This window comes from Amycolatopsis jiangsuensis, assembly GCF_014204865.1.
Lineage (GTDB): Bacteria > Actinomycetota > Actinomycetes > Mycobacteriales > Pseudonocardiaceae > Amycolatopsis > Amycolatopsis jiangsuensis.
This window is the reverse complement of sequence record NZ_JACHMG010000001.1, coordinates 3060172-3117638: the sequence shown is the minus strand read 5'-3', so window position 1 is coordinate 3117638 and position 57467 is coordinate 3060172. Positions and strand designations below refer to the sequence as shown.

Sequence of the window (57467 nt, the reverse complement as noted above, 5' to 3'; positions counted from 1 at the left end):
GGGCCGTGGAAGTCGCCGCCGCCGGCGGCCACCACCTGCTGCTCACCGGCCCACCCGGAGTGGGGAAAACTCTGCTCGCGCAACGACTTCCCGGACTGCTGCCGGATCTGTCGCCGGAGGAGTCGTTGCAGGTCACGGCAATCCATTCGGTCGATGGATCGCTGTCGAGGTCGTCGCCGCTGGTGACGGTCCCGCCGTTCGTCGCCCCACACCACTCGATCACCACTGCCGCCCTCATCGGCGGCGGCACTGGCTTGGCCGCGCCCGGCGCGATCAGCCGCGCCCACCGCGGAGTTCTGTTCCTCGACGAGGCATGCGAGTACGGCAGCCAGAAGCTTGATTCGCTCCGCACCGTCCTGGAAGAAGGCGAGGTACGCATCTCCCGGGCCAAAGGCGTCGTCCGTTACCCGGCGCGGTTCCAGCTGGTCTTGGCCACGAACCCGTGCCCGTGTGCGCCGCCGAGAGAAGCCGACTGCACGTGCTCGGTCACCGCTCGCCGCCGTTACCTGGCGCGGTTGTCCGGCCCCCTCCTGGACCGGGTCGACCTCCGGGTCCGCCTCCGCCCCCTCACCGCGATCTCCGCCCACCGCACCATTACCCCGGAAACCTCCGCGATAGTCCGCGAACGAGTCCTGGCGGCCCGCGATCGCGCCCGGCACCGCTGGCAACCCCACGGCTGGCGCATCAACTCGGAAGTACCGGGCCCCGTCCTGCGCCGCGATTTCCCTTTACCCGCCTCGACAACCGCAGTTCTGGACCGAGCGCTGGACCGAGGCCTCCTGACCGCCCGAGGCGCCGACAGATGTCTACGCATCGCCTGGACCCTGACCGACCTGGCCGGCCTCCCCACCCCCGACGGCGATCAAGTAACCGCCGCCCTCAACTTCCGGGAAAGAACGGCCGCATGACGCCCCGCCAACGAACCCCACAGCGAAAAGCCGCCCGCCGCCTACCCCCCACCGACACCACCTTCCGGCCACTCCCAACCGGCTATCGCCTTGTCGCTGGCGCTTCGCGGTCGGCTGTCGCCTTCCGGCCAGTGCTTCGCGATCGGCTGCGGCCTCCTGCCACTTTTTCGCAACCATTGCCGCCCTGGCACGCGACATAACCGCGCGAACCCCACCCCTGCATCGCTTGCCGCAACCCGTAACTGCGCCCCGACCGTCCACCAGCCCCAGGGCCGGCCCGACCCGAAATCGCTCACGCCGCGCGCCTCACGAATCCAGCAAACCGGACCACACGAAGGAACCCCTTGATGGCAATTCTCTCCCATGCCTCCGGCCCGATCCGCCGACCCGAGCCGACTCGTCACCCCGAGGCAGCAGTCCACACCGGACCAGCTCGTCACCCCGAGCCGGTTCTCCGCACCGGACCAGCGTGCTCGCCGGACCCGCCCACCCAGCCTGACGCACCCAATCCACCTGACGCACCCAATCCGCCCGACTCACCTCCACAAGCAGGTTCCTCTCGCCGTTCCGGTACACCCCGCCGTCCCGGCACATCCCGCCGGTCGAGTACATCCCGCCGCTCCGGACAATCCCGACCACGTCACCGTCGCCGGCCACCGGTCCCATTCCCGATCCGGGTCCCGGACGAGGTGCAGGTGCCGGACGCGGTCAGGCACCTGCACCTCGTCCGCGCCCCCGACCCGAAGCCCGCGCAGGATCCTGCCCGGGTTCGCGACCAGCTCGCCCCTCGCCGGCATCTGGCCCTCGTGCGCTCCGGTGAGTGCGCCTTCCGAAGAGGTGCGGCATGATCGCCGCCGTCCCGGATCAGACCGCGGCCACGGATGCCGAGCGGCTCGCCCGCGCGTACCTGCTGCACGTCGCCGAGCCGCCGTCGCCGGCGTTGCTGGCGTTCGTGGGAGAGCGGGGGCCGGTCGAGGCTGCACAGCGGGTCCGCGCCGCAGACTGTCCCGGGCCCGTCCTGCGGGAAACGGCGGCACGGCGGGAATCCACGGTCGCGGAGCGGGATCTCGAGCGTGCGGAGAAATCCGGCGCCCGGCTCGTGACCCCGGAAGACCACGAGTGGCCTGCCTGGCCGCTGCTGTCCCTGGCCGTCGCGACCGGCCGCGGAGTGCAGAACGTCGCCGCACCGCTCGGTTTGTGGGTCCGGGGCAGCGCGAATCTGGCGGAGGCGGCCGATCGGGCCGTCGCGATCGTCGGAGCGAGAATGGCCACGGACTACGGGGTGCACAACGCCCTCGAGTTCGCCCACGCGTTGGCCGCCCGGCACATACCGGTATTTTCCGGCGCTGCGATGGGGATCGACGCCGCGGCGCACCGTGGCGCGTTGAGCGGCGACGGCGTAACCGTCGCGTTGCTCGGCTGCGCGGTCGACGTCGCCTATCCCGCCGGTCACGCTGATCTGCTGAAACGCATCATCGACAACGGTGGCGCGGTAGCCAGCGAGTACGCGCCCGGGACGCCGCCGGCACGGCATCGGTTCCTCGTGCGCAACCGCCTCATCGCAGGCCTCACGGACGGCACGGTGGTCGTCGAAGCCGGTGCACGCAGCGGAGCCCGGAACACCGCCACCACCGCGGGCGCCCTCGGCAAAGTCGTGATGGCCCTCCCCGGATCGCTGCACTCCGGCAACTCGGCGGGCTGTCACGCGCTCATCCGCGACTGCAAAGCCACCCTGGTGACCACCGTCGACGAGGTGCTGGAAACGGTCGGTCGTTTCGGAACGGCGGAACCCGGGCCGGGAACGCACGCTCGTCCCACCGACAAACTCGGCCAGGAAGCGTTGCGGGTCTACGAGGCGTTGGTGTCCCGTGCAGGCCGTGGCCCGGAAGAGATCGCCGAGAACGCCGGGGTGCCGGTCGCCAGGGTGCGGGCACTGCTGCCGGAGCTGGAGATCGACGGGTTCGCGGTCCGGGGTGACACGGGATGGCGGCGAATAGTCCGAACGGCTGCCCGGTGATCGGCGTGGCGATGCTTGACCAATGGCGGCGGTTCGCGCAGCGTAATCGTCATGCCGTCAGCGACCGCGCGCCCCGGAGCGACCGCGCGTTCCGGTGGGCGCCGAAAAGACCCGCCACGCCCCGATCTCCGGGCACTCCGCGACGCGTTGCCGGAAAAGGAACGAGCCGTCGTCACCGATTACGAACGGCACTTGTCGCTGGAGCGCGGGCTGTCACCACACACGGTCCGTGCGTATGCCGGCGACGTGGTGTCGCTGTTGGCATTCCTGACCACGGGGGAGGACAGTGCTGCGGCCCGCGGGCTCGGCAACCTCGACATCACCCAGCTGCGCGCATGGTTGGCGGGACAACGCACGGATGGCGCGGGCCGGACGACGCTGGCACGTCGTGCCGCCGCGGCGCGCACATTCACGGCTTGGGCGCATCGTGTCGGGCTGCTGAAGGCTGATCCGGGCGGGCGGCTGGCCGCGCCGCGCGCGCACCGCACCCTGCCGGGCGTGCTGCGTGCCGATCAGGCCGATGCGCTCATGACAGCTTCCGCGAACGGAGCAGTCGAGCGGGACCCGGTTGCGCTGCGTGACCGCGCCTTGATCGAGTTGCTGTACGCAACCGGCATCCGGGTGTCGGAACTGTGCGGACTCGACGTCGGTGCGGTCGATTTCGCCCGCCGGGTGGTGTCCGTCGTCGGCAAGGGCGGCAAGGAACGCGTGGTTCCGTTCGGGATCCCGGCAGCCACGGCGTTGTCCGAATGGCTCGAGGAAGCACGGCCCGAGCTGGCCGGTGAACGGTCCGGGCAGGCGCTCTTCCTGGGCGTCCGCGGGAAACGGCTCGACCCGCGCGCCGCTCGCCGGGTGGTGCACGAGGCAGTGGCGGCGGTGCCCGGCGCGCTCGACATGGGGCCGCACGGACTCCGGCATTCGGCCGCGACCCATCTGCTCGAAGGAGGTGCGGACCTCAGGAGCGTTCAGGAACTGCTCGGTCACGCTACGCTTGCCACGACCCAGCTCTACACTCATGTGACCGTCGATCGGCTGAAGGCGATCCATGACCGAGCACACCCGCGGGCCTGACGAGGTCGGTGATGGCTCGGCCGGGAGAGCCGGAGCCGCGCCGACGGCGCACGCGCATCCGCACGAGCACGGAGACCAGACTGAGCCGCATGCCGAGAACGACCGTGCAATGACCGCGACACCGCAGGTCACGGAAACGGGGCTGAAAGGCCCTGGCACACCGGACGCCGTCAACGGGGACGGACGTCCCGGTCAGGACGTCGACGCGGGGATCCAGGCGCTGTGGCAGCAGTTCGCCGACCAGCCGGACCAGGCCTCGCGCGACCGGCTGGTCCTGCACTACGCGCCGCTGGTGAAGTACGTCGCGGGCCGGGTCGGCACCGGACTTCCCACCCATGTCGACGTGGGCGACCTCGTCCAGTCGGGCATCTTCGGACTGGTCGACGCCATCGAGAAGTTCGACCCGGAACGCGGGCTGCGGTTCGAGACGTACGCGATGCAGCGCATCCGCGGCGCCATCCTGGACGATCTGCGTTCCCAGGACTGGGTTCCGCGTGCCGTGCGCAGCAAGGCGAAGGAGGCCGCGCGGGCGCTGGAACGACTCGGCGCCCGCCTGCACCGCACCCCGACCGACGCCGAACTCGCCGGCGAACTGGGCATCGGCCTCGACGACCTGCGGGATTTCTACGGCCAGCTGCGCCTCACCAGCGTCGTGGCGCTCGAGGACCTCGTCGCCGCGGGCAAGGACGCCGGCTCACTGGTCGACACGCTTCCCGACGACGATGCCGTCGACCCGGTCGCCGTCCTCGTCGACCAGGACAACCGGCGCCAGCTGGCCGAGGCGATCGCCCAGCTGACCGACCGCGACAAGATCGTAGTGAGCCTCTACTACTTCGAAAGCCTCACGCTCGCCGAGATCGGCAAAGTCCTGGGCGTCACGGAATCGCGAGTCAGCCAGCTCCACACCCGCGCGGTGATGCGGCTGCGCGCCAAGCTGATCGAACAGCCCAACGGCTGAACAGTTCCACGGCTGAGCAGTCCGACGGCTGAACAGCCCACGAGCTGACAGCCCGCCAGCGGAACAGTCCACGAGCTGACAGCCCGCCAGCGGAACAGCCCGCCAGCGGAACAGCCATCGGGTTGAGCGGTCCCACGGCCGGACAGCCCAACAGCCCGATACCGCGTCCGCGGCCCCCCCAACCGCACTTCGCTGCCGACTGGCCATCGATGGCCACCGCGCTCCGCTGCCCGGCTGCCTCCCGCTGCCGAATGCACTCCGTTGTCCGGCTGTATCGCGCTGGCGACTGCACTCGGCTGGCCACTGCACGCGGGCTCTCCCGACCGCACCGAGCGCGTGTTCGTGTTGACTCGTTCGGATTACCCCCTTTCGGGTACTTCTGTGTGGCTCGTCAGTGGGTGGCGTCCTGTACTCAGGGGCCTTCTGCCCATGGTTTGAGGCGTACTCGTCCCGGTTCGCCGACCAGCGCCAGTGGGTCGAGGTACTCCGCGCCGCGGCGGGCGCCCCAGTGCAGGCAGGCCGGTACCGGGCAGCCGGGATGGCCGGGCGTGACGGTTCCCAGTGGCTGGCTGCGGTAGATCTGCTCGCCGGCGGTGACCGACGGCGTCACGGGCAGGTAGGTCGTGTGGAGACCGCCGTCATGGTCCAGCGCTACCACGCCACGTCCAGCCACCTGGCCGGCGAACACCACTACGCCCATGTCCGCGGCGAGCACCTGCTGCCCTGGCGCGGCTTCCAGATCGACGCCGCGGTGGCCCGGGCCGTACGGCGTCTCGGGTGGGTCGAAGTTCCTCGTCACTTTCGGCCGAGGAGTCAGCGGCCAGGTGAATCGTCCTGTCTGGGCAGTGGGGGCGGGGACACCGGGCTGGGCGTCGGAAGGGCTGCTGGCGTCCGCCCGTGTGCTCGCCACCATGAGGGACCAGACGATCAGGATCGCGGCGGTCGTCACCACCAGCCAGGTGCGAAGGATCTGTTTGCGCGCTCTGAAGAACGGCACTGCGCCCGCGACGGCCAGGTGCGGTGGAGGACTGCCCCAGCCGAGACCACGACGGAGGGCGCCCTGCACTTCGATCGGCCCGGCGGGATCGCGTCGCCGTCCGCGGATCCGCTGGCCGGCAGAGGCGAGCCACCTGCCGGCCCGTGCCGAGGTGGTGGCGCAGCGGGACAGCATCCGGACGACGACGGCCAGGTAGCCGCGCACCACCAGCACGAGACGGAATCGACGTGGCCGATCGGACTGCCGTCGATGGCGCCCGGCTTGCCGGGGAACTTCGAGCTGGCGCGGGCGGTCCTGCGGCGATCCGGACCTCGCCGGGAGCGCTGCCCCGACCCGGGCGTGATCGGAGAAATCCAACAACACGGCTCGCGGTGCGCCAGACCGTGCGAGTCGCCCGGCGAGCGTGGCGGTGGCCAGCGCGACAGGATGACCGACCGCGGAAGTGGGGCCGGTGCCAGGAGTCGCGTCCCGGACTTCGGTGCCAGGAGTCACGGGCGGGACTCGGGCGCCAGGAGCTGCGGCCGCGACTTCGGTGCCAGGAGTGGCCGCTGGGATGCCGAGGCGGGCCGCTGCGCTGCGAAAAATGGTGGAGGTGCTTCCATCGCTGAACGCAGGACCGGCGGTGGCCGGGTCGGGGTGAGCCGGATCAGGATAAGTCGGATCGGGAACGACCGGGTCAGGATCCGTTGGGCCGGAAACCGCCGGGTCGGGATTAGCCGGGGCGGAAGTGGCTCGGGCAGGAGTGGCCAGGGCGGAAGCGGGTGCTGCTGAAGTGGTCGGGTCGGGAGTGGTGGCGGCAGCCTCGAGTTCAGGGACGTCGACCGGGGCCGTTTTCACTTCGCCGACTCGCGCCTCGACGACAGTGTGGGTGGTTCCTGCTGGAGTCTCCGTCGCAGGTGCAGTCGCCGCTGCGGTAGCTCCTGGTGGTGCGGCTTCCGTTGCCGCACTTGCCACTGGCGTGACTTCCGCTGGTCCTGCTCCTGCTGGGGCGGATGCAGTGTCGGCAGTGGCTCCCATAGCGGGGTCGCTGGTGGAAGCTCCGATGTAGCTGGACCGGGGCGGTGTCGGTGGGCGGCCGATTTCCGCTTGGCCGGGCGTTGGAGGGGGAAGGGGACGTCGTTCGGTCAGGCGCGGCTCGGTCGGGCGTGGTTGTGTCGTGCGCGGTCTGGTCGTCGTCGGTCTGGTGGTCGTCGGTCTGGTCGCTTTCGGGCTGGTCGGGCCTGTTCCGGCCGGGCATGGGCTGGGCGGCAGTTGCTGTCTTGCCGGGCGTGGTCTGGTCACGGCGTCCATGCTGGGGGACGGCTCTGTCCTTACCCGTCGGTAGCGAGGGGGTTGTCCACAGGTGAGCCCGGTTGTGGACAACCGGCGACGGGTCCGCTGCCGCCGGTGGGGACGGGCCTGGTGGCAGGGGGTAGAATCAGTTCCGCAGCCCACTCGCTGGGCTGACTTCGCGTGCACGTGCGTGCGTTCCCGGACGGTCCGCCTTTTCGGCGGGGCCCGGACGGAGGGGCGCGCGGTGCCCGGCGGTCCCGGGGGTTTCTCACGAAATCCCCTCGGGTCCGGGCACCGGCACGGCACCAGGGCGAGCGGTCACCCGGCCGCGAGCGACGAACCGGACAGCGCATCCGTGGCGGAACGAACCCCACCGCGGGCGCGCGCGATACAGAGAAGGTGTGATTCCGGCAATGGCCGTCGTCACCATGAAGCAGCTGCTCGACAGCGGCGTGCACTTCGGGCACCAGACCCGTCGGTGGAACCCGAAGATGAAGCGCTACATCTTCACCGAGCGCAACGGCATCTACATCATCGACCTGCAGCAGACGCTGACCTACATCGACCGTGCCTTCGAGTTCATCAAGGAAACCGTCGCGCACGGTGGCACGATCATGTTCGTCGGCACCAAGAAGCAGGCGCAGGAAGCGATCGCCAACGAGGCCGCGCGCGTGGGCATGCCCTACGTGAACCAGCGCTGGCTCGGCGGCATGCTGACCAACTTCCAGACCGTGCACAAGCGCCTCCTGCGCCTCAAGGAGCTCGAGGCGCAGGAGCAGACCGGCGGCTTCACCGGCCTCACCAAGCGCGAGATCCTCACGCTCACGCGCGAGAAGGACAAGCTGGAGAAGACCCTCGGCGGTATCCGCGACATGGCCAAGGTGCCGAGCGCGGTGTGGATCGTCGACACGAAGAAGGAGCACATCGCCGTCGGCGAGGCTCGCAAGCTCAACATCCCGGTCGTGGCGATCCTCGACACCAACTGCGACCCGGACGAGGTCGACTACCCGATCCCGGGCAACGACGACGCGATCCGCTCGGCCGCGCTGCTCACCAAGGTCGTGGCCGAGGCCGCGGCCGCCGGCCTGATGGCGCGCTCCGGGCGTGGCGGCGCTTCCGCGGACGCCAAGCCGGAGACCGGTGCCGCGGACGAGCCGCTGGCCGAGTGGGAGAAGGAGCTCCTCGCGGGCTCGGACACCGCCGCTGCCGACGCGACCGAGGCGGCCGCTGCCACCTCGGAGGCGGCTGCTCCGGAGGCGGCGACCGCGGACGCGGCCGGCGAGCAGGCCCCGGCCAACTCCTGATCGACAGCGCCTGGGCGGCCGGTGCACCGGCCGCCCAGGCGCGGCTCCACAAGCACACGTACCTGAAACGGACGGATTCAACACGATGGCGAACTACACCGCCGCTGACGTGAAGCGCCTGCGCGAGATGACCGGCGCCGGCATGATGGACTGCAAGAAGGCCCTCGAGGAGAACGACGGCGACTTCGAGAAGGCCGTCGAGTTCCTGCGCATCAAGGGTGCCAAGGACGTCGGCAAGCGCGCCGAGCGGGCCACCGCCGAAGGTCTCGTCACCGGCGACGGCGGCGTGCTGATCGAGCTGGACTCGGAAACCGACTTCGTCGCCAAGAACGACGACTTCCAGCAGCTCGCGGCCAAGATCGTCGCGACCGCCAAGACGCTGAAGACCAGTGACGTCGAGGCGCTGAAGGCGGCCGACCTGGACGGCAAGCCGGTCAACGAGGTCGTGCAGGAGCTGTCCGCCCGCATCGGCGAGAAGCTCGAGCTGCGCCGGGTGGTGGCGTTCGAGGGTCAGACCGCCACCTACCTGCACCGTCGCGGCTCGGACCTGCCGCCGGCCGTGGGTGTGCTGGTCGAGTACACCGGGGACGACAACGACGCGGCCCGCGGTGCCGCCATGCAGGTCGCCGCGCTGCGCGCCAAGTACCTGTCGCGCGACGAGGTGCCGGCCGAGACCATCGACAACGAGCGCCGCATCGCCGAGCAGACCGCCCGCGAGGAAGGCAAGCCCGAGCAGGCGCTGCCGAAGATCATCGAGGGCAAGGTCAACGCCTACTACAAGGACAACGTGCTGCTCGAGCAGCCCTCGGTCAAGGACAACAAGAAGACCGTGAAGGCCCTGCTCGACGAGGCAGGCGTGACCGTGACCCGGTTCGCCCGGTTCGAGGTCGGCCAGGCCTGAGCGAGGCACTGGGACTAGGTTCTGGCACTGTGCCCCGTCTCCGTGATCCGGGGACGGGGCACAGTCGGGTCTACGGAGCGGCAGGAGACACACATGGGTGACCGCGTCGAGGGTGGCTACCGCCGGGTGCTGCTGAAACTGGGCGGCGAGATGTTCGGTGGCGGGTCGATCGGGGTCGATCCCGACGTCGTGCACTCGGTGGCCCAGCAGATCGCGGCCGTCGCGCGCACCGGCGTCCAGGTGGCGGTGGTGATCGGCGGCGGCAACTATTTCCGCGGCGCGGAACTGTCGCAGCGCGGCATGGACCGCGACCGCGCCGACTACATGGCGATGCTGGGTACCGTGATGAACTGCCTCGCGTTGCAGGACTTCCTGGAGAAGGAAGGCCTGCCCACCCGGGTGCAGACCGCCATCACGATGGGCCAGGTCGCCGAGCCCTACATCCCGCGCCGCGCCGAACGGCACCTGGAGAAGGGTCGCGTGGTCATCTTCGGCGCCGGCGTCGGCATGCCGTACTTCTCCACCGACACCGCCGCCGCACAGCGAGCGCTCGAACTCGGCTGCGAGGCCGTGCTGATGGCCAAGGCCGTGGACGGCGTCTACACCGCGGACCCGAAAGCCGACCCGGACGCGAAGATGTTCCACGAGATCAGCCACCGCGAGGTGCTCGAGCGTGACCTCAAGGTCGCCGACGCCACCGCGTTCAGCCTCTGCATGGACAACAACATGCCGATCATCGTGTTCAACCTGCTCACCGAGGGCAACATCGCGCGCGCGGTGAGCGGTGAGAGGATCGGCACGCTGGTCAGCACCCCCGCCGACGGGCAGCCGGCCTAGACCTGCTGGGATCAGCACAGCTTCGACAATCACAACACCGGGAGTAGCCGTGATCGACGAGACCCTCCTCGACGCCGAGGAGAAGATGGAAAAAGCGGTGTCCGTCGCGAAGGATGACCTCACGTCGGTGCGCACCGGCCGGGCCACCCCGTCGATGTTCTCGCGCATCGTCGTCGAGTACTACGGCGCGCCGACCCCGTTGAACCAGCTGGCCAGCGTCACCGTGCCGGAGGCACGGATGGCCCTGGTCAAGCCGTACGACCAGTCGCAGCTGAACGCCGTCGAGAAGGCCATCCGCGAATCGGACCTCGGCGTCAACCCCAGCAACGACGGCAACGTGATCCGCATCGTCATCCCGCAGCTCACCGAGGAGCGGCGCAAGGAGATGGTGAAGGTCGCCAAGGGCAAGGGCGAGGACGCCCGCGTCTCGATCCGCAGCATCCGCCGCAAGGCCAAGGAAGAGCTGGACCGGATCGGCAAGGACGGCGAGGCGGGCGAGGACGAGGTCGCGCGCGCCGAGAAGGAACTGCAGAACCTCACCGACACCTACGTGCACCAGGTCGACGAGCTGGTGAAACACAAGGAAGCCGAGCTGCTCGAGGTCTGATGAGCCAGGTGAGCGAGGAACGCGAGGAGCGGGTGGAAGCCACCCCGCCACCGGTTCCGGCTTCCGAGCCGGAACCGCCGTCGCGGCCGGACTCGGCAACCGTGGGACAGCCGGGGCAGGACAGTCCGGCGCACGTCGAGGCAGCCCCGGGCGAAGCCGCGCGCGCCGGAGCGCTGGAACCCGGGGCGCGCGCAGCTGCGCCGGACACCCGGGGGAGGGGCTCCGAAGCGGGGGACGCTCAGCGGCGGGAATCCGATCCGGCGGGTTCCCAGTGGCGGGAACCCGGATCCGCGGACGGTCAGCGGCGAGCGCCCGAAGCGGCGGGGGCCGAGCCGGAGAAGGTGGGGGCCGAGCCGGAGAAGAAGGGCTCCCGTGCCGGGCGGAATCTTCCCGCGGCGATCGGCGTCGGGTTGCTGCTCGGGGCGGCGATCGTCGTTTCCCTGCTCACCGTCCGGTTCATTTTCATCGGGATCATCGCGGTCGCGATCGCGGTCGGTACCTTCGAGTTCGCCGGGGTGCTGCGGCGGGTCGCCGACACCCGGGTCGCCATGATCCCGGTGCTGGCCGGTGGCCAGGCGATGATCTGGCTGTCCTGGCCGTTCGGTCACGAGGGCATGCTCATCGCGTTCGTGCTCACCGTGCTGGTCTGCCTGCTCTGGCGGCTGCCCGGCGGCGCGCAGGGGTACCTGCGCGACAGCGCCGCCTCCGTGTTCGCCGCCGCCTACCTGCCGTTGTTCGCTTCGTTCGCGGCCATGCTCGTGCCGCCGGACGACGGGGTCGGGCGAGTGCTCACGTTCCTGATCGCCGTGGTCGCCTCCGACACCGGCGGCTACATCGCCGGGGTACTCGGCGGCAAGCACCCGATGGCACCCACGATCAGCCCGAAGAAGTCCTGGGAGGGCTTCGCCGGCTCGATGATCGCCGGCATCGTCGCCGGAGCGCTCACGATCAGCCTGATGCTGCACGGCCACGCGTGGCAGGGCGTGCTCTTCGGCGCCGCCATCGTGCTCACCGCGACGCTGGGCGACCTCGTCGAATCGCTCATCAAACGCGACCTCGGCATCAAGGACATGGGCACGCTGCTGCCCGGGCACGGCGGAATCATGGACCGCCTCGATTCGCTGCTGCCCTCGGCCGTGGTGTCCTGGCTGCTGCTGTCCGCGTTCGTCCCCGCCTGAACCGCTGCTGGAAAAGCCTGGCCTGAGTTCCGGGCTGGTTCAGTCGTCGTACGGGTCGTCGACCTCGGCGCGGCCCACGCCCTGCAGCACCCGCGAGTGGTCGATCACCCCGAACACCGAGCCGTCCGGATCGGCGAGCAGCGCGGTGCGGCCGAACGGCGTGTCGTAGGGCTCGATCACCACGGAACCACCGAGCATCAGCGCCTGCCCGGCGGTCGCGTCCGCGCCCCGCGCCGGGGAGACCTCGAAGTACACCAGCCAGTGCGGCGGAGTGCCGCGCTCGTACTCCGGGCCCATCACGTACCGGTAGAGCATCGGCTCCCGGTCGAGGGAGTACTCCGCATAGTCGACGCTGTCGCCGTCACCGACCTGACGGCTCGAATAGCTGAACAGCTTGGTGTAGAAGTGATCCGCGCTCACGCCGTCGTGGGTGTTGAGGTCGGCGCCGCTGAAGGCGCCGGGCGTGCCGGTGGCGAAGCGCCAGTCGGGCGGGGTCTGCCAGAACACGATCGGCGCGCCGCACGCGTCCGTCGCGTGCAGGATGCTGCCGCGGTCGGGAATCGGGACCGGCCCGAGGGTCAGCTCGCCGCCGAGGTGTTCGACCCATTCGGCCGCGGTCGCGGTGTTCGGCACGGAAATGTGCAGTGTCCAGCCGAGTACGGAGCGTGCTCCGGCCTGGTACAGACCACCGGTGGGAACGCCCTCGAGCGAGGAGATGCCGTAGCGCCCGGTCGGCGTGGCCGGGTCGCGGCGGAGCTCGTACTGCCAGCCGAAAAGGCCGGAGTAGAAGCGCTGCGCGGCGGTTTCGTCCTGGCTGGCCAGCTCGACCCAGCACGGCAGCCCGGCCGGGAGCGTGCGGGCGCCGGATCCCTCTCCGGACATCCTGATCTCCTCCCCGATGAGGGGAAAGTCTATTCGGTGCCGGCACGTTCTACGCTCTGAGCGGGGAAATCCGGTACGAACCGCGGCCGGCCCGTGATCATCGGAGTCGTTCGTGCGCTGGTTTTCCCAGGATGTGCTGCCGAGTCCCAACATCTGGTACCACCAGCGGGACTACGAGGTGGAGAACCGGGCGCAGGACGTCGACGGCGAGATCTGGCGGGTACTGCGCGGCGCGGGCGACTGGACCGGCAGGGACGTGCTCGACCTCGGCTGCGGCGACGGGTTCCACCTGCCCCGCTTCGCCCGCGACGCCCGCTCCGTGCTCGGCGTGGAACCGCACCCGCCGCTCGCGCGGGACGCGGCGAGGCGGGTGCGGGATCTGGCGAACGTGCGGGTCCGGAAGGGACGCGCGCAGCGGCTGCCGGTGGACGACGCGAGCGTCGACGTGGTGCACGCGCGCACGGCCTACTTCTTCGGCCCGGGCTGTGAACCGGGATTGCGTGAGGCGGACCGGGTGCTGCGGCCGGGCGGGACGATCCTGATCGTCGACCTCGACGTGACCAGCGAGCCCTACGGCGGGTGGATGCGCGCGGATCTGCCGGACTACGACCCGCCCGCCGTGGAACGGTTCTTCGCCGCGCAGGGGTTCGGCTGCCGCCGCGTCACCACCCGGTGGCAGTTCGCGGATCCGGCTGCCGCGGAGTCAGTGCTGAAGATCGAGTTCAGCGCGCGGGTGGCGCAGCGGGCGATCGCCGAGGTGCGCCGGATGAACCCGGGAGCGGGGCAGGTGACGGTGCCGGTGGGGTATCGCGTGCACAGCCGCGTCAAACCCACCGGCCTCGTCCTGCCGGGTCACTCGGCCGCCTCGCCGGGCTCGTCCTCGGCTTCGCCGAGGATCGAGTAGAGCGAACGGCGTGCCTCGTTGAGCACGTCGACCGCGCGAGCCTGCTGACCCGGGCTGCCGGCGCGCATCACCTGCACCACGGCCGCCGCGAGCGTGCCCGCCGACTTGCGCAGATCGGCCTCGGCCGGGTCCACGTCGTCGGCGAAGTGCTCCCACGGCGGGGGGCCGGTCTGCTGCTCCGCGGCCGCGGAACCTTCGCCGGTCAGTTCGAACAGCTTCTTGCCGTTCTCGTCGTGGCTCACGACCAGGCCCTCGTCGGCCAGCATCTGCAGCGTGGGGTAGATCGAGCCGGGACTCGGTTTCCACAGCCCGCCACTGCGCTCGCCGATCTCGCGGATGATCTCGTAGCCATGCCGCGGTTGTTCCGCCAGCAGGGCGAGGATCGCCGCCCGCACGTCGCCGCGCCGGCCGCGTCGCGGACCGGGACCGCGGCGTCCGCCCGGACCGTGGCCACGCCGGCCACGGCCACCAGGGCCGAAAGCGAACTCCCCGAACTCACGGGCCCACGGGCCGAACTCGGACCGGCCGCGCTCGCCGTGCTCGTGACCGCCGTGTTCGTGGCCGCCGGGGAAGGGGTGTCGTCTGTTTCGCATGATCAGAATCCTCTCTTCGAACGGTTGCGACACGTTCACGATATATCGGAAACGGTCGTAGTGCAACCCTTGGACCTGGCCGGTCCCCGCAAACGACAGTCGGCGATACTCAACGGGCACCCGAAACACCCCGACGACCTGGGAGACCCGACCCCCGATGCTGGACCGTTCGGTCATCGACGCCCTGTTCCCCGCGGATCTGCCCGAGCCGGAGCACTGGGAGCAGCGCTATCCGGCCCGGCAGCTGCCCGAGGGCGCGAAGGTGACCCGGTTCGGTCCGTCGCCCACCGGGTTCGTGCACATCGGCGGCATCTACACGGCCACGATCGACCAGGACGTCGCACATCACTCCGGGGGCACGTACCTGGTGCGTGTGGAGGACACCGACCAGTCGCGGGAGGTCGAGGGCGCGCTGGAGCAGTTCGAACGCGGCTTCGGGTATTTCGGCCTCGTCGCCGACGAGGATTCGGCGCGCGGCGGCGACTACGGGCCGTACCGGCAGTCCGAGCGCGAGCAGATCTACCTCACCTACGTCCGGCACCTGCTGCGCGAGGGCCGCGCGTACGTCGACTTCGCGACGAAGGACGAGCTGGCGTCGATCACCGCTCGTCAGCAGGCGACGAAGCTGCCCACCGGCTACTACGGCTCGTGGGCGATCTGGCGTGACGCCGAAGCGGCCGATGTGCAGGCGAAGCTCGACGCCGGCGAGCCGTGGGTGGTCCGTTTCCGCGCGCCGGACGACACCGGTGCGCGCGTGCGCTTCACCGACGCGATCCGCGGCACCATCGAGGCGGAAGCCAACCGCAACGACGTGGTGATCCTCAAGAGCTCCGAGCAGAGCCCGCGGCTGCCGACATACCACTTCGCGCACGCGGTCGACGACCACCTGATGCGCGTGAACCTCGTCATCCGCGGTGACGAGTGGATCTCCTCGGTACCGGTGCACCAGCAGCTGTTCGACGCGCTCGGATTCGAGCCCATCCCGTACGCGCACGTGGCGCCGCTGATGAAGCAGGAGGGCGGCAGCAAGCGGAAGCTGTCGAAGCGCAAGGATCCCGAGGCGTCGGTGGACTTCTACCTGGAGTCCGGCTTCCCGGTGCGCGCGGTGCTCTACTACCTGCGCGGCCTGGCGAACGGCCGGCTCGCCGAGCTGCCGCTGGAGCAGGCGCTGCAGGAGCCGATCAACCTCGACGAGTGCGGTGTCGCGGGCCCGCTCGTGGACCTGGTGAAGCTCGACGACATTTCGGCCGACTATGTCGCGACCATGTCGGGGGCGGAGATCCTGGATGCCGTGCAGGAATGGGCGCAGCGGTTCGATCCGCAGCTGCACGCGCTGCTGGAGTCCTCACGGGAGCTCGCGTTGCGCGCGCTGTCGGTGGAGCGCGAAGGCGTCGAAAACCCGCGCAAGGACCTGAAGAAGTGGAGCGATTTCCGTGCTGTCTACGGGTTCTTCTTCCCCGAGCTGCACCAGCAGGTGACCGGCCCCGACGACGAGCGGATCGCCGCGCTCGGCGTCGCGCCGGACGTGGTGCGCGCGGTCGCGTCCGACTTCGTCGCGTCCTACCGGCAGCTCGACGACGGCCAGGAGTGGTTCCAGCAGATCCGGGACGTCGCGGCGAAGCACGGATTCGCCCGCAACGCCAAGGAGTACAAGAAGGACCCGGACGCCTACCCCGGCTCGATCCGGGAGGCCTCGCAGATCATCCGCATCGCGATCACCGGCTCGACCCGCAGCCCCGACCTGCACTCGATCACCCAGGCCCTGGGTGCCGAGGAAACCTTGCGGCGTTTGGGAAAGCTGACTTCCTGAGCTACCGGCCGGCGGTGGTCAGCGTGGCCAGGAAAACGTCGAAGGCCTCGCCGGTCCGCGACGTCTCGCCGGTCGCCTCCAGGTCCATGATGAGACCGCGGATGACCGCGAGCACGAGGGTGCCGAGCTCGGGGCGGCCGATGCTGCGCATGCCGTCTTCGAGCGGGCGCAGCCAGTCTGTGGTGGCGGTACGGCGAAAGTCCGGCCACAGCTGCTGTTCGGCTTCCTCGCGAAGCTTGCCGAACATGCTCAGGTACGGCCGCCCGTCCGGGCCGGTCATCACCCGCCAAGCCCTCCGCAGCGTGTCCGGATAGGGCTCGTCCGCGCGGGGGGACAGCAGTTCGCCGAACAGGTCGCGCTGCCGCTGCCGTGCCCGTTCCAGGGTTTCCCGCAGCAGGGCGTCGCGGGTTCCGAAGTGGTAGATCAGCATCCGGGTCGAGGTGCCGGACGCCGTCGCGAACGGCTCGAGGCGGTCCGGCAGCCCGTGTGCCAGGGCGTGGTCGACGCAGGCGTCGAGGATCCGGCCGCGAATCTCCGGCTGTTTGTGTCGTCCCATCGGCACACTTTTTCACGTAACTGGTACTACGTCTACCGTGGAGGGCGTAGGTCGAGATGCGTGATGTAGCGGAGGTCGAAATGCGTGTTGTCTTCGTGCACGGGGCGTGCGTGCGGGACGGATCCTGGTGGTGGCACGCGGCCGCCGCGGCTCTGCGGGAGCGCGGAATCGGCAGCGTCGCCCCGGCGCTGCCGAGCTGCGGCGAGGGCGATCGGCCGGCCGGACCGGACGGCCCCGGGTTGTCCGAGGACGTCGCCTCGGTGCGCGCGGCGCTGACCGACGGCGAGGAGCCGGTCGTGGTCGTTGCGCACAGCTACGGTGGCATCGTCGCCGCCGAGGCCGCGGCGGGCGCCGAGAAGGTGCGTCACCTGGTGCTCGTGTCGAGCTACCTGCCCGAGCCCGGCGAATCCTTGTCGACTTTCGGCGCCGATGTTCCGCCGCCGTTCCTGGACTTCGATGCCGACGGCGGCACGTTCGGCGCCAGGCCCGAGCTGTTCGCCGAGACGTTCGTGCAGGACTGCCCGCCGCGCATCGTCCGCGACGCAGCGGCTCGGCTGGTCCGGCAGACGCTGGCCGTGACTCAGCAGCCGGTACGTGCGGCGGCGTGGCACGATCTGCCCACGACGTACGTGGTGTGCACTGAGGACCGCGGCACCCCGGCGGCGGCCCAGCGCGAATTCTCGCGTCGCGCGGACAAGGTGGTCGAGGTGCAAGCAGGCCACCATCCGTTCCTGTCGCAGCCGCAGACCGTCGCCGACCTCGTCGCGAACCTGCCGTGACCGGCCGGAGCGTCACCGCGGCACGAGGCGGATCCTCGTGTCGAGGTGGCGTTCCACCTCCGCCCGGCTCGACAGCAGCGGGAACGAGCCGCCGGAGGCCCACAAATCGTTCAGGTCCCGGTAGTGCGGGCTGCGCGGGTCGCCGGACTGGCCGGGTGCGTTGATCGCCCGCGAAGCGTCCCAGTCGCCGACGTCCAGCGCCATCTTGAAGGTGGCCCCGATGACCTGCTGGTAGGTCAGCGGGTGGAAGAACGACGGGTGGATGGTGGCGTAGTCGCCGCCCATCGGCGTCGGACCCACGTTCGGGCTGCCGAGCGGGTGGTTGAACTGCGCGTACTGCAGGCCGCCCCAGCGCCACTTCGCCGGGTCCTCACCGAGTTTCCCGGCCACGTCGTGGAAAGCGAGCGGCAGCGTGTCCAGGATCAGCTTGTCGCGCGCCGCCGCGCCGTCCTTGCCGAACCACGCATCGGGATGGGTGAAGGAGTCGATCACCAGGCTGAAGTCCGGGTTGATCGTCTGGGACAGCACGTCCGCGGCGTCCTGGGGCAGCAAAGTGTGCGCCCAGCCGCTGTGCAGGTACTTCATGATCCAGGTCTCGTACAGCGCAGCCGGCGCCGACTCCACCGACGCCACCCCGTCGAAGCCGCTGAGCAGGGCGATCGCCTTCGCGGTGTCCGGGTCGGCCGAGGACAGTGCCCGCACGAACGGCACCAGCTGCGTGGCCACCAGGGACTTCTCGTCCCGCTGCACGGCGAGCGAATCGGCGACGGTCGCGCCCGGCTTCGCTTCGATCAGCTCGTCGATGCGCTGTTTCCGGTAGGGCAGCTGCCATTCGTAGTTCGACACCACCGGGTATCCGGGTGGCAGGTTGTAGTCGTTGGCCGAGGCGAAGTAGCCGGCAGGCGGGTTGTGCTGCCCGGGCAGTTCGGAGTTGGCGTGGAAGCCGTCCCATTCGTACCGGCCGTCCCCCGGTACCGGGAGCAGGCCGTCGTAGTCCGCGCCGGTGCGCCGCGGGGTCAGCCCGGCCGGGACGTAGCCGATGTCGCCATGGGTGTCCGCGTAGACGAGGTTCGAACCGGGCGCGCCCCACTTCCGCATGCCCGCGGTGAACTGGCCGAAGTTCCGCGCCCGCTGGTAGTTCAGGCTGCCGAGGTAGGCGGAGCTGCCCGGTTCGGTCCACACGGTGCGTACCGCGAACGCCTTGTGCGCCTTCTCGTCGATCTTGACGATCGGCCCGTGCCGGGTGAAACCCAGCTCTCGCCGGACCGGGGCGGACCCGTGCACCGGGATGGTCTCGGTGACCTTGGTGATCGGCTCCCACCGTCCCCGGTACCGGTAACGGCTGTGGTCGGCCGGATCGAGGTCGTAGACGTAGAGGTCGGTCTGGTCGATCGGCAGGTTGGTCAGTCCGAACGCGACAGTCCCGTTGTGCCCGATGGCGATGCCCGGGTTCCACGGCTCGCCGGCACCGGTGAGGTTCAGCCCCGGCGCGGACAGCTGCGCGAGGTACCGGCCCGACGGCAGTGCGTCGGCGCCGCGGTGCGGGTCGTTGGCGAGAATCGGGCGGCCGGTGGCGGTGCGGCCGGGGCCGATCGCCCAGGAGTTGCTGCCGCTGGTGGCGTCCGCGATGTCCTTCTGCGTGCCCACGCCCTTCGGGAACGTCACGGCGGCGGTGGCCTTGTCGTACACCGAAAGCACGTCCGCAGGCACCGAACACGGATCGAGCCCGGTGGGGACTTTCGCCACGTGGTCCGGATGGAGGCTGCGCAGGTACCGGCTCGCGCCCGCTCCGGCGAGGCAGACCATCCGCGCGCGGGCCACCTCCCACATCAGGTTCTCGCCGATCGCGTGGGTCCGGATGCGCACCACGTCCTCCGGCCGCCAGTGCGCGGGCTGGTACCCGAGGGTGCGGAACTCCGGCGGCACGGACTCCGGATGCCTGCCGAGCCAGTCGATGTAGCCGTTGATGCCCTCGGCGAACCGCGTCGCGGCGAGCTTCGCCTCCGGCCCGTAGGAGGCCCATTCGGCCCGCATGTCACCGCGGTAGAGGAAAAGCCGGGCGGCCCTGTCCTGTTCCACATAGGACGGTCCGAGTACCTCGCTGAGCTGGCCCAACCCCGGCGGCGCCAGGTGTCGAGCTGGAACAACCGGTCCCGGGCGACGGTGAAACCCTGCGCGAAGAACAGGTCGGACGTGCCGGCCGCGTAGACGTGCGGCACTCCCCACTCGTCGACGAGCAGGTCGACCGGGCGGCTCAGGCCGGGCACCGTGATCGTGCTGCCGCCGTCGGCGGCGACGGCCGGCGCCGTGCCGAGCAACGACAGGACCAGCAGCACGACGGCTGCTCTGGAACGCATGAACCCCACCCCCTGGGAACGTGACGACGCCGGGGAACGCTAATGCGGGAGACCCGCCGAGCCCCACCCCTGAGCCGGGCATTCAGGGGTCGTCCGGGCATCGCCGGAGGCGGATCCCCGCCGGGGTGCCGGGTGCGGCCGGGCGGTATGGAACACTGGATCGGTCATGACTGCCCTCCCTTTGGTTTTCGATGCGCCCAAGCGCGGCCTGCCGCCGCGCCACCTCGCCGACCTCACCGTGGCCGAGCGGGCCGAGGCGGCCGTCGAGTTGGGGGAGAAGGCGTTCCGCGCGAAGCAGCTGTCGAACCACTACTTCTCGCGGCTGACCGTCGATCCGGCCGAGATGACCGACATCCCGGCCGCGGCGCGCTCGAAGCTGGTCGAGTCGCTGATGCCGCCGCTGCTGACCGAGGTGCGCGCCCTGGCCGCGGACGCCGGCGCGACCCGCAAGACGCTGTGGCGCGCGCACGACGGCACGTTGCTGGAGAGCGTGCTGATGCGCTACCCCGACCGTGCCACGCTGTGCATCTCCAGCCAGGCCGGCTGCGGGATGGCCTGCCCGTTCTGCGCGACCGGACAGGGCGGGCTCGACCGCAACCTGTCGACGGCGGAGATCGTGGACCAGGTCCGTTCGGCGGCGGCGGTCATGCGCGACGGCACGATGCCCGGCGGACCCGGGCGACTGTCGAACATCGTCTTCATGGGCATGGGTGAGCCGCTGGCGAATTTTCGTCGCGTTATGTCGGCGATATATCGAATCGTTGATCCGGCTCCTGCTGGGCTTGGTATCTCTCAGCGGTCGGTGACGGTGTCGACGGTGGGGCTGGCGCCGGCGATCCGGAAGCTGGCGGACGAGAAGATGCAGGTGCGTCTCGCGGTGTCCCTGCACACACCGGACGACGAACTGCGCGACACGTTGGTGCCGGTGAACAACCGCTGGTCGATCGACGAGGTGCTCTCGGCCGCGCGGTACTACGCCGACACTTCCGGTCGGCGCGTGTCGATCGAGTACGCGCTCATCCGGGACATCAACGACCAGCCGTGGCGAGCGCAGCTTCTGGCGAAGCGGCTGCGCAAGCACCTGGGCCAGCTGGTCCACGTCAACGTGATTCCGTTGAATCCGACGCCGGGCAGCAAGTGGGATGCGTCGCCGAAGCCGGTGGAGCGGGAGTTCGTGCGGTTGGTGAATGCCGGTGGGGTGGCGTGCACGGTCCGGGATACCCGCGGTCAGGACATCGCCGCGGCCTGTGGCCAGCTGGCCGCTGAAGGCTGATCTTGTCGTTTCGATGATGGAGTGTTTGTCGTGATGTATGCCCCCAGCCTGTTGGATCCGGCTGCGGAGGAGCTGCGGCTCGCGGATGCGGTCGGCCGTGGTGCGATCGAGGTGGCTCGTGGGGCGCGGGCGCTGTTGGGTGAGCGGTTCAGCTCGGTGACGTTCATGTACGTGCTGATGCGGGCCTTCGAGGTCGAGTACACCGCAGCGCGGGACGCCGCCCGGTGGCACGAGTTCCACGGCGGGCCGCGGGCACTGTCGGACGCGGACCTGGAGAAGCTCCTCGCTCCGTGGCTTGATCGCTGATCGGCCGCCTGAGGTGGGTGCCCGCGACCTCGTCGGCTCGAACCCATAACAGCTGGACGCCGCCCGGCACCTGAGCGTGTCTAGCCGCCACTTGTTCGACCCGGCTTCGAGAGCAGGCTTGACCCGGCGGCTGGCGGCAATACTGCGTCCGGTAATGGCGACAGTACGTATCGTGGCGACAATCCGGGTTCAGCGCGGTGCATGGTTGTCGCGAGATGCGTCTGGATGGTGGCGGCTACGCCGTAGGCGGCGGCGAGTGCGCTAAGACCTGGTCTCAAAACTCGGCGTGTCGCTAGGTGAACGAACGGCCCGCCCCTTGCTCCGCACCGCCCGCCTGTGGGCCCGGCCGACGGACCGCGAGGTCTGTCAGAGAGACTGGGGGCCAGTGCCCGCCCTCTCGACCTGGAGCCGTTGATGCCGCAAGGGACCGTCCGTTGGTTCGACGCCGAACGGGGTTTCGGCTTCCTCACGCCCGAGGACGGCTCGCCGGACGTGTTCGTGCACGCCTCCGAGATCGTCGGGGACGGCGGCGGGAAAGTGCTCCGCGAGGGTCAGGCCGTCGTGTTCGAGGTCGGCGAGAACGACCGCGGGCCCCAGGCGCTGCGCGTTCGCGTCACCGCCGATGCGGCCACCGGTAGCGCCGTGGGCCTGCTCGGCACCGTCAACTGGTACGAGCCGGGCAAGGGGTACGGCTTCGCGTCGCCGGACGGCGGCGGCGCCGACATCTTCGTGCACAGCTCCGCCATCGTGACCGGCGGCGTGGTCACCGAGGGGCAGCGGGTGGCCTTCCTGATCGTCGAAGGCGAGCGCGGCCCGCAGGCCGGGCACGTGATCCCGCTGGGAGCAGGGGCCGGCTCACCCGCTGCGGCTGGTATCGCGGACGGTGCCGACGGCACGGTGGCCTGGTACGACGAGGACAAGGGCTTCGGCTTCATCAACCCCGACTCCGGCGCCGGGGACGTCTTCGTTCATGCCCGGGCCCTGGCCGAGGGGCTGACGTGGCTCGCGGAGGGCGACCGCGTCGCCTACGAGGTGGCTAGTGGAGACAAGGGCCCGCAGGCCCGCGACGTGCACCTGGTTCGGGGCGCCGAGCCCCAGACGGCGCCGCAGCGGTCGGCACCTGCCGCGGGCGCAGGGCCGGCGGCGCGGGACGTGCCCGTACGAGGCGGCGAGGGCGTCGTAGCGCGCTACGACGGCAACCGCGGCTTCGGCTTCATCACCCCGGACTCAGGCGGCGACGATCTCTTCGCCCACGTGTCCGTGATCATGGGGTCGGAGCCGCTGCAGAAGGGTGACCGGGTCCGGTACGCGGTGCGTCAGAGCGACCGGGGCCCACAGGCCGACCGCATCGAACGCCTCTGAAGAGGCGGCCCCGCCGATGGCTGATCACGTGGCATGAGTGGCGAGTTGCCTGACGACGAGGTCGCGCACGTCGCACTCGCGGGTATCCGAGATCTTGGGGTCCCGATCGGGCCGCGCCCGCCTGATGATCCCTTCCCAGAACTCTGATTGTCTCGATGAATGGGATGAGTGGGTTGGCGATCTGCGGGTACCGACTCCGCCGGCGGCTCGAAGGCCCCTCAAAAATCCTACTCCAGAACTACGGTGACGCAGGTCACATGTCCCGTGTTATCAGGTGCTTGAGCTGCGCAGATGCGGGCTACCTTGGTGTTGTAAATGGGTAGGCATGGGTGAGCCGCTGGCGAACTACAAGCGTGTGGTGGCCGCGGTGCGGCGGATCACGGAGCCGGCTCCTTCGGGTTTGGGGATCGGTCAGCGTTCGGTGACGGTGTCGACGGTGGGGCTGGCGCCGGCGATCCGTCGTCTGGCCGACGAGAGGATGCAGGTTCGTTTGGTGGTGTCGCTGCATACGCCGGACGACGAGCTGCGGGACACGTTGGTGCCGGTGAACGAGCGGTGGTCGGTCGACGAGGTGTTGTCGGCGGCTCGGTATTACGCGGACACGTCGGGTCGTCGGGTGTCGATCGAGTACGCGTTGATCCGGGACGTCAATGATCAGCCGTGGCGGGCGGAGTTGCTGGCGAAGCGGCTGCGGAAGCACCTGGGTCAGTTGGTGCACGTGAACGTGATTCCGCTGAACCCGACGCCGGGTTCGAAGTGGGATGCGTCGCCGAAGCCGGTGGAGCGGGAGTTCGTGCGCTTGGTGAACGCGGGCGGGGTCGCCTGCACTGTGCGGGACACCCGTGGGCAGGACATTGCGGCGGCCTGTGGCCAGTTGGCGGCTGAAGGCTGAGTTGCTGGTTTCGATGATGGAGTGTTCGTCGTGATGTATGCCCCCAGTCTGTTGGAGCCGGCTGCGGAGGAGTTGCGGCTCGCGGATGTGGTCGGTGCGGCCGGGGTGGCTCGGGCGGCGCGGACGTTGCTGGGTGAGCGGTTCAGTTCGGTGACGTTCATGTATGTGCTGATGCGGGCGTTCGAGGTGGAGTACACCGCCGCACGGGACGCGTCGCGGTGGCATGAGTTCCACGGCGGCCCGCGGGCGTTGTCGGACGCCGACCTGGAGAAGCTGCTCGCTCCGTGGCTCAGCCGCTGAGCTCGCCCGGTTTGTCGCCGCGAGCAGAGTCCTCGCGCTGGGCACCCTCGAGGGCTGAAGGTTCACGATCTGCCGCGGAAGCCGGGTGCGGCATGCTGCCACGGCCCGGCCGCAGCGGTGCTGACCGCGCCGCCGCCTGGCTTCGCCGACCGCCGGCTGCAACCGGGGAACGCGGTCGAGAACCACGTCACGGTTGACGGGGGCGTGGCCGGATCAGCGTGGTCATGCTCCGCATCGGGAGGGGCGCCTTGACCGCGGTTGTGCGAGCCGGGGTGGCGATGCCCGGCGCCAGGCCCAGGCTGCCACGCCGAAAGCAGCGAGCGTCAACGGGAATCCCGACACGACTTTGAGCGCGACCAGCACCGGATCTGTCTGGTGGGCGGCCAGCAGGCGAGTGACGAAGAACCGGACGACAGCCACGACGTCCAAGGCAGCAGTGGCGAGAAGGAAGTCACGTCCTCGTGCTGCGGCGCGCCGGACGGGCTCCGGCCGGTTCGCCAGGACCCAGAGCACGCCGACGAGTGGTCGTCGGATGAGGATCGATCCGGTCAAACCCACGGCGGCGATCGCATACCAGGCGAGGTCGGGCAGGAAGAGCCCGGAGCCGGAGCCGGTGCTCCAGGCGATCGTGCCGGCGACCAGGACGCCGACGAGACCGCCGAAGGCAGGTCCCTTGGCGTGGCCGCGGTGAATCCGGGCCAGCGCGATCGCGGTGGCGAGGACCGCGGCGAAGGCAACAGCACCCGTCGGCCCGGTGATCGCGTTCAGCGGGGCCAGTACGGCCGAGGGCAGTGCGGAAAGCAGGACACCTCCGGCAGAGTCGATCTGTGGCCGCGTCCGGTGCGGAGGTTGCGTGCCTCCGGGTGATCCGCCGGTTCCCGAACCCGCGGGCGGCGTGTCGGCGTCGCCCGGAGCCGCCGGCCCGGGGCAGGGCCTGTCCGGTTCCGGTTCGTGGCGGGACGTCACGGCAACCCCGGCGCGCCGGCGGTGGTCAGGGAGCCGGCGGCTTGATCGCGGTCATCGCCGTAGCCGACCGCCAGGCGCACCACCATGTCCTCGAGGACCGCGCGGGCGGCGTCGGCGGGAAGGGCTCCACTGAGGACCATCGTCACCATGCCATGCGGCGCGCTCCACACTTGCGCCGCGCACAGTTCGATCTGATCGGCGGGCACCGCGCCGAACCGGCCGCTGTCCGTCCCGCGGCGGACGAGGTCGGCCAGCCGGGTGAAGGTCGGCTCACCGGCAGTGTCTTCCTCGAGCGGCCGGTCGAGGAACATCGCCCGGTAGAGGTGCGGTCGGCGCATCCCGAACTCGAAGAACGCCAGCACCACCGCGGACAGCCCGGCCACGGGATCGAGTGGCGAGCCGAGCGCATCCAGCTGTGCCTCCAGACGGGCGAAACCGTCCAGCCGGACTTCGCGACGAAGCTGCTCGATGCTGCCGAAGTAGGTGTAGACAGCGGCCGTGGACACGCCGAGTTCGCGGGCCAGCCGCCGTGTCGACAGCGCTGAGGGACCTTCCTCGGCCAATAGTCGCGCGGCCGTGGCGAGCACGTTGGCGCGCAGTGCCGGATCTCGGGGTCGGGGGCTCACGGTGCAATAGTATTACACCGTTGGGTAACAGTGCAATGCTACGAATTTGCCGCGCCCGCGGAAGTGACGCCGACGAGGTTGCCCCGCACCGGGTCGGATCTGGCGCCGGTGGTGTCGGTCGAGCTCTGGTCGACGGGTCCGCTGGAGCGTGCGGTGAGTGGCAAGGTGACGGCTTCGGTGACCAGGACCGCGCTACAACGGTCGGTCGAACGGCGACGGTCAGCACAGCCGCCGCGGTCGGGGGCCCATTTGCCCACGCCGTCCGCGGTCAGCCGGCGGCCGAGGGATGAGTTGTCCGTTCGAGTGCGGAAGTAGTGGCGGTGTTGTTCGCGCCGAGCTGCCGAGTCCGGTTGCCGAGGTGCAAGACGGGCCGACGCCACCGGGCGGTCCGCGATGGCGTCGTTCGCACGGCCCGTGAGCTGCCGGGTCTGGATGCGGACCTGGAGACGCTGCTGGCGCCCTGGATCACCGCGCGCTGAACCGGTCCTGCGGCGGGTTGCCGCGTAATCTTGTGGTGAGGTGCTGCCGGCCGAAAGGACGCGCATGGACCGACCCGACAGCGAGACGCCCACTCTGGTCGAGCCTGCTCTTCCCGCCGACGATGCGGAGGCGAGGTGGCTGGGCTTCCACGCGCTGCGGCTGGCCATGGGGGTGCTGGGCCAAGGCCGCACACCGGAAGCGGTGCTGGCGGAAGACCTTGCCGAACCGGCGTTCGCCAGCCTGCTTCCCGGAGACGGCTCGGTCGATCCGACGGCGCCACTGGACTGGGATCGCGTGGCGGTCTCATGCGGGGCGCAGTCGGTCACGCTGCGATCGGAGAGCGGGCTCGAACGCACGGTGGTTCGCAACGGGCGCTACGGGCTGCAAGCTGGGACGGCAAACGCGGCCGGATCCAGTGTCGCGGCGAAATCTCGGGTCGCCGGGCCTTGGCCGGTCGGGAGCGAGCCGGATCCGGCACACTTGAGCGCCGGGGTCGTGGCACGGATCCAGGAACTCGTCGACCGGCTCACCGGGGACGGCCTCGGCCGCGCGGTTGTGGTGGTGCACCGGGGAAAGCTGGTCGCGGAGAGCTACGCGCGCGGGTTTCCGCGGGAGATGCGGCACAACGGCTGGTCGGCCACGAAGAGTGTGGCCGGGGTGCTGGCCGGGCGGCTCGTACACGAAGGGCTGCTGGAGCCGGACCAGCCCGTGCCGATCCCGGAGTGGGCGAGTGACGAGCGCTCCGCCGTCACCTTGCGGCAACTGCTTGCCATGGCCAGCGGGCTCGACTGCCCGGCCGGGGTGACTGCGTGGGCCCGCGGCGATCGGCACTTCCGGTCTACGCGGGGGTGGACGACGTGTACCGCGAGATGGCCGGGCTCGGGCTGCATGCTCCACCCGGCACGCGGTGCGCCTACCAGAACAGCGATCCGTTGCTTTGCGCCGAAATCGTGACCCGGGTCGCCGCGGAAGCCGGGCTCGCGGAGCGTGCGGACGTGCCGTGGCGGCTGATGTTCGAGCCGCTGGGCATGCACAGCGTGCTGCTCGGTTCGGACGCCGCGGGTCACTTCCTGCTCTGCGGGGTGTGTCTGGCGACGGCGACGGACTGGGCGAAATTCGGTCAGCTGGTCCTCGACGACGGGGTATGGCAGGGCCGGCGGCTTCTGCCGGAGGGATGGCTCGACTACGTCCTCACCCCGGCGGAAGCGGACGACGAGCAGGTCTACGGCGGCGGATTCTTCTGGCGCGGACACGCGGTGTACGCCGGGCGCGTGCCGGAGCGGACGGCGCTGGCTGCCGGAATGTACGGACAGTGCGTTTTCGTGCTGCCGGACCAGGATCTGGTCGTGGTCCGGCTCGGGCAGGGCGAGAATGAGGCGCTGCTCGCCACGGTGGTCGGCGAGGTGGCGCGCGCGGTGGCGTGAGTCGCTGCCGGGTGGTCGGAAGCTGAACTACGCTGGAAGGCGTGGTTCCCGGACGCGGTATGACCGACGAAGAGCTCGTCATCGAGTTCGCGTTCACGCGGATGGACAACCCCGGCCTCGAGCTGGAGGAGATCGCCGCGCTCGTGGTTCGCCGGGTCGGGCCGGAGCACATGCTGGACTTCGCCGCGCGCACTCTCGCCACCCGCGGGGAGTTGCGCGGCGCGATGTTCGAAGCGGCGGTCGAGCACGTCCTGCGCGTGGTCCTCACCCTGCGCGGCCCCTCCGACTGACGTTCCTCGCCGTGGAACTGTCAACCGGCGACACTGCGCGTTCCACTGTGGACAATTGTTGTCAGGTTCCCGGGCGTGGGCGGAGGCATTTTCCGGAGACGGATTACGACCGTGACAGGCATCTCACGGTGGGTATCCGGAGCACACCCGTGGCAGGATCACTCCGACGAGTGGGATGGCCAAGTTTTCGCTCAACCGCCCGGCGTATCGGTCGCGTTACGTGAGATTTTGCCGCCGAGCGCCTCGCGTTACATCACTCTTTAGTGGTGAAATTGCAGAATTGTCGTTACTGCCGCGGTCGTTCCACGGACGGTCCCGGGTGATCTTGCTTTGCGTTCCCGAGACCCCTTGATAATGTCGCGTTCTCGCCGGTGGTCGACCAGATGCGGTCGATCACGCGTGGATTCGGGGATCCGCGGGCGGACCCATTCTCGCGTGTTCGAAAGGACAATTCATGCGTTCTGCCCTGCTGCGCGGACGGACCGTCGCGGTCGCCGTCCCCGCGCTGGCCCTGCTCGCCACCGCCGCCCCCTCGGCGGTCGCCGACGAGACGCCCGCCGGATCGGCCTACGGTGCCTCGGCGTCGGTCTCGTTGCTCCCGGGTGTGCTGGGGGACAAGGGAATCTCCGTGGAGACCGGCAAGCTGGCCCCGTCGTCCACCTCGGGCAAGGAGTCCGCGCAGGTGGTCGACGTGCCGCTGAAGGGCCTGATCAGGGCCAAGGCGATCAGCAGCTCGGCCAAGCAGGACGGCTCGTCCGGGCCGGTCACCTCGAAGGCCGCGATCGTCGACGCCGCCCTCCCGGTGCTCGCGCCGCTCGCCGGCAGCACGCCGAAGGCCAGTGTGATCAGCTCCGAGTGCGAGTCCACCGCGGACGGCATCACCGCCTCGTCCAAGCTCGTCGGGCTGGACCTGGGCAAGATCGGCGAGCTGCCGGTCGGCACGGCGCCGAACCAGAAGATCGGCGTGCCCGGTGTCCTGCAGGTGATCGTGAACGAGCAGGTCAAGCACTCCGACGGCAGCCTCACCGTCAACGCGCTGCACGTGAAGCTGCTGGGCGGCAAGGCCACCGGCGCGCTCGGCAGCGGCGACATCGTGCTCGCCTCGTCCACCTGCGCCAAGGTCGCGGGCACGACCACCACGCCGCCGACCGAAACCACCGAGCCCAGCGAGCCCGCCCAGCCGCCCGCGGAGGGGCCCGGCCAGGTGACCGTCGTGCCCGCGGGTGCGCCGGAGACCGGTGACGGTTCGCTGGCCGCGCGGATCGCCCGGTGACGCAGCCCGTGCCGGCCGCGGGCCGCCCGGTGCGGCGGTCCCGGCTCGGGTTCTTCGCCCTGCTGCTGGCGCTCGTCGCCAACTTCGCGCTGCTCGGCTGCGGCTCGTCCGCGCCGGCGCCCGCGGCTGCACCCGCGTCGTCGTCTCCGGCCGCGGCAGCACTCGCGAAGTCGGAGCCGGTCTCGGTCGACGTGCCCAGCATCGACGCGCATTCGTCCCTGGTACCGCTCGGTCTCAACGCGGACAAGACGGTGCAGGTGCCGCCGGTCGACCAGCCCCTGCAGGCAGGCTGGTACCGCTACGGCCCGATGCCGGGCGAGGTCGGCCCCGCGGTCGTGCTCGGCCACATCGACGGCAACCACCAGAAGGGCATCTTCTGGCGGCTGCACGAGGTCAAGAAGGGCGACGAGGTCGTGGTCGGGCGCAAGGACGGGTCGAAGGCCACGTTCACGGTGACCCGGGTGGACCAGATCGCGAAGAAGACCTTCCCGACCGAAGCGGTGTACGGCGACACCACTGATGCGCAGATCCGGCTGATCACCTGTGGTGGTGCGTTCGACCGGGAGGCACACAGCTACCTGGACAACATCATCGTGTACGGCACGCTCGACACCTGAGCCGTACCCCGGAACCGGGGCCCCGTCCTCCCGCGCTCGGGCGGGAGGACGGGGCCCTGCTGTCGTTCCGCCTAGTCTGGCGGGGTGGCCGGGGGTGGCGGAATCGGGAACGGAGCGCTCATGCTGATCGACGACCTGCGGGCAGTCCTGCCGGAAGACCGGATCGTCCTGGATCCGGACGTGCTGACCGGCTACGCGCACGACGAGGCGGAATGGGCCCCGCACGGCGAACCCGCGGTGGTCGTGCGACCGCGGACGGCGCAGGACGTGCAGGCGGTCGTGCGCGAGTGCGTGAAGCACCGGGTTCCGCTGGTTCCGCGGGGTGCCGGAACCGGGCTTTCCGGCGGGGCGAACGCGGTGGCCGGATGTGTGGTGCTGGTCACCGACCGGATGACCGCGGTCAGGGAAATCAACCCGGTGGAACGCCTGGCCGTCGTGGAACCCGGTGTGGTCAACGACGATCTGCGTGCGGCCTGCGCGGAGCAGGGCCTGTGGTATCCGCCCGATCCGGCCAGCTCGCCGTGGTCGACGATCGGCGGCAACGTGGCCACCAACGCCGGCGGGGTCTGCTGCGTGAAATACGGCGTGACCCGCGACTACGTCCTCGGCCTGCAGGTGGTCACGGGCACCGGCGAGCTCGTCCGGCTCGGCCGGCGCACCGCGAAGGGAGTGGCCGGATACGACCTCGCCGGGCTGATGGTCGGCTCGGAGGGAACGCTCGGCGTGATCACCGAAATCACCGTGCGGCTGCGCGCGCAGCGGGCGCCGGAGTCGACGGTGGCCGGGTACTTCGACTCGACCGTCGCCGCCGGCGAGGCCGCTGCCGCGATCAGGGCGGCCGGGATCGTGCCGTCCGCGCTCGAACTGGTCGACCGGCACTGCCTCGCCGCGGTCGACGCGTGGAAGAACATGGGTCTGTCCTCCGACGCCGACGTGGTGCTGCTCGGCCGCAGCGACGCGCCCGGCGCGGCGGGGGAGCACGAGGCCGCGGCGATGCTGGAGTGCTTCGAACAGGCCGGCGCGAGCTGGGCCGCGCAGTCCTCGGACCAGACCGAGGCCGACGCGCTGTTCGCCGCTCGCCGGCTGGCCTATCCGGCGCTGGAGCGGCTCGGGCCGGTGCTCACCGAGGACGTCTGCGTGCCCACTCACCTGGTCCCCGAGATGCTCGCCCGGATCGACCTCGCCGCGAAGCGGCACGACACGCAGATCGCGAACATCGCGCACATCGGCGACGGAAACCTGCACCCGCTGCTGATCACCCCGGTCGGCGACGAGCCCGCCCGGCGCCGTGCGCAGGCCGCGTTCGACGACATCGTCGCCGACGCGCTCGCCCTCGGCGGCACCGTCACCGGCGAGCACGGCGTCGGGCTGCTGAAGCAGCCGGGCCTGGTCCGGGAGCTGGGGCCGGCCGTGCTCGCGATGCACCACGCGGTGAAGAACGCGCTCGACCCGCACGGGATCCTCAACCCGGGGAAGGTCGTCCAGGAGCCCGTCGAGTAGTCACTCGGGCGAGTGAAGGTAAACAGTCCTCAAAGGACTGTCAATCGATTGTGACCCGTGTCTCGCAACCGTTTCGGAACGTTGCTTGTTTAACGCAAGCAAGTTGCTTAGCCTAGCTAAGGGAACGTTGGGAGAGAGGTCTTCGACTGTGGCGGAGCGCAGGACGTATTCGATCGCGGAGCTGGGGCCGCGATACAAGTGGATCGCGCTGTCCAACACGACGCTGGGCATGCTGATCGCGACGATCAACTCGTCGATCGTGCTGATCGCGCTGCCCGACATCTTCAAGGGCATCGGGATCAACCCGCTGGAACCGTCGAACACCAGCTACCTGCTGTGGATGATCATGGGCTTCCTCGTGGTCACCGCGGTGCTGGTGGTGGCGTTCGGCAGGCTGGGCGACATGTACGGCCGGGCCCGGATGTACAACCTGGGCTTCGCCGTGTTCACGGTGTCCTCGATCATGCTGGCGGTCACCTGGTTCGACGGCAGCGCCGCCGCGCTGTGGCTGATCGGCTGGCGGATCGTGCAGGGGGTCGGCGGCGCCTTCCTGATGGCCAACTCGTCGGCCATCCTCACCGACGCCTTCCCGCCCAACCAGCGTGGTCTCGCCCTCGGGATGAACGGGGTGGCGGCCATCGCCGGTTCGTTCCTCGGCCTGGTGATCGGCGGGGTGCTGGCCCCGATCAACTGGAACCTCGTCTTCCTCGTCTCGGTGCCGATCGGCGTGATCGGCACGGTCTGGGCCTACCTCAAACTGCACGACACCGGGGTGCGCAAGCACGCCAGGATGGACTGGTGGGGCAACATCACCTTCGCCGTCGGCCTGATCGCGGTGCTGGTGGGCATCACCTACGGCATTCAGCCCTACGGCACCTCGGCCACCGGCTGGGGCAGCCCGATGGTGCTGTCCTGCCTGATCGGCGGCCTCGCGGTGCTGGTCGCCTTCGTGGTGATCGAGACGAAGGTCGACAACCCGCTGTTCCGGCTGTCGCTGTTCCGCATCCGCTCGTTCAGCTGGGGCAACCTGGCCAACCTCACCGCTTCGCTCGGCCGCGGTGGCCTGCAGTTCATCCTGATCATCTGGTTGCAGGGCATCTGGCTCCCACAGCACGGCTACACCTTCGAGCAGACGCCGCTGTGGGCCGGGATCTACATGCTGCCCATGACGATCGGCTTCCTCGCGTCCGCGCCGACCTCCGGCATCCTGTCCGACCGGATCGGCAGCCGCGCGCTGGCCTCCGGCGGCCTGGTGATCACCGCGGCGACCTTCCTGCTGCTGATCCTGCTGCCGGTGAACTTCAACTACTGGGCGTTCGCGGCGATCCTGCTGGTCAACGGCATCGGCATGGGAATGTTCTCCTCGCCGAACCGGGCCGAGGTGATGAACAGCCTGCCCGCCGACTCACGCGGTTCCGGCGCGGGCATGATGACCACGTTCCAGAACGCGGCCATGGTGCTGTCGATCGGCTTCTTCTTCAGCCTGATCATCGCCGGCCTGTCGAGCAGCCTGCCCTCGGCGATGGCGCAGGGCCTCACCTCGCACGGGGTGTCGGCCGCCTCGGCCGACCAGGTCGCGCACCTGCCCGCGGTCGCGGTGCTGTTCGCGGCGTTCCTCGGCTACAACCCGATCCAGCAGCTGCTCGGCGGCCAGCTGAGCAGCCTGCCGCCGGACCAGGCCTCGTTCCTGACCGGGCGCAGCTTCTTCCCGAACCTGATCTCCGGTCCGTTCCAGGACGGTCTCGCGGTCGCCTTCGGCTTCGCCATCGTGGTCTGCCTGATCGGCGCGATCGCGTCGCTGCTCACGACCGATCCGAAGAAGAAGCCCGCCGATCCGGAGTCGGTGGGCGAGGAACTGGCCGCGGTGGCCGGCGAATCGGGTGGCGGACCGAGCGAGCTGGTCGCCCCGCGGAGCGAGCGGTAACGATCTTCGCCGGTCAGTGGGACGGGTGCCAGTTTCGGGATGGGATCCCGTTGATTGTCGTGCCGCCCTGGGCGAGGTCGGCCCCAGTGTGGTCGAGGAAGGCGAAGGGGAACGGCAAAGCGGGGGCAGTCAAGCTGTCGAGCGTGGCGAGTTGGTCGGCGGAAAGTGTCACGGCGAGAGACGCCAGGTTGCTCTCCAACTGCTCGAGCGTGCGGCAGCCGATGATCGTCGCGGTCACTTCGGGGCGGTGACCGACCCAGGCGAGCGCCACGGCGGACACCGGAACCCGCTGTGCGGTGGCGATTTCGTGCAGTGCGTCGAGCAGGGCGTCAGTGTTCTCGGTCAGTCGTGCGCGGGTACTCGCCCAGCCCAGGCGACCTGACTCGGCGGCGCCGGTCCGGGTGTACCTTCCCGACAGCACCCCGCCCGCCAGCGGACCCCAGGGCGTCACACCGATGCCGAGGGCCCGGGCCGCGCCGAACAGCTCGCCTTCGACGGTCCGCTCCAGCAACGAGTACTCCACCTGGATCGCCGCGACCGGGGCCTCGCGGTGGGCTTCGGCGAGGCTCGCCGCGCGGGCGACTGCCCACGCGGGGGTGTCGGACAGACCGTAGTAGCGGATTTTGCCCGCGGTGATCAGGTCCTGCAGAGTGCCGATCGTCTCCTCGATCGGAGTGTGCCGGTCGAAGTAGTGCTGCCAGTACAGGTCCACGTAATCGGTGCCGAGCCGGGTGAGCGACTCGTCGAGCTGCCGCACGATTGCCTTGCGGCCGCTGCCGCCGCCGTTCGGATCGCCGGGGTGCAGGTTTCCGGCGAACTTCGTGGCGAGCACCAGCCCGTCCCGCACCGACGGGGTGGTCCGGAGGAACTTCGCGATGGTCTGTTCCGCCCGGCCGCCGGCGTAGCCGTTGGCCGTGTCGAGCGTATTTCCCCCGGCCTCGACGTAGTGCTGCAGCAGGCGCAGCGCGGTGTCCTGATCGCAGCCCCATTCGGGCTCGTCGAAGGTCAGTGTGCCGAGGACCAGCGGGCTGATCCGCAGGCCGGTCCGGCCGAGCGTCCGGTACGAAGCGAGGTTCATGCCTTCAGCGTGCAACCGGAGAAGCGTACGGTAAATATTGTCGAGTCCCGATTTTTAGCGCGAAAGTACAGCCATGCTCGCCGCCCGGCATCCCGACCCGCTGTCCCAGGTGCTCACCCTCGCCGGTGCGCGCTGCCGCCTGACCGGAAAGCTGTCCGCGAGCGGCCAGTGGGCGCTGCGCTTCCCCGCCCGCGGGCGGCTCAAGATCATCGCCGTGCGGCGCGGGAGCTGCACCTTCGCCTCCGGCGGGCAGTCAGGTGAACTGCGCTCCGGCGAGGCGATCGCGGTGAGCGGGGACTGCCCCTTGGTCGTGCGCACCCATGCCGACGTGCCGCCGATCGATGCCGAAACCATGACCGTGCCCGACCATCGCATCGGCACGGCGGACGAATTCTTCGGCGTAGGCGGCGAAGTGACGGTCGAACCGGGCGGCGAGGCACTGCTGGTGCAGGCTTTGCCGCCGCTGCTGCACATCTCGGCCGCACACCCGCAGGCCTCGGCCCTCGGCTGGCTGCTGCGGGAACTGGACACCGAAATGAGCTGCGACCGGCCCGGGTACAGCTTCACCCGTGATCAGCTCGCGCAACTGCTCCTCGTCCAGGTCCTGCGCGCGTACCTGGCTCAGCCGAACGCCCTGCCCGCAGGCACGCTACGCGTCCTGGCCGACGTGCGGGTGGCACCGGCCGCACAAGCCCTGCACGAGAACCCCGCTCATGCGTGGCGGCTCGATGAACTCGCCCGCCTCGCCGCGATGTCCCGCACTGGTTTCGCCGCGCGGTTCCGTGCTATCGCCGGGGTCCCGCCATTCGCCTACCTGACCGAATGGCGCATGCGGATCGCCGCATACGAACTCACCCATCACGACGCGACCGTAGGCGAATTGTCAGCGCAGGTCGGCTACACCTCGGAAAGCGCCTTCATCACAGCCTTCAAACGCGCCTTCGGCGCGACACCCCTTCAGCACCGGCACCACCACCATCTGCACCGCGCCGAGCCCTCGGCTTGATCGACACCTCCTCGTCTCGCTCAAACCTGCAGGCACCATCCTGGTGCACGTTCCGGCGCGGACTGGGAAACGGTCGTACGATCCGGAATCGACGTGTTCCTGCGGGCCTACCGCGGTGCCGGGCACCTCGGTCGGCTCACCAGCCGAGGGAGGCGCGCTCGATCTTCACCGGATGGGCGGGTGCGCCGTCCAGCGGCCCGTCTGGATCGGTCGGGACGATGCCGTCGGACACCATCCGGTCGATCGCGTCCATTCCGCGGATCACCTTGCCCAGTACCGAATACTGTGCCGGGATGTGCGCGAAGGAGTGCACGATGAAGAATTCCGAGCCGTTCGTGCCGGGACCCTGGTTGCCCATCGCGATCGTGCCGCGCTCGTAGGTCTCCGCGCCGGACACCTCGTCCGGGAAGCCGTAGCCGGGGCCGCCCTTTTCGACCTCGTAGAGGTCGCCGCACTGGAGCACGCCCAGCCGTTCGGAATCGGACAGCCGCCAGCACTGGCTGTGGTCGTAGAAGCGCTGCAGGACCAGGCTGGCCATGTTCGCCACCGCGCACGGAGCCGCCCCGGAGCTGTCGAGGCGCACCGTGACCGGGCCGTAGTTGAAGCGGAAGGTGATGTCCACGGTGCCGCGGGTGAGCGCGAACGGCAGCGGACGCAGTACCGGCCGGGCCGCGGGGTTGTCCGGAGTCGGGGTGAACCGGCAGCTGACGACCGGAGCCGCGGAGGTGGCCGAAGCGGGCACGGCCGAAGCGGGCGCGGCGGCCAGCGCCGAAGCGGTGACCACGGCGAGGAGGAGCGCGACCAGGCGGGATTTCATGAGCCCGCAACGTAGCCGAATGCGGAGCCCGTGCGCCAGACCCCGGCGCGGACATGCTCGCGCCGGGGAGGGGAACCTACTTGCGCCAGGCCGTGCGGCGGCGGCGGATGTCGAGCACCAGTGCCAGCACGATGAACGCGGCCAGGCCGACCAGCCACACGTTCTCGGTGTTGTTCTCGTGGTTGCCCTTGATCATCAGCAGCAGGATGACCGCGCTGAGCCAGCCGGCGATGCGGGTGGCCTTGGGGAACGAGCCGTGCCAGCCCCATTCCGCGGACGGTTCGTCCCGCGGGTCGACCTCGGGGCGCTTCTCGATCGCCTTGCTCGCCACGACCACTCCTTCGGGCCCACTGGGACGTTGTGCTCCCCGATGATCCCACATCGCGATCCCCCACTGCCGGGCGCCGGCCGGACACGGCGCCGGGCAGGCGATAATGACGCCCGATGACTACCTCGCGAAGCGTCCTCGTACTGGGCTCCACCGGGTCCGTCGGGGCCCAGGCGCTCGACGTCGCCGCACGTAACCCGCACCTGTTCACCGTCGCCGGGATCGCCGCCGGCGGTTCCGATCCGGCCGCGCTGGCGGCGCAGGCGCTCGCGCACGGAGTCACCGCGGTCGCGGTGACCAAGCCCACGGTGGTCGAAGACCTGCAGCTCGCGCTGTACGCCGAGGCGCAGCGCCGTGGCTACGCGAAGGGTGAGTTCCGGCTTCCGCGCATCCTCGCCGGTGCCGAAGCGGTGCTCGAACTCATCGACAGCGTCGAAGCCGACGTCGTGCTCAACGCCCTTCCCGGTTCGCAGGGCCTCGCCCCGACGCTGCGTGCACTCGCCACCGGGGCCACGCTCGCGCTGGCCAACAAGGAGTCGCTGATCGCGGGTGGGCCGCTGGTGCTCGCCGCGGCCGGGCCCGGCCAGCTCGTGCCGGTCGACTCGGAGCATTCGGCGATCGCGCAGGCCCTGCGGTCGGGCCGCGAGGACGAGGTGGCGCGGCTCGTGCTGACCGCGTCCGGCGGCCCGTTCCGCGGCCGCAAGCGCGCGGACCTTGCCGAGGTGACCGTCGAGCAGGCGATGGCGCATCCCACGTGGTCGATGGGGCGGCTGATCACGATCAACTCGGCCACGCTGGTGAACAAGGGGCTCGAGCTGATCGAGGCGGCGCTGCTGTTCGGTGTCGAGCCGGCGCGCATCGACGTGACCGTGCACCCCCAGTCCATCGTGCACTCGATGGTGACCTTCACCGACGGCTCGACGATCGCCCAGGCCAGTCCTCCGGACATGCGGCTGCCGATCGCGCTGGCGCTGAACTGGCCGGACCGGGTGCCCGGCGCCGCCGCGGCCTGCGCCTGGGACACCGCGGCGAGCTGGACCTTCGAACCGCTGGACAACGAGGCGTTCCCGGCGGTCGAGCTGGCCCGCGAGGTGGGCACCGCGGGCGGCTGCCTGCCCGCGGTCTACAACGCGGCGAACGAGGAGGCGGTGGCCGCCTTCCTCGCGGGGAACGCCAGTTTCACGTCGATTGTGGACACTGTTTCGCAGGCGGTGGAAGCTGCCGACGAATGGCGTCGCGAACCACGCGACGTCGATGATGTACTCGCAGCCGAGCGGTGGGCTCGAGCGCGTGCCGGAACGACGCTGGGTAAGGGGAAGTAGCGCGTGCTCGCCTACATCATCGGGGTGGTGCTGTTCGCCCTCGGCATCTGCATCTCGGTCGCACTGCACGAGGCCGGGCACATGGTGACCGCGAAGGCGTTCGGCATGAAGGTCCGGCGCTACTTCATCGGCTTCGGGCCCACGGTGTTCTCCTTCCGCCGCGGCGAGACCGAGTACGGCCTCAAGTGGATTCCGCTCGGCGGCTTCTGCGACATCGCGGGCATGACCGCGCTCGACGAGGTCACCGAGGAGGAAGCGCCACGCGCGATGTGGCGGTTCAAGACCTGGAAGCGCACCGTCGTGATGTGCGCGGGTTCGGTGACGCACTTCATCCTCGGCTTCGTGGTGCTCTACCTGATGGCGATCACCATGGGGCTGCCGAACATCCACCCGTCCACCGACCCGGTCATCGACTCCACGTCCTGCGCCCGCGCGGCCACCACGCAGCAGCAGCTGGAGGACACCGCGTGTCCGGCGGGGGCGCCGACGCCGGCGAAGAGCGCGGGCATGCTCGCCGGCGACAAGATCGTGTCCGTGGCCGGACAGGAGACGCCGACCTGGCAGGACGTGCTCAAGGTGGTGCAGGACTCGAGCGGGCCGACCGCGATCGTCGTGCAGCGGGGCGAGTCCCGAGTCCCGCTCACCGTGGACGTGCCGCGGGTGCAGCGCCTCACCACCGACGGCACGGTGCGCGAGGTGGGCATGATGGGCGCCGCCACCGTCGTGCCGCCGCAGTACCTGCACTACAACGGCCTCGACGGCGTGCCAGGCACGCTGTCGTTCACCGGCACGATGTTCTCCGAGACCGCGCAGCGGCTGGTGGAGTTCCCGAAGCGGATCCCGGCCGTGGTCGACGCCATCTTCGGCGGCGAGCGCGATCCGAACACCCCGGTCAGCGTGGTCGGCGCGAGCCGGATCGGCGGCGAAGCGGTCGAGAAGGGCCTGTGGATCGTCTTCTTCTTCCTGCTGGCCAGCCTGAACTTCTTCATCGGCGTGTTCAACCTGCTGCCGCTGTTGCCGCTGGACGGCGGGCACATCGCGGTGGTCTGGTACGAGCGGGTGCGCGACTGGCTGCGCAAGCTGCGCGGGAAACCGGCGGGCGGTCCGGTCGACTACACGAAGCTGTCGGCGGTCACCATGGTGCTCGTGGTGATCGGGGGCGGGATCACGCTGCTCACGGTGACCGCGGACATCGTCAACCCGATCACCTTGCAGCAGTAGTCCCGTCCCGGCCGGGGGACAGGGCACCCGCGGCGCCCCGACCGGGAGTAATCCGGCTCACCGCGACGGTCGACTTCGTTGAACCGGGGCCGGGTGGGGTGGGTAGTCTGGATGGCGTGACCGTCGCGCTAGGTATGCCAGCTCTGCCACCCCCCGTCCTCGCCGAGCGCCGCACGACCCGCCAGCTGATGGTGGGGCCGGTCGGGGTCGGCAGCGAGCACCCGATCTCCGTCCAGTCGATGACCACGACGCTGACCTCCGACGTCAACGCCACGCTCCAGCAGATCGCCGAGCTGACCGCGGCGGGCTGCGACATCGTGCGCGTCGCCTGCCCGTCGGCCGACGACGCGGAGGCGCTGCCGGCGATCGCGCGGAAGTCGCAGATCCCGGTGATCGCCGACATCCACTTCCAGCCCAAGTACGTGTTCGCCGCGATCGAGGCGGGCTGCGCGGCGGTGCGGGTCAACCCTGGCAACATTCGCAAGTTCGACGACCAGGTCAAGGAGATCGCGCAGGCCGCGAAGGACCACGGCACGCCGATCCGGATCGGCGTCAACGCCGGCTCGCTGGACAAGCGGCTGCTGGAGAAGCACGGCAAGGCCACCCCGGAGGCGCTGGCCGAATCGGCGCTGTGGGAGGCGTCGCTGTTCGCCGAGCACGATTTTCACGACATCAAGATCTCGGTCAAGCACAACGATCCGGTGGTCATGGTGCGTGCCTACGAGCTGCTCGCCGAGCAGTGCGACTACCCGCTGCACCTGGGCGTGACCGAGGCCGGTCCGGCGTTCCAGGGCACCATCAAGTCCGCGGTCGCCTTCGGCGCGCTGCTGCGCCAAGGCATCGGCGACACGATCCGGGTGTCGCTGTCCGCGCCGCCGGTCGAGGAGGTCAAGGTCGGCACGCAGATCCTGCAGTCGCTGAACCTGCGGCCCCGGAAGCTGGAGATCGTGTCGTGCCCGTCCTGCGGGCGGGCCCAGGTGGACGTCTACACCCTCGCCGACCAGGTCACCGCGGGTCTGGAGGGCATGGAGGTGCCGCTGCGGGTCGCGGTGATGGGCTGCGTGGTGAACGGCCCGGGCGAAGCCCGCGAGGCCGACCTCGGCGTCGCCTCCGGCAACGGCAAGGGCCAGATCTTCGTCAAGGGCGAGGTCATCAAGACTGTCCCGGAGCACGCGATCGTGGAAACGCTGATCGAGGAAGCCATGCGCATCGCCGAGGAATCCGGCGAGGGCGTCGGCGAGGGCGCACCGAGCGTCACCGTCGGCTGATCCCGCTCCCGGCCGCCCGCGGGCTGGCCCACCGGGCGGCAGGAAGTCCTCGACGAGGTCGACAACGTCGTGCTCTGCACCGCCCGGACCGCGGACGACGTGCTGTATCACGAACTGCGCGCGACCGGCCGTACCGTGCACCGCATCGGCAACTGCGTGGCCCCGCGGAAGATCGACCACGCCATCTACGAGGGCGAGCTGGCCGGTCGCGAGCTCTGGACACCCCGGCAACGCGCGATCTACGACGGCGAGCTGGAACAGGCGATCAGCTGACCTGGGGTCCGGGCCGGAGTCGCCGCAGCCCGCGCTAACCCTGCAGGTGGTGGCGGGCGGCGTCCTGGATCTGCACGCGCACGTTCTCCAGCGAGGCGGCGACCTCGTCGATCTGCCGGGCGGCGAGCTGGATCGCGCCCTGTACGGAGGTGGCCGTGGTCGTCGCGCCGAGCAACCCGAGTACCTGTGCCTGCAGGTCGTCCAGCTCGCTTCTGGTGGCCAGCGCGATGCCGGTCGGAACCTGGTCGGCGAGCAGTTCCAGCTGATGCGCCTGCTCCTGGATGGTCATCCGTTTCTCCTTCTCGGGGGGACCGCACTCCCGTGGTAGCAGAAAACGGCGGGCTTACCCTGGTTCCGTGAGTCACAGCTGGGCTGTGCGGCCGCCGCATCCGGTGTTGCGGCCGCTCGTCTCGCGCTACATCGGCTACGCGCAGGACGACGTCACCCTCGCCGTGCACCGGGGCCTGCCGTCCCGGCACGTCACGCTGGTCATCAGCCTCGCCGATCCGGTCCAGTGCGCGGGGCTGCCCGGGGAAGGCCGGTGGCAGGCGATGGTCGGCGGCCTGCACACGGCGCCGGCGCTGATCACGCAGAGCCGGCTGCAACGCGGGCTGCACCTGGAACTCGACCCGCTGGGCGTCCGCACGCTGCTGGGCGTGACCGCCGCCGAGCTGAGCGGCCGGATCACCGACCTGGCCGACTTCGGCGGCGACCTGGCCCGGCTGCCGGAGCGGCTGGCCGAGGCGCCGGACTGGCCGTCCCGCTTCGACCTGCTCGACCGGACGCTCGCCGCGCGCGCGACCGAACCGACCACGCCGCCCGCGGAACTGGCCCAGGCCTGGCGCCGTCTGCGCCACACCGGAGGCCTGCTCCGAGTCGGCGAACTGGCCGAGGAGATTGGCTGGAGCCGCCGTCACCTGGGCGAGCGATTCCGCGCCGAACTGGGACTGCCCCCGAAACAGGCGGCACGGGTCCTGCGGTTCGAACGAGCGGGCGGCCTGCTGCGCGCAGGCCACCGCGACCTGGCCGCCGTCGCCCTCGCGGCCGGCTACTACGACCAGGCCCACCTGTCGAACGAATGGCGCGCACTGGCCGGCTGCTCACCACGAACGTGGCTGGCCGAGGAACTACCGAACCTCGGCTACGAACCCGCGGAGGATCCTGCCTGAGCGGAGGTCGCGGACGAAGCGGGATGCGCCATCGGCGATGCAGGCTGCGTCCGGTACCTACCGGCGGCAGTTGACCGAGGCCACGGACGCGCCGATCTTCGTCTTCGACTTCGGCGTGCTGACCACAGTCCGGTTCACCAGGTAGCTCGTGCCGCCCGTGCTCGTGGCGGTCTGCACGATTTCCCCGCTCTCGTCACCGGTGATGGTGTAGGTGAGGTCGCATTCGTAGCCCGAAGCAAGGGTGTTGCCGCCGACGAAGGAGATCTCGGGTTCGACGACCGTGGTGCAGCCCGCCGAACCGAAACACTGCTTCGAAATCGTCCGCAGGCCGACTTCGAAGTCCTTCGCCTCCGGTTCGCTCGCCAACTCGGGTGCCACCGTGGGAGAGGGGCCAGGAGAGCTCAGATCGACACAATCCGGCTGAGCGCAGCCACCGGCCTGGTCCCCGTCGAACATGCTGTGCCATTCGGTCGTCGGCGCGGACTGGGCTGCGCCGGTACCTCATTGCTGCAGGCCGCGACGCCGAGCGCAACACCGGTTAGCACAGTGAAAAGCATCAGGCGTTTGATCATGATCGGCCTCCCGGCGGGATGTGCTCGGAAGTCGCGCCGTCTTTCTCGCGTGTTACGCGAGATTCACTGCGAGGCCCGGAGTTCCCGTTTCTCCAAGACCGTCGGCCACCTGGCGCGTCAGACTCGCCGTCATGACTTCACAACCGACAGTGTGGCCGGCCATCCGTTACGACGACGCCCCCGCGGCGATCCGGTTTCTCGTCGACGTGCTCGGGTTCGAGGAGACACTCGTCGTACCCGGAGACGAGACGCGGGAGGTCGCGCACGCCGAACTCCGGTGGCCGGAGGGCGGCGGGATGATGCTGGGCAGCACCGGCGGCGACTGCGACGGAATCCACGACGCGATGAAACCCGGCACCGGCGCCGTCTATGTCGTGTCGGATCGGGTCGACGAGGTGTACGCGCGGGTCCGGGAGGCCGGCGGCGAGATCACCATGGCACTGCACGACACCGACTACGGTTCGCACACCTTCAGCCTGCGGGATCCGGAGCGCAATTCCTGGACCGTCGGTACGTACCGCGGTGCCTGACCGGTCCTGCCCGCCGGACCGCCCTACCCGACCGGCCGCTCGAAGGTCACCAGCAGCCCGTCGACGCCGCCGGGGCCGACCCGGCCCTTCACCTCGGCCCCGGTGATCGCCTTCAGCTGCCAGCCCTCGGCGGCGCGGTCGTTCAGCAGTTTCTCGAGTTTCTCGCCGGACATCTTGCCGCCGATCATCTTCTCGCGGAGTTCCACGACCTGGTAGGTGTAGCGCTGCATGCTCCGATTGTGCCCGAAGCCGGTGTTCAGCTGCGCGTATCGGCGGGCTCGCGTTCCGTTCACCGGCTTCTTCTGGCACTCTTGACGCTGTGTTGCGGCTTGCCGGCGCCCGGCTGCTCGATGATCGGGACTACCCGGCGGTTCGTGCTGCGCTCGCCTCGGATCCGGTCGGCAGCTGCATGGTCAGCGCCAGGGTGGAGGCGGCCGGGCTGGACCCGTGGCGCCTCGGCGGCGAACTGTGGGCCGCCGACAGCCGTCCGGTCCGCTACGGGCGGCTCTCGGGGCTGTGCTTCGCCGGGCCGAACCTGATCCCGTTGCGCGGCAACTCCTCGGCGCTGCGGTCGTTCGCCGACCGGGCGTTGCGCAGGGCCCGCACGTGTTCGTCGCTCGTCGGGCCGGCCGAACAGGTCCTCGGCCTGTGGGACGAGCTGGAAACCGAATGGGGCCCGGCCCGCGAGGTCCGTGAGGACCAGCCGCTGATGGCGCTCGACGGCAGCCCGCGCGTGCCCGCCGACCCGCGCGTGCGCGCGGTGCGTCCGGACGAACTCGACCGGTACCTGCCCGCGGCGGTCGCGATGTTCGTCGAGGAGGTCGGCGTCGACCCGCGATCCGGGGACGGCGGGGCCAGCTACCGGGCCAGGGTCGGCGAGCTGATCTCCGGCGGCCGCGCGTTCGCCCGGTTCGAGGGCGGCGAGGTCGTGTTCAAGGCCGAGATCGGTGCGATGTCCGCGGGGGTCGGGCAGATCCAGGGCGTGTGGGTGCATCCGGACCGGCGGGGCAGCGGCCTCGGCACGGCCGGCACCGCGGCGGTGGTCAACCGGCTCGTGCACGGCCTCGGCCGCACCGCGAGCCTGTATGTGAACGCGTTCAACGCCCCGGCGCTCGCGGCCTACCGCAGGATCGGCTTCGAGCAGGTCGGCCAGTACGCGACCGTGTTGTTCTGAGCGGGCTCTCCCCGGTCCGCCGGAACGTCGTAGGGTGGAGGACATGCCCGATCGCGCCCCGTTGAAGCCCGGTGTCCAGACGCCGCGCCGTGCCGTCCCCGCCGACATCGCCCGCCCCGAGTACGTCGACCGGCCGGCGCCGAAACGGGACACCGGCAACGGCGTGCGCACGCCCGAGGTGATCGAGGCCATGCGGGTCGCGTCGAAGATCGCCGCGCAGGCGCTGGAGGAGGGCGGCAAGGCCGTCAAACCGGGCGCGACCACCGAGGACGTCGACAAGGTGGTGCACGAGTTCCTGCTCGACCACCACGCCTACCCGTCCACCCTCGGCTACCGCGGCTTCCCGAAGTCCTGCTGCACCTCGCTGAACGAGGTGATCTGCCACGGCATCCCGGACTCGACCGTGATCGAGGACGGGGACATCTGCAACATCGACGTCACCGCGTTCATCGGCGGCGTGCACGGCGACACCAACGCCACCTTCCTCGCCGGTGACGTGTCGGAGGAGGTACGGCTGCTCGTCGAGCGCACCCGCGAGGCGACGGCGCGCGCGATCAAGGCCGTCCGTCCCGGCCGGCAGCTCAACGTGATCGGCCGGGTCATCGAGGCCTACGCGAAGCGGTTCGGCTACGGAGTGGTGCGCGATTTCACCGGCCACGGCGTCGGCCCGGCGTTCCACACCGCGCCGACCGTGCTGCACTACGAGGAACCCTCGGTGCACACGGTGATCGAGGAGGGCATGACCTTCACCATCGAACCGATGATCACGCTCGGCACCATCGACTACGACGTCTGGGCCGACGACTGGACCGTGACCACGAAGGACAAGAAGTGGACCGCCCAGTTCGAGCACACCCTGGTCGTCACCCCCGACGGCGCGGAAATCCTCACGCTGCCTTGACGAACCCCCGGCGGGCGCGCACCTGACGGGCCCCGGCACGCGCGCGACGTGGTGCCCGGCGGCTTGCTCGCCGCGGCGGGCTCGCCGCGGCGGGTGACGGTGGCTGCCCGGGTGCGGTGGGCGGCTCGGGCTGCCCGGCGGCTTGCCCACCGTGGGTGGCTGTGGCTGCCGAGGTCGGTGGGTGGCTGGGGGCCGCCCGGGTGCAGTGGGCGACTCGGGCTGCGTGGGTTCGGTGGGCGACTGGGGCTGACTGGCAGCAGTGGGCGGCTGAGGCCGCGTGGCTGCGGTGAGCGGCCGCGCTGACCGCCGTAATGGACGGCTGCGCCTGCGCCTGCGTGGGTCCGGAGGACCGGCACGCCCGTCCCGGGCCGGTGTTCAGTCCACCCGGGTGAGCAGTTCGTCCAGGAAGCCCGCGGCTTCGCCGGCCGCGCGCTCGGCGTCGCCGTCCTCGATGGCGTCGACCAGGCCCTGGTGCCTGATCCGCTCCGCGTGCTCCGGATGGTCGGTCGTCGACGCCACGCTCGCGGTGATCGCCTCCATCAAGCCGCGGTAGAGCTCGAACAGCAGCTCGTTGTGTCCACATCGGACGACGTCGAGGTGGAATTCCGCGTCGGTGTGGGCGAAATCCTCGCCCCGGCGCTCGTGCCATTCTCGGTCACGGCGGTGCAGCAGCTCACGCAGGCCGGCGACGTCCTCGTCGGTACGGGCCGTTGCGGCCAGCCGCGCGCCCTCCATTTCCAGGACGCGCCGCACCTGCAGCACCTCACGCAGCTCGGTCCCGCACAGCCGGCGGACCGCGCCGGACACCTCGCTCGTCGCGCGCACGTAGGTGCCGTCGCCCTGGCGGACTTCGAGGATGCCGGTGTGCGCCAGCGCGCGGACGGCTTCCCGGACGGTGTTGCGCCCGACCCCGAGCTGGGTGACGAGCTCCGGTTCGGTCGGGATGCGGTACCCGACCGGCCACTCCCCGTCGCGGACCGCCTGGCGCAGCTGGTCGATGACCTGGTCGACGAGCCCGGCGCGGCGGGTGGTGGCCAAAGGCACAGGGAAATCCCTTCATCCAATCATCCTATGTATGCCATAGTAGCGCACGTGTCCGTCGATTCCTCAGATCCCGCCGCGTCTGCGTCCGCCTACTCCGACCGGCTCGAACTCGAACTGGAGGGGAGTATCGAAGAAGAGCAGCCCCGCACCCGCCCCGGCGTTGTAGCCGGCGGCGTGCTGCTCGCGATCGCGGTCGTGCTCACGGCGATGAACCTGCGGCCGGCCATCACGAGCGTCGGTCCGCTGCTCGCCGAGATGCGCGAGGGGCTGGGCGCCTCCGCGTTATGGGCCAGCGTGCTCACCACGCTGCCCGGCCTCTGCTTCGCCGGCGCCGGGCTCGCGGCGCCGGTCCTGTCGCGCCGGTTCGGCATCGGCACGGCGATCGGGTCCGCGCTGGCCGTGCTCGCCGCCGGGCTGGTCGTGCGGGTGCTCGACGGACCGTACGTGGTGCTCGGCGGAACCCTGGTGGCGACCGCGGGCATCGCTCTGATCAACGTGCTGATCCCGGTGGTCATCAAGGATTCCTTCCCGGCGAGGGTCGGACTGATGACCGGCGTCTACACCGCCGCGCTGCAGGGCGGCGGCGCGGCCGGGTCCGCGCTCAGCCCGCCGCTCGAGACGGCGCTGGGCGGCTGGCGCGCGGCGCTCGGCTCGTGGGCCGTGCTGGCCGTGATCGCGCTGGCGGCCTGGTTCCTGGCCGCACGCGGCACCGGGCGGGCGCCACGTCCGACCGCGGGCGGCGCCGGCGGGCGGTCCCTGCTGCGCAGTCCGCTGGCCTGGATCGTCACGATCTTCTTCGGCCTGCAGTCGTTCATCGCCTACGTGGTGATGGGCTGGCTGCCGCAGGTGTTCATCGACGCCGGGGTGAGCAAGAGCGCGGCCGGCCTGCTGCTCGGCCTGATCTCCCTGATCGCGGTGCCGATCAGCCTGGTGATCCCGCCGATCGCGGCTCGCCAGGGCAGCCAGAGCGGGTGGATCGTCGCGCTGGGCGTGTGCGGGGTGGCCGGGATGGCCGGGGTGCTCATCGCACCGGCCTGGTCGCCGGTGCTGTGGAGCCTGCTGATCGGGATCGGGATGAGCGTGTTCTCCTTGGCGCTCACGGTGATCGCGCTGCGGGCGCGCACCGGGGCCGACACCGCGCGGCTGTCCGGGATGGCGCAGGGCTTCGGCTACCTGCTGGCGGCGGTCGGGCCGTTCGCCTTCGGCCTGCTGCACGACGCCACCGGCGGCTGGCAGGTCTCGCTGATCGTGCTGCTCGGGGTGTGGGTGGTGCAGATGCTGTTCGGCGCGCTGGCCGGTCGCCGCCGGTTCGTCTGATCCCTTGTGAATGGCGGGACCGGTTCTCACCGGTCCCGCCATTCACGAGGTCAGTCCAGGGGCAGGTTCAGCAGCGCGTTCTCCACCAGCTCCGGCATGGCCGGGTGAATCCAGTACTGGCCGTGCGCCATCGTCCGCGCGTCGAGGCCGAAGCTCATCGCCTGGATCAGCGGCTGGATCACCGTCGAGGCCTGCGGGCCGATGATGTGCGCGCCCAGCAGCCGTCCGGTCGACGGATCGGCCAGCAGCTTCGCGAAGCCGGTGGTGTCCTCCATCGCCCAGCCGTAGGCGATGCCCGCGTAGTCCTGCTTCGAGACCACATAGGACAGTCCGGTGGCGGCCGCCTCGCGTTCGGTCACGCCGACCGAGGCGACCTGGGGCGAGGTGAACACCGCGTGCGGCACGAAACGGTGATCCGAGGTGATCCGCTCGTCCGGATGCGCCAGGTTGTGCCGCACCACCCGGGCCTCGTGGTTGGCGACGTGCTTCAGCTCCAGCGGCGACGAGATGTCCCCGAGGGCGTAAATGCCCGCCACGGAGGTCTGCTGGTGAGCGTCCACGACCACGTGGCCGCGTTCGGTGGTGGCGACGCCGGTGGCGGCCACGTCGAGCAGGTCCGAGTTCGGCGTGCGCCCGGTGGCGACGAGGATCAGGTCGGCTTCCACCGTCTCGGCGCCCTGCGGGCCCTCGAGATCCAGCGCCACCCCGCCGCCGGTCCGCCGCGCGCGCAGCGTTTTGCGCTCCAGCCGTACGTCGAACCGCTTCGAGGCCAGCTCCGTGAACCGCGCGCTGACGTCGTCGTCCTCCTGGCGCAGCAGCGCGCCGGAGCGGTTGACCACGGTCACCGCCACGCCGAAGGAGGCGAACACGTGCGCGAACTCGGCCGCGATGTAGCCGCCGCCGAGGACGACGATCCGCTTCGGCAGCTCGTCCAGCCGCATCACGGTGTCGGAGGTGTGGTAGCCGGTTTCGGCCAGCCCCGGCACGTCCGGGATGACCGGGCGCCCGCCCGCGGCCAGCACGAAACGGTCCGCGGTGAGCACCTCGTCCGGCCGGTCGCCGGGGAAGCTGACGCGCAGCTGCTTCGTGCCGGTGAACCGTCCTTCGCCCTGGTAGACGTCGACGTTCCGGTTGTCCTCGTGGTTCTTCCGGTAGTCCGCGCCGCCCTCGGCGATCGGGTCGATCCGGCCGAAGACCCGGTCCCGCACGTCCGTCCAGCGCACGCCCTCGAGGCGTTCGTCCACGCCGTAGCGGGAGCTGACCGACGGGGTGGCCGCCACGTCCGCGGCGTAGACGAACATCTTGGTCGGAATGCAGCCCACGTTGAGGCAGGTGCCGCCGAACGCGCCCTTCTCGACGATCGCCGTCTTCCGGTCGGCGAATTCCGGCCCGAGGATCGAGTTCCCCGATCCGGTCCCGACGATCACCAGGTCGTAGTGCGGCACAGCGGTCCTTTCCCGAACGGCCCTTCCCGCGGGCCGGTGGCGTGTCAGCCTAGTCAACCGCCTCACCCGCCCGGGTGTTCCCGGCCCGCCCACCGGCGGCGGGGCGAGGTCGCCCGCGAGCTCGTACGCAGGTGCGACCCTGCTCCGCGCCCCGCTCCGGGAGGACGAACGCGCTCGGTGAACGCCGACTCCACCCGTTCCAGTGACACCGTTTCGGGCCTGCTCCGTTTAGGGTATTCGCGGTCCCGTGTTCACGCGCCGGAGTCGGCTGGCTCCCGGCCGCGTCCGGGCCTCCGTGCTCCATCCGCCGGCCGAAGGGGAATCCCATGCCCGCCAAGTTCCGCCGTCCGCTCCTCCTCGCGGTGGGGGCGCTGCTCGCCGCCGCGGTGGCGGTACCGGTCGGCACGGCATGGGCCGGCGGTCCCGCGGAGCCGGATCCGGGTGTCCCCGGTTCGCCCGGGTCCTCGGCCGCGCAGCCCCGCATCGTCGGCGGCGGGGAGGCCTCGCTGTCCGACCACCCGTACGCGGTGTACCTCACCGACCAGAGCGGCAACCAGTACTGCGGTGCGGTGATCGTCGGCTCGTCGGCGGTGGCCACTGCCGCGCACTGTGCGAAGGCCGTGTCCGCGTCCGACGTCCGGGTGGTCGCCGGCCGGCAGGACAAGCGCAGTTCGGCCGGCGTCGTGCTCAAGGTGTCGAAGGTCTGGGTCTCCCCGGAGTTCAGCGATCCCACCAAGGGCGACGACGTCGCGGTCCTCAGCGTCCGCGGGAAGCTGCCCTACGAGCCGGTGAAGCTGGCCGGCCCCGACGATCGGTCCGTCTACGCGGAGGGCACCCGCGCGACGGTGCTCGGCTGGGGCCGGCTCGCCGAGGGCGGCGAGCGTTCCGACGTGCTGCGCAGCGCGGAGGTCCCGCTGGTCAGCGACACCACGTGCAGGAGCGCCTACGACACCTACGATCCCTCGAGCATGGTCTGCGCCGGCTACCCGCAGGGCGGCACGGACGCCTGCCAGGGCGATTCCGGCGGGCCGCTCGTGGTCGGTGACACGCTGATCGGCATCGTGTCCTTCGGCGACGGCTGCGCGAAGGCGAACAGGCCGGGCGTGTACACGCGGGTGTCCGCGTTCGCCGACGACATCAAGGCGCAGTCCCAGCCGCGGCTGTTCGGCTGAGATGTGTTAGGCAGGGGCGTGTGACGACCCTGCACCACGCGGCCGGTCCCGAGCTGACCGCCGCCCAGCTCTACGCGATCCTCCGCCTGCGTGCCGACGTGTTCGTGGTGGAACAGGACTGTGTGTACGCCGACCTCGACGGTCGCGATCTGGAGCCGGACACCCGGCACCGGTGGTTCACCGGCGACGACGGCGAAGTGCTGGCCTACCTGCGCGTTCTGGCCGATCCGGGTGGCGTGGACCGGATCGGCCGTGTGGTCACCGCCCGCATCGCGCGCGGCCAGGGCCTCGCCGGCCGCCTGATGGCCGCGGCGCTGGACGGCGTCACCGGCGAGTTCGTGCTCGATGCGCAGACCTACGCCCAGGGGCTGTACGCACGCTTCGGTTTCGTGGCCGAAGGCGAGGAGTTCCTCGAGGACGGCATCCCGCACCGGACCATGCGCCGGCCCGCGAAGAGCGCGTAGCCGTCCTCGCGGGCCGACGTATCGGCCCTGGTTACCCGCACCTCACCTCCTGTCGCGAAAGTGCCTTCTTGGCAGGTCAACGCTGGTCTCATACGGTTTTCTGGTAACTGAAGGTAACCAGGATGTGGAGGTCGGCGTGCCGCACTTCGTGATCACCGGCGCCCGCGTTTTCGACGGTGAAGACCTGCTCGGTGACGTGGACGTCGAAGTCGTGGAGGACACCATCGCGAGCGTCGGCGGCAGCCGTCCCGCGGGAGCCGAACTGATCGACGGCACCGGCGCCACTGTGCTGCCCGGGCTGATCGACGCGCACACGCACACCGATGAGGAGTCACTTCGTCAGGCCCTGACGTTCGGGGTCACCACGGAGCTCGACATGGTCTCGATCCCGGAGCGGATGAACCCGCTGCGCCGCCTGGCCGCCGAGTCGGACGACCTCGCCGACGTGCGCTCGTCGTCCATCGGGCTCACGCCGGCGAACGGGCATCCGCATCAGGTCCGGACAGGGGAGGGCGACCCGCCGTGGCCGACGGCGTCACGGGCGGACGAGGTCCCGGCGTTCGTCGAGGACCGGATCGCCGAGGGCGCCGACTACCTCAAGGTGCTGGTGGAGGACGGCCACCTGTTCGGTTTCTCCCTGCCCCGGCTCGCCCCCGAGCTGGTGGCGGCCACTGCCCGGGAGGCGCACGCCCGCGGCAAGCTGGTCGTCGCGCACGCGATGACCGTCGAGACGGCCGAGCAGGTCGTCGACGCCGGCGTGGACGGGCTGACGCATCTCTTCTTCGATCAGCCGCATTCCGGCGAACTGATCGAGAAGATCGCCGCTGCCGGCGTTTTCGTGATTCCGACGCTGTCGGTGATCACGTCGATCACCGGCGAGTCCACCGGTGCCGAGCTCGCGAAGGATCCGCGGGTGCGCGCCAAGCTGACGCCGGAATGGCTCGACAACCTGTCGGGTACGATTGCGACGAGCTCGCACGAGAACCTCGGCTACGCGTTCGAAACACTCGCGGCGCTGCATCGAGCCGGCGTCGACATCCTCGCGGGCACGGACGCCGCGCATCTCGGCGCGCCGGGAATGGCCCACGGGGTCAGTCTGCACGGAGAGCTACGGCTCCTGGTGCGGGCAGGCTGGACGCCGATCGAGGCACTGCGGGCGGTGACTTCCGTTCCCGCGCGACGGTTCGGCCTTGCCGACCGCGGCCGCATTCGGCCGGGCCTGCGAGCCGACCTCACGATGGTGACCGGCGACCCGACGGTCACCATCGGCGACACCCTCGAGGTCCAGCGCGTATGGCGTGGCGGGGCACCGGCGACCCTGGCGCCCGCCACGCTGTGAGCCGCGTGTCTCCCGTTCACGAGCGGAGCCAGATGCGGAGCGCGGCGGCTGTGCCGGCGACGCCCGAGCCCGGTAGCGACGGTGGTTCGTCGTCTTCGCAGCCCCGGAACGGCTCGCAACCGCCTCCATGAACACCTGCTCGCAGCCCACCTCCGTCAGCAGCGACAGCGTCGCACCCAGGATGGCCAGGCCACGGCTGGCAGCTCTTAGGCGGCAGCACCGCGGGGAGCGGTGGCGGTGAGCACCTTCACCGCGCGGTCCACATCGGACTCGGTCAGGTTCGCGCGGGCGGTCAGGCGGAGCCGGGAAACGCCGTCCGGCACCGAGGGCGGGCGGAAGCAGGCGACGCGAATCCCTTGTTCCGCACACGCTTCCGCCCAGCCGAAGGCGGCTTCCGGTGACGGTGCGCGCACTGAGATGACTGCCGCTTCGGGGAGAGTGGTGCGCAGGCCGGCCGCCTTCAGGTGCATGGCGAGGTTGGCGGCGTTGTCGATCGCCTTCGCCGGCAGATCCGGTTCGGACTTGAGCACGCCCAGCGCGGCCAGCGCCGCGGCAGCGCTCGCGGGTGCGAGCGCGGTGTCGAAGATGAAGCTGCGCGCCGTTTCCACCAGATGCCGGATCACCCGGCGTGGGCCGATCACGGCGCCGCCTTGAGCGCCGAGTGCCTTCGAAAGCGTGCAGGTGGTCACCACGTCCGGTGCGGCGGACAGCCCGGCCGCGTGGACCGCCCCTCGGCCCCCTTCGCCGAGCACGCCGAGGCCGTGCGCGTCGTCGACGAGCAGTGCGGCGCCGTGTTCGCGGCAGATCCCGTGGACCTCACCCAGCGCGGCCGCGTCGCCGTCCACGGAGAAGATCGACTCGGTGACCACGAGCGCCCGCGGTTTCCGCCGCGTGGCCAGCGCGTGCCGGACCGCTTCCGGATCCGCGTGCGCGACCGCCGCCACGTCGGCCCGGGAAAGCCGGCAGCCCTCGATCAGCGACGCGTGCACGTACTTGTCGCTGACGATCGCGGACTCCGCGCCGGACAGCGCGGTCACCGCACCCAGGTTGGCGGCGAACCCGGAGGAGAAAACGAGAGCCGCCTGCGCACCGCAGAACCGGGCCAGCTCGTGTTCCAGCTCGGCGTGCAGTTCGGTGGAGCCGGTCACCAGCCGCGATCCGGTGGCGCCGGCACCCCAGCGCAACGCGGCCGCCGCGGCTGACCCGGCGACCCGCTTGTCCCGGGCCAGTCCGAGGTAGTCGTTGCCCGCCAGGTCGAGTTCGTCGGGCTGCGCGGGCCGCGGTCGCAACCGCCGCGTCAGTCCCGCGTCCGCCCGCTTCGTGGCCTCGGCGTCGAGCCAGTCGAAGACGGTGTCGGGCGGCGGCGGGGACGAGGCGTTCACGTCTGGCAGTGTCGCATCCGGCCCGGCAGCCGGGGCGTGCGCCCTGCCACAGCGAAACCTCCTCGACGGCAACGAAAAACGGCCCCGCCGCAGCGGAGCCGTTTCCGGTGATCAGGCGTCGTAGCCGCGCCGCGGGCCACGGCCCGGACGCTGCGGGCGGCCCGAGCCGCCCCCGTCGAAGCGCTGCTGGCGGCCCCGGCCTTGACCGGGACGGCCGTCCCGAGAGCCGTAGCCCGGCCGCCCGTCGCGGGAGCCCCGGCCGCCGTAGGCCGGACGGTCTTCGCGCGAGTCCTGGTAGCCGCCGCGGTCCTCCCGCGAGCCTTCGCCGTAGCCACGCCGGCCGCGGTCCTCGAAGGAGCCACGGCGTTCACGTCCACCGCGGTAGCCGCGGTTGTCCCGGTCGCCGAAGTTACGGCCCCGGCGCGGCGTCTCGCGGCGCCGCTCCACCACCGGCTCGCCGCTCGGCTCGCGGGCGCCGGTGATCCGCGACAGGTCGGCGTCCTCCGGGCGGATCATCGTGGTCTCGGCCCGCACGCCGGCCCGGTCGGTCATCCGGTTGACGGTGCGCCGCTGGTCACGGGTGACCAGCGTGACGACGATGCCGGAGGCGCCGGCGCGCGCGGTGCGGCCCGCGCGGTGCAGGTAGTCCTTGTGGTCCGCGGCCGGGTCCACGTGCAGCACCAGGGAGATGTCGTCGACGTGAATGCCGCGCGCGGCGACGTCGGTGGCCACCAGCACCGCGGCGTGGCCCTCTTTGAAGTCCGAGAGCACGCGGTTGCGCTGGCCCTGGGTCTTGCCGCCGTGCAGCGCCGCCGCGTGCACGCCCTGCTCACGCAGCCGCTCGGTGAGCCGGTCCACGTGGTGCTTGGTGCGCACGAACATGATCGTGCGGCCCTCACGGGCACCGATCCGGGTGATGATGTCCTGCTTGTCCGAGTGCGACACCTGGAACAGGTGGTGGTCCATGGTGGTGACGCTCGCGGTCGACGGCGCGACCGAATGCGTGACCGGGTCGGTCAGGTACTGCCGGACCAGCCGGTCCACGTCGCCGTCGAGCGTCGCGGAGAACAGCAGCCGCTGCCCGCCCGGCGGGGTGAGGTCCATGATCTCGCGCACCTGCGGCATGAAGCCCATGTCGGCCATCTGGTCGGCCTCGTCGAGGGCGATGAAGTTGCAGTCGCCCAGCGACGCGGTGCCCTGGCGGACGTGGTCCGACAGCCGGCCCGGCGTGGCGATCAGCAGGTCGACGCCGCGGGAGAGGGATTCGGCCTGGCGGCCGAAGGACATTCCGCCGACCGCGGTGCGGCACCACAGGCCGAGCGACTTGGCCAGCGGGGTCAGCGAGTCGGCCACCTGCATGGCCAGCTCGCGGGTGGGCACGAGCACCAGCGCGCGCGGCCGCTTCGGACGGGCCTTGCCGCCGTCGAGGCGGGCCAGCATCGCCAGCCCGAACGCGAGGGTCTTGCCGGACCCGGTCTGCGCACGGCCCAGCACGTCGCGGCCGGCCAGCGCGTCCGGGATGGTCGCGGACTGGATCGGGAACGGCGCGTCGATGCCCAGCTCGGACAGCGCCCGCAGCAGGTCCTCGGGCAGGCCCAGCTCGGCGAAGCTGCGGGCCTTCGGGGTCTCCACCGCGTCGTCGCGCAGCAGCTCGCCGCCGGACTGGCGGTGCCGCGGTGCGCGATCGGGCCGGCCGGCTCGCGGGGAGCGGGTGGAGTGGCCGGAATTGAACGTGACTGTCACAGATGCCTCTCGGACGTGGCACGTCGCAAGGAGGCCCGGGCTGCCCGCGCGCAGGCAGGGCAAGATGGTGTGGCAGTGGGCGTTCACAGGGACGGACCCGGTGCACGACGCCGTTGGCATCGGACACCGACGGGAATTGCTTCGGATGACACCGCGAGCCCTGCGGTGGGCTGTGGAGGCGACGGACACCAACTCATCCACGCCGCCGTTGCGGTCTGTGTTCACTGTACCGGAGCGGCCCGCGTGCTTTCGCACCCAGGTCCACGGTTGTGGGCGGTGTCGCAGCTGTGTGCTGCGCCACGTCCGCGACGCCGTCCGTGAAGCCCGTAGCAACCTCCTCGCAAGAACTGGATTCCGCGCAAAGACCTCGACGGACGTGCGGTCAGCCGAGCCCGGCCGCGAAGGTCAGGCGGGCCACCAGCTCGTCGGTGTCGGCCAGGTCGCCGGGCAGGCCGCGGCCGCGGAACCACCCGGCCAGGTTCGCCACGTCGCGAGCCAGGAACTCCGGCCCGCGCGGATTGGCGATGAGGTCGACCACCTGCGGCAGGTCGATCACCATCAGGTGACCTTCGTGCACCAGGAGGTTGTAGGCGGACAGGTCGCCGTGCGCGAGTCCCTGCGCGGCCAGCAGTTCCAGCGCCGCGGCGGCCTGCTCCCACAGCTCCGCCAGTTCGTCGCGCTCCGGGCGGAGCTGGGCCAGCCGGGGCGCGGCCGTGCCGTCCGGTTCGCCGAGGAATTCGAGCAGCAGCTCGGTGCCGTGCCGCTGCACCGGGTACGGCACCGGGGCGCCGATCGTCCACAGCCGGGTCAGTGCGGCGAACTCGGCGGCCGCCCACTGCTCGGCGATCAGGTTGCGGCCGAACGTGGTCCGCCCGGCGATCGCGCGCATTTCGCGGGACCGCCGCATCCGCCTGCCCTCGAGGTAGCCCGCGTCGCGGTGGAACAGCTTGTGCTCGTCCGAGCGGTACCGCTTGGCCGCGAGCAGCACCCCCTCGGCGCCGGGTTCGTGGCGGCGCACCAGGTGGACGTCGGCTTCCTTGCCGGTCTTGAGCACGCCGAGGTCGGTGTCGAGCGCGCCGAGGCCGGTGATCACCCAGTCCGGCCGCGGATGCGGGCCCTGGTCGGCCTCGCCCCAGGTGGTCCAGCGATCGGCGCCGTCGGGCAGGGCGGTCTCGGTGTAGGCGTCCTCGCGCAGCTGGGCGAGCCGGACGCGTTCGCCCTCGGTGAGCCGCCCGCGCCGGGCCGGCGCGGGACTGTCGTCGTACCGGCGGCGGGGGCGCCGTCCGGAGTCGTCGTCGAAGGAATCGGAAAAGTCTTCGTAGTCGTGCCAGCGCACTGGTGGGTTCTCCTCGATCGGGATGCCCCACCGGGCGAGCACGTGCTCTAGCCGGGAGGGGCGGGCGGAAGCGGGCAGGACAACGCCCGGACACTCTCCACGACGCACCTCCTCGCCTCGGCGTTTCCGTCTCGCCGCACAGCGTGCCGCCCGGCCGGACCTCGCGCAACCGAATTACCGCGCCCTGGCCTCGGCGCCATGGACTACGACGCGGTGATCGTGGGTGGCGGCCACAACGGGCTGGTCGCGGCGGGCTACCTGGCGCGGGCCGGGCGGTCGGTGCTGGTGCTCGAGCGCCGGGCCGAGATCGGCGGCGCGGCGGTGTCGTTCCGCGCGTTCGGTGGAGTCGACGTGCGGCTGTCGCGGTATTCGTACCTGGTCAGCCTGCTGCCCCGGCGGATCGTCGCGGACCTGGGCCTGAACGTGCGGTTCCAGCGGCGCCGGATGTCCTCCTGCACCCCGGTGGGCGATGCCGGTCTCCTTGTCGACACGGCGGACGAGGCGCGGACCGCCGAGTCGTTCCGCACCGTCACAGGGTCCACAAAGGACTTCGATGCCTGGCGGCGGTTCTACGCGCTGGCCGGGCGGGTCGCCGCGGTGACCTTCGACAGCCTCACCGAGGCGTTGCCCTCCCGTGCCGAGCTGCGTGCGCGGCTCGGTGACGACGAGCCGTGGGAGACATTTTTCGAGCGCCCCGTAGGGGAAACGCTGACCACGTCGTTCACTGACGACACCGTCCGCGGAGTGGTGCTCACCGACGCGAGGACGGAGTGGAGCGAGTGGTGGTCGGCGGGCACGTCCTGGCCAACGTCGCGCCACGCACGCTCTCGCGTCTGCTCGGCGAGGAGCCCGTCGAGGCACCCGAAGGTGCGCAGCTGAAGGTGAACATGGCGCTGCGGCGGTTGCCCCGGTTGCGAGATCGCTCGATCGACCCGCGCGACGCCTTCGGCGGCACGTTCCACGTGAACGAGTCCTTCTCCCAGCTGGAGACTGCGTACGCGGAAGCTGCGGCGGGCCGGATTCCGGCGTTACCACCGTGTGAGATCTACTGCCACTCGTTGACCGATGCGTCGATTCTCGGTCCTGCGGAACGAAAAGCGGGCGTACAGACGCTCACCCTGTTCGGTTTGCACATGCCGGCGCGGCTTTTCGAGCAGGACAACGAGCGAGCGCGGGCCGAAGCGCTGCGGGCGACCTGCGCTTCGCTGAACAGCGTGCTCGCCGAGCCGATCGAGGACTGCCCGCTGCGGGACGCGGACGGCACCCCTTGCGTGGAGGCGAAAATGCCACTGGACTTGGAAGCCGAGCTCGGGTTGCCACGAGGGCACATCTTTCACCGCGACCTGTCGTGGCCGTACGGCGAAGCCGGAACCTGGGGCGTCGAAACCGCACACGAGCGCGT

53 protein-coding genes and 3 pseudogenes (2 of these 56 only partly in view) are annotated in these 57467 nt (G+C 70.5%); 38 read left to right on the top strand and 18 right to left on the bottom strand.

Annotated elements, in window-relative coordinates; translation table 11 throughout:
- The 4 genes from BJY18_RS13695 to BJY18_RS13680 all read left to right on the top strand — a co-directional run.
- On the top strand, positions 1-908 hold the 3' portion of the coding sequence (locus tag BJY18_RS13695; RefSeq protein WP_184780343.1) for a YifB family Mg chelatase-like AAA ATPase. Its footprint begins 604 nt before the window's first position; the window shows 908 of its 1512 coding nt (coding positions 605-1512); the start codon falls outside the window, past its left edge; the stop codon is at positions 906-908.
- An 844-nt stretch (positions 909-1752) separates the two neighbouring features.
- On the top strand, positions 1753-2925 hold the full coding sequence (gene dprA / locus BJY18_RS13690; protein ID WP_184780342.1) for a DNA-processing protein DprA: 1173 nt from the start codon (positions 1753-1755) through the stop codon (positions 2923-2925).
- A gap of 51 nt (positions 2926-2976) precedes the next feature.
- Positions 2977-3996, top strand: a complete 1020-nt coding sequence (locus BJY18_RS13685) for a tyrosine recombinase XerC (RefSeq protein WP_184780341.1) — start codon at positions 2977-2979, stop codon at positions 3994-3996.
- Positions 3997-4105: 109 nt separating this feature from the next.
- Entirely contained in the window at positions 4106-4954 is an 849-nt protein-coding gene (locus BJY18_RS13680; RefSeq protein ID WP_376774663.1) for a FliA/WhiG family RNA polymerase sigma factor, read from the top strand.
- A 412-nt stretch (positions 4955-5366) separates the two neighbouring features.
- Here BJY18_RS13680 and BJY18_RS13675 read toward each other — a convergent pair whose 3' ends face one another.
- Entirely contained in the window at positions 5367-5867 is a 501-nt protein-coding gene (locus BJY18_RS13675) for a murein hydrolase activator EnvC family protein (protein ID WP_184784604.1), read from the bottom strand.
- 1769 nt (positions 5868-7636) lie between these two features.
- Between BJY18_RS13675 and rpsB the strand changes: the two genes are divergently transcribed.
- From rpsB to BJY18_RS13650, 5 genes are all read left to right on the top strand, one after another.
- Entirely contained in the window at positions 7637-8527 is an 891-nt protein-coding gene (gene rpsB, locus BJY18_RS13670; RefSeq protein WP_184780339.1) for a 30S ribosomal protein S2, read from the top strand.
- A gap of 85 nt (positions 8528-8612) precedes the next feature.
- Positions 8613-9428: a translation elongation factor Ts gene (gene tsf / locus BJY18_RS13665; RefSeq protein WP_184780338.1), complete on the top strand. Its 816-nt coding sequence runs from the start codon at positions 8613-8615 to the stop codon at positions 9426-9428.
- Between the two features lie 93 nt (positions 9429-9521).
- A complete protein-coding gene (pyrH, locus tag BJY18_RS13660) occupies positions 9522-10265 on the top strand; it encodes a UMP kinase (RefSeq protein ID WP_184780337.1) in 744 nt (247 codons plus the stop codon).
- 49 nt (positions 10266-10314) lie between these two features.
- Complete coding sequence (gene frr / locus BJY18_RS13655) at positions 10315-10872, top strand: ribosome recycling factor (RefSeq protein WP_184780336.1); 558 nt, start codon at positions 10315-10317, stop codon at positions 10870-10872.
- Positions 10873-11213: 341 nt separating this feature from the next.
- The gene (locus tag BJY18_RS13650) at positions 11214-12050 is read left to right on the top strand and encodes a phosphatidate cytidylyltransferase (RefSeq protein ID WP_184784603.1); all 837 of its coding nucleotides are present in this window, start codon (positions 11214-11216) and stop codon (positions 12048-12050) included.
- A gap of 39 nt (positions 12051-12089) precedes the next feature.
- Here BJY18_RS13650 and BJY18_RS13645 read toward each other — a convergent pair whose 3' ends face one another.
- Positions 12090-12932, bottom strand: coding sequence for a VOC family protein (locus BJY18_RS13645; RefSeq protein ID WP_184780335.1), 843 nt, complete (start codon positions 12930-12932; stop codon positions 12090-12092).
- 112 nt (positions 12933-13044) lie between these two features.
- Here BJY18_RS13645 and BJY18_RS13640 point away from each other — a divergent pair, with 112 nt between their 5' ends.
- Positions 13045-13836, top strand: a complete 792-nt coding sequence (locus BJY18_RS13640; protein ID WP_184780334.1) for a class I SAM-dependent methyltransferase — start codon at positions 13045-13047, stop codon at positions 13834-13836.
- Here BJY18_RS13640 and BJY18_RS13635 read toward each other — a convergent pair.
- A complete protein-coding gene (locus BJY18_RS13635) occupies positions 13785-14429 on the bottom strand; it encodes a PadR family transcriptional regulator (RefSeq protein WP_184780333.1) in 645 nt (214 codons plus the stop codon). The genes BJY18_RS13640 and BJY18_RS13635 overlap by 52 nt on opposite strands.
- Positions 14430-14586: 157 nt before the next feature.
- On the opposite strand from BJY18_RS13635, the gene BJY18_RS13630 reads away from it, so the two are divergent.
- A complete protein-coding gene (locus tag BJY18_RS13630; RefSeq protein ID WP_184780332.1) occupies positions 14587-16239 on the top strand; it encodes a glutamate--tRNA ligase in 1653 nt (550 codons plus the stop codon).
- Position 16240: 1 nt separating this feature from the next.
- On the opposite strand, the gene BJY18_RS13625 is transcribed toward BJY18_RS13630, so the two are convergent.
- The gene (locus BJY18_RS13625) at positions 16241-16795 is read right to left on the bottom strand and encodes a TetR/AcrR family transcriptional regulator (protein ID WP_184780331.1); all 555 of its coding nucleotides are present in this window, start codon (positions 16793-16795) and stop codon (positions 16241-16243) included.
- Between the two features lie 80 nt (positions 16796-16875).
- On the opposite strand from BJY18_RS13625, the gene BJY18_RS13620 reads away from it, so the two are divergent.
- Positions 16876-17574, top strand: a complete 699-nt coding sequence (locus tag BJY18_RS13620) for an alpha/beta hydrolase (protein ID WP_184780330.1) — start codon at positions 16876-16878, stop codon at positions 17572-17574.
- A gap of 12 nt (positions 17575-17586) precedes the next feature.
- Here BJY18_RS13620 and BJY18_RS13615 read toward each other — a convergent pair.
- Positions 17587-19931 (bottom strand): annotated as a pseudogene (locus BJY18_RS13615) (penicillin acylase family protein).
- A 166-nt stretch (positions 19932-20097) separates the two neighbouring features.
- Here BJY18_RS13615 and rlmN point away from each other — a divergent pair.
- From rlmN to BJY18_RS13590, 5 genes and pseudogenes are all read left to right on the top strand, one after another.
- The gene (gene rlmN / locus BJY18_RS13610; protein WP_184780329.1) at positions 20098-21204 is read left to right on the top strand and encodes a dual-specificity RNA methyltransferase RlmN; all 1107 of its coding nucleotides are present in this window, start codon (positions 20098-20100) and stop codon (positions 21202-21204) included.
- Between the two features lie 30 nt (positions 21205-21234).
- Positions 21235-21510, top strand: coding sequence for a hypothetical protein (locus tag BJY18_RS13605; RefSeq protein ID WP_312873836.1), 276 nt, complete (start codon positions 21235-21237; stop codon positions 21508-21510).
- A 414-nt stretch (positions 21511-21924) separates the two neighbouring features.
- Positions 21925-22872, top strand: a complete 948-nt coding sequence (locus tag BJY18_RS38015; protein WP_184780327.1) for a cold-shock protein — start codon at positions 21925-21927, stop codon at positions 22870-22872.
- A gap of 316 nt (positions 22873-23188) precedes the next feature.
- Positions 23189-23764 (top strand): annotated as a pseudogene (locus BJY18_RS13595) (radical SAM protein); the annotation flags it as partial.
- 33 nt (positions 23765-23797) lie between these two features.
- Positions 23798-24064, top strand: coding sequence for a hypothetical protein (locus BJY18_RS13590; protein ID WP_184780326.1), 267 nt, complete (start codon positions 23798-23800; stop codon positions 24062-24064).
- Positions 24065-24286: 222 nt separating this feature from the next.
- Here the strand turns inward: BJY18_RS13590 and BJY18_RS13585 are convergent, their stop codons facing one another.
- Together BJY18_RS13585 and BJY18_RS13580 are read right to left on the bottom strand one after the other, a co-directional pair.
- The gene (locus BJY18_RS13585) at positions 24287-25030 is read right to left on the bottom strand and encodes a DUF3159 domain-containing protein (RefSeq protein WP_184780325.1); all 744 of its coding nucleotides are present in this window, start codon (positions 25028-25030) and stop codon (positions 24287-24289) included.
- The gene (locus tag BJY18_RS13580) at positions 25027-25656 is read right to left on the bottom strand and encodes a TetR/AcrR family transcriptional regulator (protein WP_184780324.1); all 630 of its coding nucleotides are present in this window, start codon (positions 25654-25656) and stop codon (positions 25027-25029) included. The genes BJY18_RS13585 and BJY18_RS13580 overlap by 4 nt, the downstream gene beginning before the upstream one ends.
- 543 nt (positions 25657-26199) lie before the next feature.
- Between BJY18_RS13580 and BJY18_RS37455 the strand changes: the two genes are divergently transcribed.
- From BJY18_RS37455 to BJY18_RS13545, 7 genes are all read left to right on the top strand, one after another.
- Complete coding sequence (locus BJY18_RS37455) at positions 26200-27090, top strand: serine hydrolase (protein ID WP_184780323.1); 891 nt, start codon at positions 26200-26202, stop codon at positions 27088-27090.
- Positions 27006-27560 (top strand): serine hydrolase, encoded by a 555-nt coding sequence (locus BJY18_RS37450; RefSeq protein ID WP_281393832.1) that lies wholly within the window; start codon positions 27006-27008, stop codon positions 27558-27560. The genes BJY18_RS37455 and BJY18_RS37450 overlap by 85 nt, the downstream gene beginning before the upstream one ends.
- A 59-nt stretch (positions 27561-27619) precedes the next feature.
- A complete protein-coding gene (locus tag BJY18_RS13565; RefSeq protein WP_184780321.1) occupies positions 27620-27850 on the top strand; it encodes a hypothetical protein in 231 nt (76 codons plus the stop codon).
- Positions 27851-28304: 454 nt separating this feature from the next.
- Positions 28305-29123: a choice-of-anchor P domain-containing protein gene (locus BJY18_RS13560; RefSeq protein ID WP_184780320.1), complete on the top strand. Its 819-nt coding sequence runs from the start codon at positions 28305-28307 to the stop codon at positions 29121-29123.
- 29 nt (positions 29124-29152) lie between these two features.
- A complete protein-coding gene (locus tag BJY18_RS13555; protein ID WP_184784602.1) occupies positions 29153-29740 on the top strand; it encodes a class F sortase in 588 nt (195 codons plus the stop codon).
- A 120-nt stretch (positions 29741-29860) separates the two neighbouring features.
- Positions 29861-31240, top strand: coding sequence for an FAD-binding oxidoreductase (locus tag BJY18_RS13550; protein WP_184780319.1), 1380 nt, complete (start codon positions 29861-29863; stop codon positions 31238-31240).
- Positions 31241-31388: 148 nt separating this feature from the next.
- Positions 31389-33164: an MFS transporter gene (locus BJY18_RS13545; RefSeq protein ID WP_184780318.1), complete on the top strand. Its 1776-nt coding sequence runs from the start codon at positions 31389-31391 to the stop codon at positions 33162-33164.
- Positions 33165-33177: 13 nt separating this feature from the next.
- On the opposite strand, the gene BJY18_RS13540 is transcribed toward BJY18_RS13545, so the two are convergent.
- Entirely contained in the window at positions 33178-34242 is a 1065-nt protein-coding gene (locus tag BJY18_RS13540; protein ID WP_184780317.1) for an aldo/keto reductase, read from the bottom strand.
- Positions 34243-34315: 73 nt separating this feature from the next.
- Between BJY18_RS13540 and BJY18_RS13535 the strand changes: the two genes are divergently transcribed.
- Entirely contained in the window at positions 34316-35248 is a 933-nt protein-coding gene (locus tag BJY18_RS13535; RefSeq protein WP_184780316.1) for a helix-turn-helix transcriptional regulator, read from the top strand.
- A 136-nt stretch (positions 35249-35384) separates the two neighbouring features.
- Here BJY18_RS13535 and BJY18_RS13530 read toward each other — a convergent pair whose 3' ends face one another.
- Complete coding sequence (locus BJY18_RS13530; RefSeq protein WP_184780315.1) at positions 35385-36065, bottom strand: peptidylprolyl isomerase; 681 nt, start codon at positions 36063-36065, stop codon at positions 35385-35387.
- A gap of 76 nt (positions 36066-36141) precedes the next feature.
- The gene (locus BJY18_RS13525) at positions 36142-36396 is read right to left on the bottom strand and encodes a DUF2631 domain-containing protein (RefSeq protein ID WP_184780314.1); all 255 of its coding nucleotides are present in this window, start codon (positions 36394-36396) and stop codon (positions 36142-36144) included.
- Between the two features lie 113 nt (positions 36397-36509).
- Here BJY18_RS13525 and dxr point away from each other — a divergent pair, with 113 nt between their 5' ends.
- From dxr to BJY18_RS13505, 4 genes are all read left to right on the top strand, one after another.
- Entirely contained in the window at positions 36510-37715 is a 1206-nt protein-coding gene (dxr, locus tag BJY18_RS13520) for a 1-deoxy-D-xylulose-5-phosphate reductoisomerase (protein ID WP_184780313.1), read from the top strand.
- Between the two features lie 3 nt (positions 37716-37718).
- On the top strand, positions 37719-38936 hold the full coding sequence (locus BJY18_RS13515; protein ID WP_184780312.1) for a M50 family metallopeptidase: 1218 nt from the start codon (positions 37719-37721) through the stop codon (positions 38934-38936).
- Positions 38937-39052: 116 nt separating this feature from the next.
- A complete protein-coding gene (gene ispG, locus BJY18_RS13510) occupies positions 39053-40204 on the top strand; it encodes a flavodoxin-dependent (E)-4-hydroxy-3-methylbut-2-enyl-diphosphate synthase (RefSeq protein ID WP_184780311.1) in 1152 nt (383 codons plus the stop codon).
- Between the two features lie 69 nt (positions 40205-40273).
- A complete protein-coding gene (locus BJY18_RS13505) occupies positions 40274-40477 on the top strand; it encodes a hypothetical protein (RefSeq protein WP_184780310.1) in 204 nt (67 codons plus the stop codon).
- Positions 40478-40511: 34 nt separating this feature from the next.
- On the opposite strand, the gene BJY18_RS13500 is transcribed toward BJY18_RS13505, so the two are convergent.
- A complete protein-coding gene (locus BJY18_RS13500) occupies positions 40512-40766 on the bottom strand; it encodes a hypothetical protein (RefSeq protein WP_184780309.1) in 255 nt (84 codons plus the stop codon).
- 67 nt (positions 40767-40833) lie between these two features.
- On the opposite strand from BJY18_RS13500, the gene BJY18_RS13495 reads away from it, so the two are divergent.
- Entirely contained in the window at positions 40834-41646 is an 813-nt protein-coding gene (locus BJY18_RS13495) for a helix-turn-helix domain-containing protein (protein WP_312873835.1), read from the top strand.
- Positions 41647-41703: 57 nt separating this feature from the next.
- Here the strand turns inward: BJY18_RS13495 and BJY18_RS13490 are convergent, their stop codons facing one another.
- The gene (locus tag BJY18_RS13490; RefSeq protein ID WP_184780307.1) at positions 41704-42024 is read right to left on the bottom strand and encodes a hypothetical protein; all 321 of its coding nucleotides are present in this window, start codon (positions 42022-42024) and stop codon (positions 41704-41706) included.
- A 325-nt stretch (positions 42025-42349) separates the two neighbouring features.
- Between BJY18_RS13490 and BJY18_RS13485 the strand changes: the two genes are divergently transcribed.
- Positions 42350-42748, top strand: coding sequence for a VOC family protein (locus BJY18_RS13485; RefSeq protein ID WP_184780306.1), 399 nt, complete (start codon positions 42350-42352; stop codon positions 42746-42748).
- A 23-nt stretch (positions 42749-42771) separates the two neighbouring features.
- Here BJY18_RS13485 and BJY18_RS13480 read toward each other — a convergent pair whose 3' ends face one another.
- On the bottom strand, positions 42772-43041 hold the full coding sequence (locus BJY18_RS13480) for a DUF4177 domain-containing protein (protein WP_312873834.1): 270 nt from the start codon (positions 43039-43041) through the stop codon (positions 42772-42774).
- Positions 43042-43067: 26 nt separating this feature from the next.
- On the opposite strand from BJY18_RS13480, the gene BJY18_RS13475 reads away from it, so the two are divergent.
- Both BJY18_RS13475 and map read left to right on the top strand, forming a co-directional pair.
- The gene (locus BJY18_RS13475; RefSeq protein WP_184780305.1) at positions 43068-43922 is read left to right on the top strand and encodes a GNAT family N-acetyltransferase; all 855 of its coding nucleotides are present in this window, start codon (positions 43068-43070) and stop codon (positions 43920-43922) included.
- A gap of 43 nt (positions 43923-43965) precedes the next feature.
- Positions 43966-44823 carry a type I methionyl aminopeptidase gene (gene map / locus BJY18_RS13470; protein ID WP_184780304.1) on the top strand — a complete coding sequence of 286 codons (858 nt, stop codon included), beginning with the start codon at positions 43966-43968 and terminating at the stop codon, positions 44821-44823.
- A gap of 375 nt (positions 44824-45198) precedes the next feature.
- On the opposite strand, the gene BJY18_RS13465 is transcribed toward map, so the two are convergent.
- Entirely contained in the window at positions 45199-45867 is a 669-nt protein-coding gene (locus tag BJY18_RS13465) for a FadR/GntR family transcriptional regulator (RefSeq protein ID WP_184780303.1), read from the bottom strand.
- A gap of 48 nt (positions 45868-45915) precedes the next feature.
- Here BJY18_RS13465 and BJY18_RS13460 point away from each other — a divergent pair, with 48 nt between their 5' ends.
- Entirely contained in the window at positions 45916-47184 is a 1269-nt protein-coding gene (locus tag BJY18_RS13460; protein WP_312873833.1) for a CynX/NimT family MFS transporter, read from the top strand.
- Positions 47185-47234: 50 nt separating this feature from the next.
- Here the strand turns inward: BJY18_RS13460 and BJY18_RS13455 are convergent, their stop codons facing one another.
- Positions 47235-48629, bottom strand: coding sequence for a mycothione reductase (locus BJY18_RS13455; RefSeq protein WP_184780301.1), 1395 nt, complete (start codon positions 48627-48629; stop codon positions 47235-47237).
- 326 nt (positions 48630-48955) lie between these two features.
- Here BJY18_RS13455 and BJY18_RS13450 point away from each other — a divergent pair, with 326 nt between their 5' ends.
- From BJY18_RS13450 to BJY18_RS13440, 3 genes are all read left to right on the top strand, one after another.
- Positions 48956-49801, top strand: coding sequence for a S1 family peptidase (locus BJY18_RS13450; RefSeq protein ID WP_184780300.1), 846 nt, complete (start codon positions 48956-48958; stop codon positions 49799-49801).
- 20 nt (positions 49802-49821) lie between these two features.
- Positions 49822-50265: a GNAT family N-acetyltransferase gene (locus BJY18_RS13445; RefSeq protein WP_184780299.1), complete on the top strand. Its 444-nt coding sequence runs from the start codon at positions 49822-49824 to the stop codon at positions 50263-50265.
- Between the two features lie 136 nt (positions 50266-50401).
- The gene (locus tag BJY18_RS13440) at positions 50402-51604 is read left to right on the top strand and encodes an amidohydrolase family protein (RefSeq protein WP_221457712.1); all 1203 of its coding nucleotides are present in this window, start codon (positions 50402-50404) and stop codon (positions 51602-51604) included.
- Between the two features lie 206 nt (positions 51605-51810).
- Here the strand turns inward: BJY18_RS13440 and BJY18_RS13435 are convergent, their stop codons facing one another.
- From BJY18_RS13435 to BJY18_RS13425, 3 genes are all read right to left on the bottom strand, one after another.
- Complete coding sequence (locus BJY18_RS13435) at positions 51811-52986, bottom strand: 8-amino-7-oxononanoate synthase (protein ID WP_184780297.1); 1176 nt, start codon at positions 52984-52986, stop codon at positions 51811-51813.
- A gap of 111 nt (positions 52987-53097) precedes the next feature.
- On the bottom strand, positions 53098-54729 hold the full coding sequence (locus BJY18_RS13430) for a DEAD/DEAH box helicase (protein WP_184780296.1): 1632 nt from the start codon (positions 54727-54729) through the stop codon (positions 53098-53100).
- A 382-nt stretch (positions 54730-55111) separates the two neighbouring features.
- Positions 55112-56065, bottom strand: coding sequence for a serine protein kinase RIO (locus BJY18_RS13425; protein ID WP_184784600.1), 954 nt, complete (start codon positions 56063-56065; stop codon positions 55112-55114).
- Positions 56066-56263: 198 nt separating this feature from the next.
- On the opposite strand from BJY18_RS13425, the pseudogene BJY18_RS13420 reads away from it, so the two are divergent.
- Positions 56264-57467 (top strand): annotated as a pseudogene (locus BJY18_RS13420) (phytoene desaturase family protein); it runs 112 nt beyond the window's last position.

Bases quoted from the DNA above. Each gene is read 5' to 3' on its own strand.
- BJY18_RS13620 (WP_184780330.1), top strand. From the start codon at position 16,876: ATGCGTGTTGTCTTCGTGCACGGGGCGTGCGTGCGGGACGGATCCTGG.
- BJY18_RS13550 (WP_184780319.1), top strand. From the start codon at position 29,861: ATGCTGATCGACGACCTGCGGGCAGTCCTGCCGGAAGACCGGATCGTC.
- BJY18_RS13675 (WP_184784604.1), bottom strand. From the start codon at position 5,867: ATGGTGGCGAGCACACGGGCGGACGCCAGCAGCCCTTCCGACGCCCAG.
- BJY18_RS13485 (WP_184780306.1), top strand. From the start codon at position 42,350: ATGACTTCACAACCGACAGTGTGGCCGGCCATCCGTTACGACGACGCC.
- pyrH (WP_184780337.1), top strand. From the start codon at position 9,522: ATGGGTGACCGCGTCGAGGGTGGCTACCGCCGGGTGCTGCTGAAACTG.
- BJY18_RS13560 (WP_184780320.1), top strand. From the start codon at position 28,305: ATGCGTTCTGCCCTGCTGCGCGGACGGACCGTCGCGGTCGCCGTCCCC.
- BJY18_RS13565 (WP_184780321.1), top strand. From the start codon at position 27,620: ATGACCGACGAAGAGCTCGTCATCGAGTTCGCGTTCACGCGGATGGAC.
- BJY18_RS38015 (WP_184780327.1), top strand. From the start codon at position 21,925: ATGCCGCAAGGGACCGTCCGTTGGTTCGACGCCGAACGGGGTTTCGGC.
- BJY18_RS13590 (WP_184780326.1), top strand. From the start codon at position 23,798: ATGTATGCCCCCAGTCTGTTGGAGCCGGCTGCGGAGGAGTTGCGGCTC.
- BJY18_RS13635 (WP_184780333.1), bottom strand. From the start codon at position 14,429: ATGCGAAACAGACGACACCCCTTCCCCGGCGGCCACGAACACGGCGGT.
- BJY18_RS13535 (WP_184780316.1), top strand. From the start codon at position 34,316: ATGCTCGCCGCCCGGCATCCCGACCCGCTGTCCCAGGTGCTCACCCTC.
- rlmN (WP_184780329.1), top strand. From the start codon at position 20,098: ATGACTGCCCTCCCTTTGGTTTTCGATGCGCCCAAGCGCGGCCTGCCG.
- BJY18_RS13530 (WP_184780315.1), bottom strand. From the start codon at position 36,065: ATGAAATCCCGCCTGGTCGCGCTCCTCCTCGCCGTGGTCACCGCTTCG.
- BJY18_RS13500 (WP_184780309.1), bottom strand. From the start codon at position 40,766: ATGACCATCCAGGAGCAGGCGCATCAGCTGGAACTGCTCGCCGACCAG.
- BJY18_RS37455 (WP_184780323.1), top strand. From the start codon at position 26,200: ATGGACCGACCCGACAGCGAGACGCCCACTCTGGTCGAGCCTGCTCTT.
- map (WP_184780304.1), top strand. From the start codon at position 43,966: ATGCCCGATCGCGCCCCGTTGAAGCCCGGTGTCCAGACGCCGCGCCGT.
- BJY18_RS13540 (WP_184780317.1), bottom strand. From the start codon at position 34,242: ATGAACCTCGCTTCGTACCGGACGCTCGGCCGGACCGGCCTGCGGATC.
- tsf (WP_184780338.1), top strand. From the start codon at position 8,613: ATGGCGAACTACACCGCCGCTGACGTGAAGCGCCTGCGCGAGATGACC.
- rpsB (WP_184780339.1), top strand. From the start codon at position 7,637: ATGGCCGTCGTCACCATGAAGCAGCTGCTCGACAGCGGCGTGCACTTC.
- BJY18_RS13685 (WP_184780341.1), top strand. From the start codon at position 2,977: ATGCCGTCAGCGACCGCGCGCCCCGGAGCGACCGCGCGTTCCGGTGGG.
- BJY18_RS13630 (WP_184780332.1), top strand. From the start codon at position 14,587: ATGCTGGACCGTTCGGTCATCGACGCCCTGTTCCCCGCGGATCTGCCC.
- dxr (WP_184780313.1), top strand. From the start codon at position 36,510: ATGACTACCTCGCGAAGCGTCCTCGTACTGGGCTCCACCGGGTCCGTC.
- BJY18_RS37450 (WP_281393832.1), top strand. From the start codon at position 27,006: ATGGCCGGGCTCGGGCTGCATGCTCCACCCGGCACGCGGTGCGCCTAC.
- BJY18_RS13680 (WP_376774663.1), top strand. From the start codon at position 4,106: ATGACCGCGACACCGCAGGTCACGGAAACGGGGCTGAAAGGCCCTGGC.
- BJY18_RS13645 (WP_184780335.1), bottom strand. From the start codon at position 12,932: ATGTCCGGAGAGGGATCCGGCGCCCGCACGCTCCCGGCCGGGCTGCCG.
- BJY18_RS13625 (WP_184780331.1), bottom strand. From the start codon at position 16,795: ATGGGACGACACAAACAGCCGGAGATTCGCGGCCGGATCCTCGACGCC.
- BJY18_RS13450 (WP_184780300.1), top strand. From the start codon at position 48,956: ATGCCCGCCAAGTTCCGCCGTCCGCTCCTCCTCGCGGTGGGGGCGCTG.
- dprA (WP_184780342.1), top strand. From the start codon at position 1,753: ATGATCGCCGCCGTCCCGGATCAGACCGCGGCCACGGATGCCGAGCGG.